At 55.2% G+C, this 53,655-nt stretch carries 41 protein-coding genes (1 of these 41 only partly in view); 10 read left to right on the forward strand and 31 right to left on the reverse strand.

All coding sequences use genetic code 11. The annotated features are described in order from the left end of the window. Positions 1-1,048, reverse strand: the 5' portion of a protein-coding gene (locus IPH10_10020; GenBank protein MBK6911250.1) for a DUF853 family protein. The gene continues 398 nt to the left of window position 1, outside the view; only the first 1,048 of its 1,446 coding nucleotides appear in the window; the start codon lies at positions 1,046-1,048; its stop codon lies beyond the left edge, outside the window. 55 nt (positions 1,049-1,103) lie between these two features. Next, entirely contained in the window at positions 1,104-2,210 is a 1,107-nt protein-coding gene (locus IPH10_10025) for a WG repeat-containing protein (GenBank protein ID MBK6911251.1), read from the reverse strand. 340 nt (positions 2,211-2,550) lie between these two features. Between IPH10_10025 and IPH10_10030 the strand changes: the two genes are divergently transcribed. Continuing rightward, positions 2,551-4,587 carry a T9SS type A sorting domain-containing protein gene (locus IPH10_10030; GenBank protein ID MBK6911252.1) on the forward strand — a complete coding sequence of 679 codons (2,037 nt, stop codon included), beginning with the start codon at positions 2,551-2,553 and terminating at the stop codon, positions 4,585-4,587. A gap of 343 nt (positions 4,588-4,930) precedes the next feature. On the opposite strand, the gene IPH10_10035 is transcribed toward IPH10_10030, so the two are convergent. The 15 genes from IPH10_10035 to hemC form a co-directional block, all read right to left on the reverse strand. Then, positions 4,931-6,517: a cytochrome c biogenesis protein ResB gene (locus IPH10_10035; protein ID MBK6911253.1), complete on the reverse strand. Its 1,587-nt coding sequence runs from the start codon at positions 6,515-6,517 to the stop codon at positions 4,931-4,933. Between the two features lie 22 nt (positions 6,518-6,539). Continuing rightward, positions 6,540-7,784, reverse strand: a complete 1,245-nt coding sequence (gene ccsA / locus IPH10_10040; protein MBK6911254.1) for a cytochrome c biogenesis protein CcsA — start codon at positions 7,782-7,784, stop codon at positions 6,540-6,542. A 322-nt stretch (positions 7,785-8,106) separates the two neighbouring features. After that, a complete protein-coding gene (locus IPH10_10045; GenBank protein MBK6911255.1) occupies positions 8,107-9,234 on the reverse strand; it encodes a hypothetical protein in 1,128 nt (375 codons plus the stop codon). Further along, the gene (locus IPH10_10050; GenBank protein MBK6911256.1) at positions 9,231-9,947 is read right to left on the reverse strand and encodes a response regulator transcription factor; all 717 of its coding nucleotides are present in this window, start codon (positions 9,945-9,947) and stop codon (positions 9,231-9,233) included. The genes IPH10_10045 and IPH10_10050 overlap by 4 nt, the downstream gene beginning before the upstream one ends. Then, positions 9,940-11,067, reverse strand: coding sequence for a HAMP domain-containing histidine kinase (locus IPH10_10055; protein MBK6911257.1), 1,128 nt, complete (start codon positions 11,065-11,067; stop codon positions 9,940-9,942). The genes IPH10_10050 and IPH10_10055 overlap by 8 nt, the downstream gene beginning before the upstream one ends. Before the next feature lie 19 nt (positions 11,068-11,086). Beyond that, positions 11,087-12,349, reverse strand: a complete 1,263-nt coding sequence (gene hemL / locus IPH10_10060; protein MBK6911258.1) for a glutamate-1-semialdehyde 2,1-aminomutase — start codon at positions 12,347-12,349, stop codon at positions 11,087-11,089. 50 nt (positions 12,350-12,399) lie between these two features. Continuing rightward, complete coding sequence (hemB, locus tag IPH10_10065) at positions 12,400-13,386, reverse strand: porphobilinogen synthase (GenBank protein MBK6911259.1); 987 nt, start codon at positions 13,384-13,386, stop codon at positions 12,400-12,402. Next, positions 13,370-14,668 (reverse strand): glutamyl-tRNA reductase, encoded by a 1,299-nt coding sequence (locus IPH10_10070; protein ID MBK6911260.1) that lies wholly within the window; start codon positions 14,666-14,668, stop codon positions 13,370-13,372. The genes hemB and IPH10_10070 overlap by 17 nt, the downstream gene beginning before the upstream one ends. Then, positions 14,665-15,483, reverse strand: a complete 819-nt coding sequence (locus IPH10_10075) for a hypothetical protein (GenBank protein MBK6911261.1) — start codon at positions 15,481-15,483, stop codon at positions 14,665-14,667. The genes IPH10_10070 and IPH10_10075 overlap by 4 nt, the downstream gene beginning before the upstream one ends. Before the next feature lie 3 nt (positions 15,484-15,486). After that, positions 15,487-16,905, reverse strand: a complete 1,419-nt coding sequence (gene hemG / locus IPH10_10080) for a protoporphyrinogen oxidase (protein MBK6911262.1) — start codon at positions 16,903-16,905, stop codon at positions 15,487-15,489. Beyond that, positions 16,889-17,842 (reverse strand): ferrochelatase, encoded by a 954-nt coding sequence (hemH, locus tag IPH10_10085; protein ID MBK6911263.1) that lies wholly within the window; start codon positions 17,840-17,842, stop codon positions 16,889-16,891. The genes hemG and hemH overlap by 17 nt, the downstream gene beginning before the upstream one ends. Positions 17,843-17,851: 9 nt before the next feature. After that, positions 17,852-19,243 (reverse strand): oxygen-independent coproporphyrinogen III oxidase, encoded by a 1,392-nt coding sequence (gene hemN / locus IPH10_10090; protein ID MBK6911264.1) that lies wholly within the window; start codon positions 19,241-19,243, stop codon positions 17,852-17,854. Next, complete coding sequence (gene hemE, locus IPH10_10095; GenBank protein ID MBK6911265.1) at positions 19,240-20,307, reverse strand: uroporphyrinogen decarboxylase; 1,068 nt, start codon at positions 20,305-20,307, stop codon at positions 19,240-19,242. The genes hemN and hemE overlap by 4 nt, the downstream gene beginning before the upstream one ends. Beyond that, positions 20,300-21,040, reverse strand: coding sequence for a uroporphyrinogen-III synthase (locus tag IPH10_10100; GenBank protein ID MBK6911266.1), 741 nt, complete (start codon positions 21,038-21,040; stop codon positions 20,300-20,302). Before IPH10_10100 ends, hemE begins: the two co-directional genes overlap by 8 nt. Beyond that, positions 21,025-21,924, reverse strand: a complete 900-nt coding sequence (gene hemC, locus IPH10_10105) for a hydroxymethylbilane synthase (GenBank protein MBK6911267.1) — start codon at positions 21,922-21,924, stop codon at positions 21,025-21,027. Before hemC ends, IPH10_10100 begins: the two co-directional genes overlap by 16 nt. Positions 21,925-22,590: 666 nt before the next feature. Here hemC and IPH10_10110 point away from each other — a divergent pair. The 8 genes from IPH10_10110 (at position 22,591) to IPH10_10145 (ending at position 33,578) form a co-directional block, all read left to right on the forward strand. Continuing rightward, positions 22,591-23,466, forward strand: coding sequence for an NHL repeat-containing protein (locus IPH10_10110; GenBank protein ID MBK6911268.1), 876 nt, complete (start codon positions 22,591-22,593; stop codon positions 23,464-23,466). A 100-nt stretch (positions 23,467-23,566) separates the two neighbouring features. Then, positions 23,567-24,640, forward strand: coding sequence for a hypothetical protein (locus tag IPH10_10115; protein ID MBK6911269.1), 1,074 nt, complete (start codon positions 23,567-23,569; stop codon positions 24,638-24,640). 304 nt (positions 24,641-24,944) lie between these two features. Then, positions 24,945-27,029 (forward strand): hypothetical protein, encoded by a 2,085-nt coding sequence (locus IPH10_10120; GenBank protein ID MBK6911270.1) that lies wholly within the window; start codon positions 24,945-24,947, stop codon positions 27,027-27,029. Positions 27,030-27,055: 26 nt separating this feature from the next. Further along, on the forward strand, positions 27,056-27,625 hold the full coding sequence (locus IPH10_10125; GenBank protein MBK6911271.1) for a hypothetical protein: 570 nt from the start codon (positions 27,056-27,058) through the stop codon (positions 27,623-27,625). Positions 27,626-27,627: 2 nt separating this feature from the next. Further along, positions 27,628-28,698 (forward strand): hypothetical protein, encoded by a 1,071-nt coding sequence (locus IPH10_10130; GenBank protein ID MBK6911272.1) that lies wholly within the window; start codon positions 27,628-27,630, stop codon positions 28,696-28,698. 1 nt (position 28,699) lies between these two features. Next, positions 28,700-30,337: a peptidyl-prolyl cis-trans isomerase gene (locus IPH10_10135; GenBank protein MBK6911273.1), complete on the forward strand. Its 1,638-nt coding sequence runs from the start codon at positions 28,700-28,702 to the stop codon at positions 30,335-30,337. Between the two features lie 72 nt (positions 30,338-30,409). Further along, on the forward strand, positions 30,410-32,365 hold the full coding sequence (locus IPH10_10140) for a hypothetical protein (GenBank protein MBK6911274.1): 1,956 nt from the start codon (positions 30,410-30,412) through the stop codon (positions 32,363-32,365). Beyond that, positions 32,358-33,578 carry a cytochrome c3 family protein gene (locus IPH10_10145; protein MBK6911275.1) on the forward strand — a complete coding sequence of 407 codons (1,221 nt, stop codon included), beginning with the start codon at positions 32,358-32,360 and terminating at the stop codon, positions 33,576-33,578. The genes IPH10_10140 and IPH10_10145 overlap by 8 nt, the downstream gene beginning before the upstream one ends. 107 nt (positions 33,579-33,685) lie before the next feature. Here IPH10_10145 and IPH10_10150 read toward each other — a convergent pair whose 3' ends face one another. The 14 genes from IPH10_10150 to dcm all read right to left on the reverse strand — a co-directional run bounded on the left by IPH10_10150 (position 33,686) and on the right by dcm (position 51,734). Then, on the reverse strand, positions 33,686-35,167 hold the full coding sequence (locus tag IPH10_10150; GenBank protein MBK6911276.1) for an MCP four helix bundle domain-containing protein: 1,482 nt from the start codon (positions 35,165-35,167) through the stop codon (positions 33,686-33,688). A gap of 349 nt (positions 35,168-35,516) precedes the next feature. Beyond that, positions 35,517-37,313: an MFS transporter gene (locus tag IPH10_10155; GenBank protein ID MBK6911277.1), complete on the reverse strand. Its 1,797-nt coding sequence runs from the start codon at positions 37,311-37,313 to the stop codon at positions 35,517-35,519. Between the two features lie 417 nt (positions 37,314-37,730). Continuing rightward, positions 37,731-38,291, reverse strand: coding sequence for a hypothetical protein (locus IPH10_10160; protein ID MBK6911278.1), 561 nt, complete (start codon positions 38,289-38,291; stop codon positions 37,731-37,733). Between the two features lie 581 nt (positions 38,292-38,872). Further along, a complete protein-coding gene (locus tag IPH10_10165) occupies positions 38,873-39,541 on the reverse strand; it encodes a helix-turn-helix domain-containing protein (protein MBK6911279.1) in 669 nt (222 codons plus the stop codon). A gap of 218 nt (positions 39,542-39,759) precedes the next feature. Beyond that, positions 39,760-41,766 carry a hypothetical protein gene (locus IPH10_10170; protein MBK6911280.1) on the reverse strand — a complete coding sequence of 669 codons (2,007 nt, stop codon included), beginning with the start codon at positions 41,764-41,766 and terminating at the stop codon, positions 39,760-39,762. 264 nt (positions 41,767-42,030) lie between these two features. Continuing rightward, positions 42,031-42,975 (reverse strand): hypothetical protein, encoded by a 945-nt coding sequence (locus tag IPH10_10175; protein MBK6911281.1) that lies wholly within the window; start codon positions 42,973-42,975, stop codon positions 42,031-42,033. A gap of 10 nt (positions 42,976-42,985) precedes the next feature. Then, positions 42,986-44,161 (reverse strand): DUF3696 domain-containing protein, encoded by a 1,176-nt coding sequence (locus IPH10_10180; protein MBK6911282.1) that lies wholly within the window; start codon positions 44,159-44,161, stop codon positions 42,986-42,988. After that, positions 44,145-45,248, reverse strand: coding sequence for a DUF262 domain-containing protein (locus IPH10_10185; GenBank protein MBK6911283.1), 1,104 nt, complete (start codon positions 45,246-45,248; stop codon positions 44,145-44,147). The genes IPH10_10180 and IPH10_10185 overlap by 17 nt, the downstream gene beginning before the upstream one ends. A gap of 53 nt (positions 45,249-45,301) precedes the next feature. Further along, positions 45,302-45,490: a hypothetical protein gene (locus IPH10_10190; GenBank protein MBK6911284.1), complete on the reverse strand. Its 189-nt coding sequence runs from the start codon at positions 45,488-45,490 to the stop codon at positions 45,302-45,304. Between the two features lie 269 nt (positions 45,491-45,759). Beyond that, positions 45,760-46,155 (reverse strand): DNA mismatch endonuclease Vsr, encoded by a 396-nt coding sequence (gene vsr, locus IPH10_10195; GenBank protein MBK6911285.1) that lies wholly within the window; start codon positions 46,153-46,155, stop codon positions 45,760-45,762. Positions 46,156-46,188: 33 nt separating this feature from the next. Next, a complete protein-coding gene (locus tag IPH10_10200; protein ID MBK6911286.1) occupies positions 46,189-46,752 on the reverse strand; it encodes a hypothetical protein in 564 nt (187 codons plus the stop codon). Then, the gene (locus IPH10_10205; GenBank protein ID MBK6911287.1) at positions 46,752-48,383 is read right to left on the reverse strand and encodes a DEAD/DEAH box helicase family protein; all 1,632 of its coding nucleotides are present in this window, start codon (positions 48,381-48,383) and stop codon (positions 46,752-46,754) included. Before IPH10_10205 ends, IPH10_10200 begins: the two co-directional genes overlap by 1 nt. 20 nt (positions 48,384-48,403) lie before the next feature. Further along, complete coding sequence (locus tag IPH10_10210) at positions 48,404-50,752, reverse strand: ATP-binding protein (protein ID MBK6911288.1); 2,349 nt, start codon at positions 50,750-50,752, stop codon at positions 48,404-48,406. A 31-nt stretch (positions 50,753-50,783) separates the two neighbouring features. Then, complete coding sequence (dcm, locus tag IPH10_10215; protein ID MBK6911289.1) at positions 50,784-51,734, reverse strand: DNA (cytosine-5-)-methyltransferase; 951 nt, start codon at positions 51,732-51,734, stop codon at positions 50,784-50,786. A gap of 1,154 nt (positions 51,735-52,888) precedes the next feature. On the opposite strand from dcm, the gene IPH10_10220 reads away from it, so the two are divergent. Then, a complete protein-coding gene (locus IPH10_10220) occupies positions 52,889-53,323 on the forward strand; it encodes a hypothetical protein (GenBank protein ID MBK6911290.1) in 435 nt (144 codons plus the stop codon). The last annotated feature ends 332 nt before the right edge of the window (positions 53,324-53,655 follow it).

Below are 53,655 nucleotides of genomic sequence, written 5' to 3' on the forward strand. Positions count from 1 at the left end.
TAGCTTTCTCCAGATCGAGACCGGGATTGGCACGGAAGGTCTCGGCGGCGGCCTTGAGTTTCTTCTGTTCGGCGGGCGTGAAGGCGCGCAAAGCGTGCTGCACGCGGTTGGAGAGTTGCGTCAGCACTTTTTCAGGGACATCCAACGGATGTTGCGTCACGAAAAAGACGCCGACGCCTTTCGAGCGTATGAGTCGCACAACCTGCTCGATCTTTTCGAGCAGCGCGGGCGGCGCATCATCGAACAGGAGATGCGCCTCATCGAAGAAGAAGACGAGTTTAGGTTTGTCCACGTCGCCGACTTCGGGCAATTGCTCGAACAGCTCGGACAGCATCCACAACAGAAACGTCGCGTACACTTTGGGCGAACGAATCAACTGGTCGGCGTGCAATATGTTGATCATGCCGCGACCGTTCTGGTCCGTTTGGAGCAAGTCGCCGAGATCGAAAGCCGGTTCACCGAAGAACTGCTCACCACCTTGCTCGTCGAGAGCCAGCAGTGCGCGCTGGATGGCACCGATGCTCGCCGGGGAGACGTTGCCGTATTCGGTAGTCAGGTCTTTGCGAATGTCGCCGACATGCGCCAGCATGGCGCGCAGGTCCTTCAAGTCGAGCAGTAACAGCCCTTCATCGTCCGCGTAGCTGAACATGATTTGCAGTACCCCGGCCTGCGTCTCGTTGAGATTGAGCAGGCGCGCCAGCAGAAGCGGTCCCATTTCGGAGACCGTTGTGCGAATCGGATGACCTTTTTGTCCGAATACATCCCAGAAGATGCAGCTGTTGGCGGCGAAGGTGTGATCGGTCAGGCCGAGTTTCGTCAGCCTGGCGGTAAATTTCTCGGATGGAGTTCCAGCAACGGCCAGGCCAGAGAGGTCGCCTTTTACGTCAGCGGCAAAGACGGGAATGCCCTCCGCTGCGAGGCGTTCGGCGATGACTTGCAACGTGACCGTTTTGCCGGTACCCGTGGCACCGGTTACCAATCCATGACGATTCAGCAGCTTGGGCAGGGCGGTAATAGCGCGGCCGTCGGCGTAGGCGAGAGGGAGCATCGGCGACTAAGACTAAAATGAGTTTGCGTGATAGAGAAGCCCGACAGCGGGGCAATTATTCGTCGTCGCCGTCCGCGCCGCCAGCGGGAATGCTGGTGCCGCCGCGGAGATTAGATTCCCAGAGTTTTTCGCCCATGCGGTTTATGTAGCCCCAATTGCCGTTGGGCCATGCGACGCGGGCGATACCGTGTGTGAAGGCGTCGCCGAAATTGTGTTCGACGTTAATGAGTAGCTTGCCTGCCGTATCAATATACCCCCAGCCGTTGCCGACGCGCACGGCAGCGAGTCCCTCGCTGAAGTCAAAGGCCGCGTCGAAAGTTGCCGGGATGACGATCTTACCAGTGTAATCCATGAAACCGGTCTTGTCGTTGAGCGCGAAGCGGGTTAAACCATCGGACGGTGTTTTTAGGTACGTGACCTGGGCACGGAAGACCACATCACCCTTGCGGTTGACCATGGCGTAGTCCACATTGGGCTGCAAACCGATTCGCACGACACTCTGGCCGTTGACGAACTTGTCCGACCAGACAAACTTGGGTTCGATGGCCCAGTTGCCGTGGTTATCAATGAAGCCCCACTTATCACCAATTGAAGCGGCGGCCATCCCTTCCGCGAACGGGTGCACATTGTCGAATTTGTGCGGAATGACCAGCTTGCCGGTTTTGTCAATGAACCCGAATTTTTTAGCCGAGTCGGGTACGGCGGCCAGGCCGTCGGAAAAGGCCTGTGCCAATTTGCTGTACTGCGGCGGGACGATCATGTTACCGCCGCGGTCCACGTAACCGTACTTGCCTTTCACGCGGACGGCGGCCATGCCCTCAGAGAAGCGCCGCGCTTTTTCGAATTGCGGCTGAATGACTATCCGGCCCATGTTGTCAAGGTAACCCCATTGACCATTGAGGCGGACCCGCGACATGCCATCCCACATGAAATCCGCCGATTCGAACTGGGATGCGACAATCTTCTGCCCGAGAGAGTCCATAAATCCATGATGACCAAGGCTGTCCTGAACCGGATAGAGCATGGAGCCCGCCGGCTGCATCAAGGGCTGTTGGACGCTGGTCGTCGGCGTTTCCGACTTGCTGCTCGGGGGAGGTTCGGCCTTGCGTTGGCAGCCGATGACGAGGACCAGAAGGGTCAGCAGGCTACCGAGAATTCGCAAAATCATTGTAAACTATCTACTTTCGGGCTTTGGGTGATGATGAATGGGTAGAATGTAGCCAGAAATCACTACAGATGTCAAGGCACCAGATTGGATCCCGCCAGACTCTACGAAAATGGGCCAAATTTCGACAAACCTCTCAAGAATACCAGTGAAGTGGTCAAATTTATGGGTCAGAAGTGTATTATATTGTTTATATGTAGTTTAAATGATGCATACTTAGTAGGGTTTGTCCCGTAAATTATTTGGATCGGGGAACCGAAAGAAGTAATCGATGTCGCTTTGCGTTATATTGTACATGCATGGTAAGGTACGTTATGACATTTTTCAGGAGAGTGCTATGAAGAAATTGATTTTGATGTGGGTCGCCCTCGCTGCCTGTAGCTTGGTTGCTCTGGCATCCGAAGGGACCGTAGAGACATTTGACAAGCTGCAAGCGACCGATCAGACGCCCGCCTCGAATGGCCGCGACCAGCAGTCGAGCTTGGACGATCCGCCTGTTACGTTGCGCGTGATCACCGTACCGGTGACGGCGGGCATCGGTGTTTCGATTGCAGCGGACTGCCGCGGCGATCTGTACTACACGAACTACTTCGGTGGGGTTCTGTACCAGATGGACGCGCTCGGGAACCTGATTGCGTCCAACACGATTGTGGACGCCTCGGGTAACCAGATTCTTGTGGATGAAATTGGCTGGGACGAAGGCCGCCAGGTATTCTGGGGCGGCGGCACCAACACCGACATCATTTGGACGGTGGACCGCAACGGTCTGGCGACCTATCAGTTTGTCGGCATGGGCGGCGGCCTGACCGACGGTTGCGATTACGACGCGACGGACGGTACGATCTGGCATTCGACCGACGTTAGCTCCGAGATTTACCACTTCACCACGGCGGGTCTGCTGTTGAACACGCTGACCCTGCTGGACGAGAACGGCAATCCGGAAGGCACGATCTCGGGCGTTGAAATGGGCGCGGGCAACACGATTTGGGCCGGCAACAGCCCGATTGACGACGTTCGCCGTTGCGACAAGACGACCGGCGCATTCGTCAGCCGCTTTGACGCAGGCCAGGTGCGCTGCGAAGGTATGGAGTGCGACGCGATCACGTTCGCGCCGAATTACGCGTTGTGGGTGAAGGACGCCTACAACAATACGGTGACGGCCTTCCAGATTGACTCGGGCTCGTGCGTTTGCGCGGAGCTGCCCGATACGTGCCAATTCCCGTACTCGGAAGTTGACCATGGCGATCTGTCGGCGTGCAACTATCCGACCCTGACCAACAACCCCGCTCATGGTCTTTCGGGTATCGCGTGGTTGGGCGAAGAGGTTGACGGCGAACTTGCGCCGGAATATCTGAACGCGGATCAGTTGCCGGAAGATGACGGTGTGTATTTCGTTAGCCTGCCTTGGAACCCGTGCGAAACGGAGTCGCTGTTTGTGACCGTTACGGGCGGTTCGGAATATGATCGTTACGAAGCGTGCGGTGGCCGTCTGTACTTGAATGCTTGGAAAGACGGCAATCTTGACGGCGACTTCTGTGACGAGATTGAGTGTAATATTGGCATGGCTCCCGCAAGCGAGTGGATTCTGCGCGACGTTTTGGTCACGCCGGGCACGGCGCTTTATTCGGTGTTGGATCCGGGCGTGCTGACGATGGGCGCTTATGACGGCGTTTTCCGTTTCCGTCTGACGTCCACGCCGGTGGGCCGTTACGGCTTCGGTCTGGCGACGTCGTTGGCGTGCACGGACCAGTGCGGCACGTTTGCCTTTGACTTCCTTGGTGAAGTCGAAGACTACATCATTGCCGACGGTCAGTTGGATGTTGCGCTGTCGAGCTTTGATCTGGTTCCGGGCGATTCGCGCGTGACGATGAACTTCGTGACGGCGAGCGAGACGGACAACCATCACTTCGTCGTGCTGCGCGACGGCCAGCCGATGGCGCAGATTGCCACGCAAGGCAACGCGGCGTCGGGCCACAGCTATACGTGGACGGACGAAGGCTTGACCAACGGCGTGGCCTACACGTATCAGTTGGCGGCAGTTAGCCTGGGCGGTGCTCAGGAAGTGCTGGCGACTGAAGCCGTGACTCCGAGCGCGACGGCCGGTGTTGTGGGTGAATACACCTTGCACCAGAACTACCCGAACCCGTTCAACCCGACGACGACGCTGCGCTTTGACCTCCTCGAGGCCGGCCACACGACGTTGAAGGTCTTTAACGTTCAGGGTCAGGAAGTTGCGACGCTGATCAACAGTCTGCAGACCGCAGGCGCGCATACGGTGACCTTTGATGCGACGGGCCTGCCGTCGGGTATGTATGTGGCTCAGATTGAAGTGAATGGTTTCTCGGCGCAACAGAAGATGATGCTGCTGAAGTAACTCGTCACCAAATTTCGTTTGGAAGCTGTGGGGCGGCCGTTTGGCCGCCCCACAGTTGTCTCTGAACCACCTGACAAAGGAGTCAAACGGGGTTTGGACGCCGGTATTTCGTGGCGCACGATCATGTGTGCGCCGACGACGCTGTACTCTAAAGTGCGGCTGTACGGACCGTCGCCTTCGCTGACGATGACACAAACGAAAGCGGGCGGCCCATGGGGTCGCCCGCGGCTCATGACAAACCCCGTCTATTTAGGCGGGGTTTGTCATAAACCTGATGGACACAACATGGAAAATATTGTGCCCTAGGTATAGTACCGGTAATTCTTACAATCGCAAGAGCTGTTTAGTAGCTTACGATTTCCGGCTGGACGGTCATTTTAACGTCGGCTCCAGGATGCTCGGCGGCTGAGGCAAGATCGTGCTCGAACGCGCGAATCATCTTCTTACTAAACGCATAGACGCGGGTCAGCGGCTGGCCGGCAGACGGCCGTTCGACGTAAACGATGCGGTGCGTAATATAGAAGCACAGAATTAAGCCGAGACTGGCGACAATGAAGCCTAACCAGAGGAATTCCGTGCCGACGGTACGGCGAATCTCAAAGATGGTGACGATGTCCATGCGCGCCTGTCTGCCGGTGATGTCGGTAGCCTCATACTTGAGATTGCCGACCACCGTCTGATGTCCTTCCATCGCCAGAAACGACCACATCGTCTTCTTGAAACCATTGGGGCCTTCGGCGGTGAGTTCCAGCGCGGGATTGGTGAAATTGGCGCTGGCGGAATAGGCGTTTCGGCGTGAATCGAGCTTGAAGTCCGGCAGCAGCCGTGCGGCAGTGATCTTGACGGTGTCGCCCGGAATCATCACGCTTTCGTTTTGTTTGAGCGGCAGCCGATGCAGGACATTGCCGAGCGAATCGGACACCACAACCGTCAACTGGTCGTAGGTGGCCGTGACGCGCGGCGAGCCGGGATCGTAGGAGCTCTGGTAGAAGCGATATCCTCGATAGCGCAGGGGTGTGTTGACGGAAATCTGCTTCTCCAGCACGGGCTGCCCGTTTTCGAGAATGGTCACCGAACTGATGTACTGCTTGATATTGCCGCCGGCGTTGCGGAGATCCCAATCGTTGGAGATCTCAACGTCCTGCAAGGACACATATTCAAGCTCGCCGGTTTCGGCGCGGCGCTCGACCTTCCATGAATCGGGGCCGTCGCGTTCAATCAGTCGGCCGATCCACGCGCCTTCCGCGAGCACCCATTGGTGCGGCTGGAGAGGGTAGAATTCGACGCGGAAGCTGTCAATGCGGACATCAAACGGCACCCCCTCGGTTTGGACGATATCACCGGGATAGCCACCGTTACGAACATCGGTGCCGCCAAACGATCCGACGAGCCCGCCGATGGCGAGCAGCAAGAGGCCGACATGCGTGAGCAACGGTCCCCACAGCGCCCAGCGGCCGGATTCGCCGACCCACACGCGTTCGGAATCGAGTCGTGTTGCGAGCGATCGTCCCAGCCGCGGAAGAAAAGTCTCAGCGGCTTCGGTCGTGGACAGATAGATCTGCGCGGAGTGTTCGTTGACGATCCGCGGATCGAGGTCGGGTTTACGGCTCCACAGCCGCCATACAATCGGCGTGCGTTCGAGGACGCAGGCAAACAGCGAAAGAGAGAGCAAAGCGATCAACCCGCGATACCACCACGAGCTAAAGGGGTTGTGCATTTCGAGCGAGCGATAGATCAACTGTCCAATGGCTGCGCCGGTACCTTCGGCGGGTTGGTCCATCCACTGGGGATCCACGAGTTCATTGCTGAACAGCGAAGCGAGTGACAGCGCGCCGAGGACAATGAGAATCCAGATGGCGAACTTCATGGTGGACAACATGGCCCACCATTTGGGCTTGCGACTGACGGGCGGCGAAGCGGAGACGGTCATGGGCGATATTGCGCTGCGCGCTTTAGTTATAGGCGTGCAAACCGCCGAAGAAGAAGTTACCGAACAGCGAGAGCATCATCATGGCGAAACCAATGAGCGAAAGCACGGCGGTGCGCGGACCGGACCAGCCGCGTTGATAGCGGGCATGCAGGAAGGCGCTGTAGAACAGCCAGATAATCAGCGCGCCGACCTCTTTGGGGTCCCAGCTCCAGAACGAGCCCCACGCGCTTTCGGCCCAGATCGCTCCAGCGAACAGCGCACCAAGCGTATAAAGCGGATAGCCCAACGCGACCGACCGATAGTTGACTTCATCGAGCAGTCGGCCGTCCAAATGCAGTTTGCCGGCAATCGAGCCGAAGCCCAACGCCGTATGCAGCACGAAGGCGCCGACCGTTCCAAAGACGAGCGTCATCCCGAAGAACTCGAAAATGCGTAGTGGGCTGTCGGGCGTGAGCTCGGCCTGTTTGGTGCTGAGTAGGATACCAGCCGCCATTGCGCCGAGGAACAGCCCGGAGAATGCGATGGCTGCCCAATAGCGGGATTCGACGGACGGTGTGCCGCGCTTGAACATGTAGTTCCAGATGAAGCCCGCGGGAACCATGTAGATTCCCAGCAGCACGAGGATATTGCCAAAGCGCGTCGGAGCGCCGAGCAGTTGCATCGCCGACTGGTTCGCCAGTACGTCGCTGACATTACCGACGATTGCGATGATCAGCGGAATGAAGACCAATACCCGCAGCGGAATACGCCAGGAGGGCTGGAAAGTCTTCTTGGCTTCGTCCTCACTGCGCACGGCCAACAGATAGACGAACGAGACGGCCGCGGCGACCGCGAAGGCGCCTGCGCCGATGCTGGCGAGCGTCACGTGAATCATCAGCCACGAACTGCGCAGCGCGGGCATAAGCTGTTGACTCGGGTCTTTGGGCAACAGCGAGGCCGCGACCATCAGCATGATCACCACGGGCGAGATCAGGGCGCTGATCACCCAATTGCGGTAGCGCCAGGTCAGGAAGGTGAAACTGACGACGGCCATCCAACTCATGACCGCCATGTACTCGTACATGTTGGACATGGGGAAGTGGCCGGTGTTGTTCCACCGCAGGAAGAAGGCCACCGTCTGCGGAATGAAGCCTGCGGCGAAGCAGATCGCGCCGAAGGTCGTCCAGAATTTCTTGCGCGCCGCGAGCCAGATCGTGAAAGACAGCCACCCGATCAAATATGCCCAGAACGAGAACCAGAAAAGTTGAACGTCAAGAGAGGGTGTCATTGTACACCTGCTCGGTTGATGGATATGACATGAATAAAAAAGTCCGCACGCGCCGGAGCGCAAGCGGACGACTTGTGTGCGTAGGGTAACTGCGCAAGATTGCGCGACAATATGCAGTAGCGGACAGTCATTATTCGCGCGGATGCGCTATGTGAAAGAAAGCACGAATAATTTGGGAAATCATTCGTGCATAGTCAAGCATAATTACTGCCTATGGGTCACATTGATGCAAAATCGAGTGGAGTGTCAAAGTGACCATGTTCAGGGTTTTCATTGAATGAGACTTGCTAAGTCTTATTCGCGCCAAAAAAAGGACTCCTCCCTACTGGCGTAAGCGCGATGGCTCTCGCAGCAACTGGTGAGGCATGGCATCTAAACTGGAGCGGTGGCACTCGAGGCATGCTTGGGCAAAGCCATGCGTGCGGGTGTCCGGTTCGTGACATTTGAGGCACAAGGAGCGTTCGACGGTGCCGCGATAGGGCATGGGCAAAGGGTATGAACCGGAGACAATGCCGTCCATGCGCAGATTGACGACCTGAAAATCCCAGCGCCCGGCATCCACGGCGCTTGAGCCGTGTGCGCGATGACAAGTTATGCAAGAAATTTGGCTGCGCGTGCTTGGTCCGTACGTACTGGTCGTGGTGATATTCGGGTCTTCAAAGGGCACTTGCGGCAGGTAGCTGGTGAGCGGATTGCCCCCCGTTGGATTGCTGCTGCCGTCGTAATGTTCATAGGAGTTGCGCGCTTCCGATGGCAAAGCTCCCGCAACCACATGCCGGAAGCCGTCACGGGCGTCCTGATGGTAGAACCCGTGACAATTGGCGCACCAATTCGTCCAGCCGGATTGATATGCGGTATGCAGACTTGGTGATTCAGCGGCTCCGGTCAGCGGGATGCCCTGCGCCACGGGTGCCGGATATGCGAAGGTAATCTGGCCGGCGGGAACAAAGCCCGCGCCTCGCAGCATCCGGAAGTTCTCGTTGCCATGCGGATCATGACACGAGGTGCAAGCCAAGCGCGCCGCCGGGAATACACCACCGGGCGCCATGGTGTTCACCGGATCGGGGCCCGCATTAAACGTGTAGTTTTCGCAATTGTGAACGCCGTGGCTGCCGCTTAGCGGGTAGAGTGCGCCGTTTGGCGCGTCGTTGATATTTGCGGCTCCGATGAACACGAAGTTACCGCTGCCGCGTTCCGGCGCGGGCAGCGTCGGCGTTTGCGCCCAGACCGAACCGTTGTTCGCGCCGTGGCAGCTCAGGCAAACATCCGTGGGCGAATCAAAGCGCAGCAGGTACTTGTTGTTGTGCGAGGGCGGTTCGATGAAGTCGTCGCTGCCGTTGTGCATCATGTGACAGGCCGCACAGCTGGCAACGCCGCCATCGTGAAATGCGCAGGCGACATCAAATGTGCCAAGCAGCGACAATAGAATCAGTAGGCGCAGCGGATTCATTCCGCTTTCTCCATGGTAGGCAAGGCGGTAAATTTATACCCGGCGGCGTATACGGTATGCAGATGCCGGGGATGGCGCGGATCGTCTTCAAGCAGTTTGCGCAGGCGGACCATCAGATTGTCAATAGTACGGGTCGAGGGATAGCGGTCGTAGCCCCAGACGCGTTCGAGAATTTCGTCACGGGTGACGACATTGCCTTCACGTTCCGACAGGAACTTCAAGATCATACACTCTTTCTGCGTCAAAGTCTCCGCTCCGCGCGGCGTACTGGCGGAATAGGCCGCCAGATCAACCTGACACCGTCCGACATTTAGCAAATTGCCCAGATCAGGGGTCCGGCGGTACCATTCACCGCGCCGCAGAATTGCGCGAATACGCACGATCAGCTCGCGGATGCTGAATGGTTTCGTAAGGTAGTCGTCGCCGCCAAGTTCAAGGCCGCGCACCCGCGCATCGTCGCTGTCCCGCGCCGTTAGAAATAGAATTGGGACATGAATACCATCAGCGCGTGTGCGTTCGCAGACGTCAAAGCCGCTCATGCCGGGCAGCATTACATCGAGTAGGACGAGGTCGTGGCCGCCTTCCCGAATCGTTTTCAGTGCGTTTAAGCCGTCGGCGACGTGCGTCGTCTCAAATCCTTCAGCTTCGAGATTCAGTTTGAGTCCGGCGGCGATATGCGCCTCATCTTCAACGATGAGAATGCGTTCAGGCATTCGATTCCTTCTTTGCGGCGGGCACGCGCACGACAAACTGTGATCCCTTGCCAAGTCCCGCACTGCGCGCGGCGACGGTGCCGTGCATCGCCTGCACCAGTTCGCGCACGAGATAGAGCCCGAGGCCAATGCCCTGCTGGGTGCGCGTGTCTTCATTGCCCACGCGGTAGAATCGCTCGAACAGGCGGGCGCCTTCGTCAGCGGTGAACCCCTGTCCTTCGTCGGTGACAATCAGCTCAAGTATCTCATCGCGGCGCGTCAGATAGACGTCAATCATGCCGCCCTGCGGCGAATACTTAGCGGCGTTGTCCACAAGGTTCTTGACGATCAACTGCCAGCGGCGCGGGTCGGCCAGCGCGAACAGGCCGTAGTCAACATCCAGATTCAACCGATGCTTGCCGGAGAACTCAATCCGGGTTCTTAGGTCATTGACGGCGCGGACCGTTTCTTCACTGATGTCCACCGTTTCGAGCGGCAGCGCTTTCCCGGGCAGCAAGACGCGCTGCGCCTGGAGGAGCCGGTCAATCAAGTCGTGCAGCCGATCAAGATCAACGGACATTGTTTCGAGCATTTCGGCGCGTTGTGCCTGCGGCAAATCGCGTTCGCGCAGCGTATCCAGGTACATCCGCAGCGACGTGATCGGCGTTTTCAATTCATGCGACGTAGCTGACAGGAAGACCGACTGGCGATGTTCGACGTCAATCTCTTCGCGCAAGGTGCGGAACATATATAGCACTCCGACCAAGACCAGCAGGCCAAAGAACGCGCCTTCGCTGATAAACATTCGCACGCGTGAAGCTGTGAACTTCTCCAGTACGCGCTGCGCTTCCATACGAATTTGAACGCGTCCATCGGCGCCCAATTCCAGATCGGGAAACGTATGCGCCAGCCAAACGGGAAAGTGCGGGCCCAGCGCTTCACGCCGTTCGGACGCAATCGCGATCTGCTGCGTCCAGTAGTTATTTTGCGTATCGGCGATGCGGCGACCTTCATGGAATTGGAAGATGGACCACCATGTCAATTGCGCGATCGCGAAGAGCGAGATGAGCATGAAAACGACGAAATGCCGCCGGAAGGGCAGCTTGGGGCGTTGCCATGCGTCGCGCAGCCACGCAATCATCTTGAGATCGGAACTCCCGTTATTTGAGCGATGCGAACGCCTCCCGCGCAGTTTCAATCGTGCGGTCAATCAGCGCGTCGCTGTGAGCGAGCGATACGAACCAGCATTCATAGCCGGACGGCGGCAGATGCACGCCGCGTTTGAGCATTTCATGGAAGAAACAGCGGAAACGCGCGTGGTCACATTGCTGCGCGTCGGCGTAGTTGCGCACGGGCCGCGTCGTGAAGAACAGTGTTAGCATCGAACCGACGCGCTGCACGGACGCGGGAATCCCCGCATCTCGGCACGCCTGTTCGAGTCCGGCGCAGAGGCGCGTCGAGCGGCGTTCGAGCTGCCGATAGGCGACTTCGTCCAGCTTGGCGAGCGTGGCGATGCCGGCGTTCATCGCCAGCGGATTGCCCGACAGCGTGCCCGCCTGATAGACCGGGCCTTGCGGCGCGACGAGTGACATGATCTGCTTTGAACCGCCGTAGGCGCCGACGGGCAGTCCACCGCCGATGACCTTGCCGAACGTTGCGAGATCGGGACTGATGCCGTAGAGTTCAATCGCGCCGCCGCGCGCGACGCGGAAACCAGTCATGACTTCATCGAAGATCAGCAGCGCACCAAACTCATTGCACAGTGTGCGCAGTCCCGCCAAGAACTCTGGCGCGGGCGGAATACAGCCGACATTTCCTGCCACAGGTTCGACGATCACGGCCGCGATTTCGAGCGGCTCGGCCGCAAAGAGCGCCCGGACTGAGCCGAGATCGTTGATCACGGCGCAGCGCGTGTCCTGTGCCGCGCCGGGGGTCACACCCGGGCTGTCGGGCAAACCGAACGTTGCGGCCCCTGAGCCTGCCTGAACCAAGAACGCGTCGGCGTGTCCGTGGTAGCCGCCGGAGAATTTGACAATAACATTGCGCTGCGTGGCGGCGCGCGCCAGTCGAATCGCACTCATCGTGGCCTCGGTGCCGCTATTGACGAAGCGCACCATTTCCAGGCCGGGTACACGCGCAATGATCTCTTCGGCCAGGACGACTTCGGCAGCGGATGGGGCACCATAGCTGAACCCCATTTCGGCGGCGCGTTGCACAGCGTCCAGGACCGACGGTTCACGGTGACCCAGAATCATGGGTCCCCAGCTTCCAATGTAATCAATATACTCGTTTCCGTCAACGTCCACCAGCAACGCCCCTTCAGCGTAGGCAATGATGGGCGGTTCGCCGCCAACGGATTTGAAGGCGCGCACAGGCGAGTTGACCCCGCCCGGGAGTACACGCTGGGCGCGTTCAAACCACATACGCGAAACGCCGGTTGTGCGTTGCGTCAGCTCGTGGGAGTCCATGAGTGTCATTGGGCGAATTCCTGATTGAGCCACTCGGCGGCCTCGGCGGCATGGTACGACAGAACGAAGTCCGCTCCGGCGCGTTTGAAAGCCAGTAAAGATTCGAGGATGATTCGCTTGCGGTCAATCCACCCGCGCTGCGCCGCCGCTTCGATCATCGCGTATTCGCCGGAAACTTGATAGGCGGCGGTGACGCGGCCATACTTCTGCTTGACCGCGTGCAGAATGTCGAGATAGGCGATACCGGGCTTGACCATGATCATGTCCGCACCTTCGGCCAAATCCAATTCGACTTCGCGCAGCGCTTCAAGCGCATTGGCCGGGTCCATCTGATAGCCGCGGCGGTCGCCGAATTGCGGCGCCGAGTCCACGGCGATCCGGAACGGCCCGTAGTACGCCGAAGCATACTTTACGGCGTAAGACAAGATGGCAATATGCTCGTAGCCGTTGGCGTCGAGAGCTTTGCGAATGGCGCCGATCCGGCCGTCCATCATATCCGACGGGGCAACGATGTCAGCGCCGGCACGCGCGTGACTGACGGCGGTTCTCGCCAGGAGAGCCAGCGTCGCGTCGTTATCAACGTCATGGCCATGCAACGCGCCGCAGTGGCCGTGGCTCGTGTATTCACACAGGCAGACATCGGTGATAACGAGTAGATCGGGATAAGCGTGCTTGATCGCGCGCACGGCCTGTTGCACTTCGGCGTTGTCGTCGTACGCGGCAGAACCAACTTCATCCTTGTAGGTCGGAATGCCGAACAGGATCACGCCCGGCACTTTGGCGCTGACGCAGCGGGCGGCGGCTTCTACGACGCGGTCCACGGACCAATGCCACTGCCCTGGTAAGCTGGAAATCTCGTTGACGATGTTCGAGCCCGGCACAACGAACAGCGGTTGAATCAGATCGGAGGGCGACAGGTAATTCTCGCGTACAAGTCGGCGCAGCGTATCAGTGCGGCGCAGGCGGCGCGGACGGTCAGTGGGAAAGCTCATGGTTCAGTTGTTCGAGTATTTGCTCGGTGGCCGCGCGGTCCTTTCCGGCGAAGGCAACGGCGATGGCCCGAGCGAGGGTTAGATCGTTGCCGTCCGCCGCGGCGCGGCGCATATTGGCGACAATCAGGCTTGTGACTTTTTTCATCATGGCGCGTGAGAACTTCTCGACCTCTTCGCGGTCTTCGGGCCGGAAGTGGTGGGCCTGATGTTCGACTTCAGCGGCGCGAATACTCTCGAGCGCAGCCTGCAATTGCTGTAAACTCGGCGCAATGCGATTATTGCGATACCATTCGACGAACTCTTCGACTTCTTTCTCGACGATCTCCTCGGCGCGCACGGCTTCTTTTTGGCGTGCCCGAATATTGACGGCGACGAGCTCCTGGAAATCGTCCACGGTGTAGACATAAACGTCATCGAAGTCGGCAAACTTCGGATCAACGTCACGTGGTACAGCCAGATCAAGGAATAGCAGCGGACGTTTGCGCTGGCGCAGCGTCCCGCCCTGCTCGGCGACGTTGAGAACCGGCGTCTGCGCGGAAGTTGCGGAGACCACGATGTCTGCCCACGCCAGATCGTCAGCCGTCGGGGGGAAGTTCGTCACGTCGCCCGCAATCTGTTCGGCCAGCACCGCGGCCCGCTCCGCTGTGCGATTGCTGACGCGCACTTTGCAGGCGCCCGCGTCAGCAAGGTACTTCGCCGCAAGTTGCGTCGTTTCGCCCGCGCCGACCAGCAGGATGTTCTGCTCTTCGATCTTGCGGAAGAGCCGCTGCGCAACTTCGATGGCGGCATAGGCCACCGACACCGCGCCTTGTGAAATCGCCGTGCGCGTGCGCACTTGCTTGCCGCAGGAAATCGCGTGCGTGAAGACCTTGTTTAACGTGGCACTCGTGCTGGCAAGCTCTAACGCCGTGCCATACGCGTTCTTCACCTGCGCAAGAATCTGAATCTCTCCGAGCATCTGGGAATCGAGGCCGGAGGCCACCCGAAACAGGTGGCGTGCGGCGGCGGCGTCGCGGTACACATAGGCCACGTTGCCGTCATCCGGATCCAAGCCGCACGCTTCGGCGTAGAGCGCGCGCAGCTCGGATTCCTCGAAGTGATAGGTCGGCGAGACATAGATTTCGGCACGATTGCACGTCGAGAGAATCACGGCACCTTCGATATTCGGATGTCGCACCAGGCCTTCGAGAATCATGGGCAGCGCGTCCGGCGCAATCGCCGCTTTCTCGCGCATAGAGAGTACGGCCGTTCGGTGATTCAAACCGATCATCTCGAGCTTCACGAACGGCCCCCGAAGAAGATCTGTGCCACCGAGCCGGCCATGAGCAGAAACATCAGGGTCGTGAGTGCCACGGTGAGCCGCGCCTGCCGCTGATCGCCGAGCCAGCGTTTGCGTTCGGACAGTGCCAGCACCGACGCAACTACCCAGAGGGCAAACATCTCGTGCAAATGACTGAAGAAGCTCGGCGAACCTTCGCGCTCAATGAACATGAAGATGGTTGACGAGGCAAAACTTACCGTTATCAGCAGCCAGCCGTGATAGATCGCCAAAGACCGCAGACGGTGCATGTCATCCATGGACGGCAGGGTCGAGAAGAGCCGCCCGAATTGGCGATTCTTGAGCATGCGCCTCAGGACAATCGAACCGGCACCATAAACACCGCTGCCGAAGAGCATCGCCACACCCGCCATCGAGAGAATGATGTGCACGGCTGACCATGCGGAGTGCAGTTCGCGCGGACCTTCCACGTGACGCAACCCTCCGGCGATGGATGCCAAGAGCAGGCAAACCACAAGCACTAGTGGCAAAAGAACAAGCATGCGTTGGGAGATCCGGCGCTCGACCAGCTGTTGATCCATCCAGATCAGGAAGCCCAAGAACGCGCAGATTTGTCCGACCGTCAGAATCGGAATCTGCTGTTGCACGGCACTGAGCGCACCAAGCCACACCGCATACACCGCCAGCGCGACCCAGCCGAGCTTGACGGCATGGCGTTCCATAAGGTCGTCGGGCTTATGATAGAGGATGAGCCACATGGCGAGCAGCCCGCCAAAGAATAACAGCAAAATCGCCGGTAGGAGGGTGTAGAGCCACATATCCTAATGGATTCTCCATTGCGTAAGCAGTGACTTGGCGACACGAAACGCGTCTTTGACACAGCCGTTCACAGAGACGCCGCGGTAAGCCGCGCCGGTGAGGAATAGGCCCGGCAGTTGCCGTTCCAGGAGTTCCAACTCGCCGATGCGGTCCAAATGGCCTCGTGTGTATTGTGCGATGCCTTGCGGATGACGAATCAGTTTTCTGAAGACGGGTTCTTGGCGCACGTTAAACAGGCGGCGATGTTCGTTCGAAGCAATTTGTTCAACTTCGGCATCGCTTAGATTGACAATGGCCGGATCCTGGGCTCCGCCGATCATTGTGCGGAGCATGTGCATTCCCTGCGGTGCCTGATTCGGGAAGATCGCATCGCACCAGAGCGAGCCCAGCGCACGATAGTCTTCGCCACGCGGAATTAGGACGCCAAAGCCATCTAATGGGTGCCCAACATCCTCGGTTTTGTGTCCATGCGCTACTACGTCTATGGGCGCATAGGGAATGGCGCGGAGACATTCGGCGGCGTTGTAACAGATGCCCCTCACGATATCCGCCGCTGCATAGGATGGACAGGCGAGAATTACGGCGTCGGCGGCATACGTTCCATCGGGCGTCACGACGTCAAAGTAGTCCCCGCGCGGTTGCACAGCTTCCACCTGCGCATTGGTAATGATCATTTCAGTCAATTCCGCGGCAAGCGTATCGGTCAGCTCGCCCATGCCGTCAGCAAATGTAGTCAGCGTCGCCGCCGCACCGCCCGGTCCACCGGTTGCTTTTCCGTTGCGCTTAGCCGCGCGCTGCTTGGCAATCATAGCGCGAAACAACCCACCGTATTCGTTTTCCATTTCAACCATCTTCGGGAACACCGCGCGCAACGACAATTCGCGCGCGTTGCCCGCAAAGATACCCGAGACCATCGGATCAATCATATACTGCGCGAAGGATTCACCAAGTCTGCGCCGCGCGAAATCATACACGGTTTCGTCGTCCTGATCGCGCTTCGCGGGGATGGCCAGCTCACACGCCATGCGCAATTTCGCGCCGGTTGGCAGGATGTCAGATTTCAGAAACGCGCCCGGCGACAGCGGGACTTCACGCATCTTGCCGTGGTGGTAAATGTAGCGTTTAGCGGCATGCGGCGACGCCTTGATCAACCGCGGCTCCAAGCCCAGCCGTTTCACCAGATCAAGCGTCGCGGGTTCGTTGTCCAGGAATCCGTTTGGTCCCCATTCGCACAGGTAGCCATCGCTGCGCTCGGTGCGCGTCGCGCCGCCGATAACCGGCTGCGCTTCCAGAATTGTCATTCGCGGGTTAGCCCCGTGTTCGCGCGCGAGCGCACGGATCATGTACGCGGTCGCGAGGCCGGCCACGCCGCCACCGACGACGACAACTCTCGGCGCCAGAGGATTAGCAGGCGGCTTCATCGTGGCTCTCGTGCCAAACATGCAGCAGCGCATGGGCAAATTGCGGATCGTCGTTAAAGACGCGTGCGCGAACGTATTTTTTCACGCCGGCACTTTCGACCATCTCTTTGGCAACGCTATCGAGATCATACAGCGTTTCCAGACAATCGGCGACGAAACTTAACGGCATCATGACGATCGGCGCATCGCTCTTGGTCCATTCGGGTAGAACCTCTTCCATATACGGCTTCGTCCACGCCACGGGACCGACTTTGCTCTGAAACGCCACGACCCACTCCGTGCCCTGCGGCAGACGGCGTGCGAGTTTTTCTGCCGACGCGCGCACCCGGTCAGGATAGTCGTCACCGCGGTTGACATAAATTTGCGGGATACCGTGCGCGACAAACATGACTCGCGCGCCCATTCCTGCTTCAGCCAGCGCGGCCTCCAGATACGATCCCCACAGTTCGAGCACAGCTTCTTCCTGGCCCCAATCTTCAAGGTATTCGTACTTCAATCCCAGGTGCTCTGCGGCGCGCTCGACCTCCTTCATCACCGAGCCTGTCATCGTATGCGTGTAGTGCGGGAAAAGCGGCAGAATGTGGACCTTTGTCACGCCCTTCTTGCGCAGTTGTTCGAGCGCCTCGGGGATCGTTGGCGAAATGTAACGAAACGCCCACGCGACCTCCATTGGCGCACCGTGCGCGTTCAATTCCTGAATAACGTTCTGACGCAGCGATTCGCTCCAGTGGAAGAGCGGGGTGTAACCGCCAATGGACTCGTAGCGTTCAGCCACTTCGTCTACGCGTTTTTTCGCAATCAGACTCGCCAGCGGCTTGCGCAAAATCGCGGGCAAGTCAATAATCGCCGGATCGCTGAAGATCTCGCGCAGGTACGGTTCGATGTCGTTGCGACGGGCCGGGCCGCCCATATTGATCAGAAGAATGGCTTCAGTCATCGTCGTGACCTATACGGTTTTGGAGAACTGCACGTTTTGTTGTCCGGCCAGATAGCGGTCGAACGGCATCGCCAGATTGCGCACGAAGAGTTGGCCCAGCGGCGTGACGAGATAGCCGCCGTTTTCGCGACGGACCAAGCCGAGCGGTTCGTATGCCGCGATTTCGGCCAGCGCGTGGTTCATGCGTGTTTCAAACTCGGTATTTTCGCCGGTCGTGGCGGGGCGCTTCACTTCCAGATTGCACATCAGATGATTAATGATCTGCTTGGTCGTGCGATCATCTTCATTCAATTCATGTCCGCGCTCGAGCGGCCAGAGATTCGCTTCGAGTGCGGCGGCGTAGGCTTCCGGCTGCGCGATATTTTGCGTGAAGAGATCGTGGAATTCGCTGATGCCGGAGCAGCCGAGGCCGAGCAGTTCGAGCCCGCGTGTCGTCGTGTAGCCCATGAAATTGCGCCAGAGCCGTCCCGCCTGCTGCGCCCGCGCCAGATCATCGTCGGGCAGTGCGAAATGATCCATACCGATTCCGGAGTAACCCGCATCGCTGAGGACTCGATGCGCGTCAAACAGCATGCCCAGGCGTTCGCGCGGCGATGGCAGTTCGTCCTCATGGATGGCCTGTTGATGCTTCATGCGAGCGGGCAGGTGTGCGTATCCGAAGCACGCGAGGCGATCGGGCCGCAGCGTGGCGACGTGAGCGAGCGTGTCTTTCCAAGTCGCCCGCGTCTGGCGCGGCAATCCATAGATCAAGTCAATATTGACGCTGGTGAAACCATGCGCACGGGCGCGCTCGATGAATGCCTGCATGTCGTCAAAGCTAAACTCGCGGCGCACGGCCTGCTGCACATTGGGATCGAGGTCCTGTAATCCCGCCGAGATTCGCGTAAAGCCGCGCGCCGCGAGCAGAGCAAGATGTTGGTCCGTCGTCACGCGGGGATCCACTTCGACCGAACGGTCGCAATCCGGCGTGCCGGGAATGTGTTTAATGATCAGGTCCAGCGCGCGCGCTAAGCGTTCGGCGGGGATATAGGTCGGCGTTCCACCGCCGAGATGCAACTGGCTGTGCTGCACCGGATGCCGGAACTCGGAGGCGACTTTGCGCACTTCGCCTTCGAGCGCATCCATGTAGCGCTGCATGCGTGCGTCGTCGTGAGTAATGTGCGCGTTGCAACCACAATACAAGCAGCGCTGGCGGCAGAACGGCAGATGCAGATAGACAGCGATGCCTTCGCCGTCTTGTCCGAGTCGGCGCAGCGTCCGGATATACGCGGCTTCATTGATAGGCGCTTGCCATACCGGTACCGTCGGGTATGACGTGTAGCGCGGACCGCGGCCATCAAGCTCTTGCACCAGCGCGAACGCGCGCTCTTCAGAAATGTCGTACCAGTTATTCAGATTCACTGGCGCCCTCCGCGAATCTCGTCGAGCAGCACTTCTACATTGTGAATCGGGGTGCTGGGCAGGATGCCGTGGCCCAAATTGAAAATGTGACCGCGCGGTCCGGCCTGCGCGCGGATTTCGCGCGTGCGATTGCGAATCGTCGTTTCGTCGGTCAAAAGCAGGATTGGATCAAGATTGCCTTGCAGCGCGACCTCCGTGCCGAAACGCGCACGGGCTTGATCGAAAGTCATACGCCAGTCCAGGCCATACACGCTCGCACCTGCCTCGCAGGCAGAAACCAGATGCATACTGTTGAGCGCAAAGTAGGTCATGGGCACGCCCAAGTCACTCAGTTCGGTGAAAATGCGGCGCAGCACGGGCAAATTGACCGTGCGGAATTCATCATCAGTCAGATTCCCCGCCCACGTGTCAAAGAGCTGAATCGCATCGGCGCCCGCTTGCACCTGCGCCCGCAGGTAACGGATCGTCATATTCGCCAGCTTGTCCAGCAACAGCGTGAACGCCGCGCGGTCACCGTACATCATTTGTTTGGTGAACTTGAACGGGTCGGGTTTGCCGCCCTCAATCAAATATGTTGCCACAGTGTAGGGCGCACCGCAGAATCCGATCAGGGCGGTTTCCGACGGCAGTTCGCGTCGCAACAGCGTCACGGCCTCCAACACATCGGCAAGTTCATCCTGCGGATCAAAGTCGCGCAGGGACTGCACCTGTTCGCCTGTGCGCACCGGATGCGGGATGACCGGGCCGTGCCCGCTGTCAAATTGCAGACCCGCGCCGAGCGGTATGGCGGGAATCAGAATGTCGCTGAACAGAATCGCGGCGTCAAATTGAAAGCGGCGAATCGGTTGCAGCGTCACTTCGCAGGCCAGCTCCGGCGTGCGGCAGACGGTGATGAAGTCATGCTGTTCGCGGACGGCGCGATATTCCGGCAGGTAGCGTCCGGCCTGCCGCATCAACCACACGGGCGGCACGGAGAGCGTTTCGCCGCGTGCGGCGCGCAGGTACTTTCCGGAATCGACGGTTAAATTACGTGCGCGATCCGGCGCGGTCAACACATCAGACATGCTCGGGCTCCCAGGCATTGCTATCGGCGAAGCGGATGGCGTTCACAATAGCCTCCGCGCGAGGTTGTTCGGACAGAATCGTGTTACGCTGGCCCATTGTAATCAAGGCGCGATGCGTCGTCGGCCCGATGGCGACTGCTGTGAACGGCCACGGCAGCGGATGGGCCAGGCAAAATGCACGTACGGCGCTTGGCGCATAGAACACGGCATATTCGCACGGCAACAGCGCCGCGAGCGCTGTTTGCAACTCCTGCGGATCGAGCATCAGCGTGCGGTAGACAGGCAACGCCTGCACATTCAGACCCAATTCGCGGCAGGTCGTCGTGAAGTCAGAGTCGTGCCCGCCGGGACACGGGTAGAGGATGTCCGTACCGGCGGGCAACGATTTAGAAAGCGAAAGAGCGAGATGCGCGCCATCGGCAACGGGCGCAACATGATCCGGTTTACGGGCGAACAGCGCATGGGCGACATCGGCAGTCGCTTGGCCGACGCAGGCGATCCGCACGGAAGGCTGTAGCACATGGGCCGCGTGCACGAGAGCGCGATACAATCCACGTGCGCCATTGGCGCTGGTGAAGGCAATCCACGGCGTGGTCACGCCGACGAAATTCGCGGGCAATAGGAACTCGGTTGCAGTCACAGGCAGCGCGGCGGAGCTATAGCCTTCCGCTTCCAATGCAGCGCGCAACTGTACCGCGCTATCCGGCTTGCGCAGAATCAGCACGCGTGGCATGAGGCGCTCAAATGCTCGAAGAGCTCCTGCGGCAGAGCGGCGGCATCCGTCCCCTGCACACCGGCGCGCACGGGACCGGTTTCTTTGCTAAACCAGAAGCCTTCCAGTCGCCATGCGTCGCCGATGCGATAGGCATAAACGCCCAGCGGCAAGCCACAGCCGCCGCCGAACAGCGACTGTACCTGGCGTTCCAAGCGTGTCGCTATCGCGGCGTCAAGATTGTGAATGGCCGTTTGCACACCAGTGATCCGCTCGTCATCACCGCGCATCTGGATCGCCAAGGCACCCTGACACGGTGCGGGAATGAACTCGGTCGGGTTGAGCCGGATGGCGGTGAATTCCGACAGGTCCAACCCAAGTCGCGCGACACCCGCGCAGGCGAGCATGATCGCGTCATATTCGCCATCGCGCAACTTGCGCAGGCGGGTGGGGACATTGCCGCGCAAATCTCGGGGTGTGATATCTGGACGGTGGGCAAGCAACTGAGTTTCGCGGCGCACCGCGCTTGTACCGACCATGGCGCCCGGCCTCAGATAGAACTCATCGGCGGATTCGGTGGCCGTCTCGCGTCGCATGATCAGCAGGTCAGCCACGTCTTCGCGGGCGGACACAGCAGCCAGGACCAATCCGTCGGGACAGCTTGAGGGCATGTCCTTGTACGAATGCACGGCGACATCAATGCGGCGATCGAGTAAGGCTTCTTCGAGCTCTTTAGTGAAGTAGCCGCTGCCTTCCAACTCGCGCAATGGTCGGTCGGTCACACGGTCGCCTTGGGTGGAGATAATGTTGACCTCAATGGGCATATTCAACTGCTTCTCGAGGAAGCTCTTGACCCAATTGGTTTGTGTCCTTGCTAAGTCGCTGCCGCGGGTACCGATGATCATGGGAGAAATCCGTGCTTTTGGCTCATTTTCGGTGTTCAAGATAGCGAACAGTGCATAATTGAGTGTCATGCAATTGTCACAATGCAAAAGTGTAGCAATGTCACACTATGATGCGGCGCGAAATGTGACTTCTTTTGTCATGTTTGAGGATTTGAACTGGTTGATTTAAACACAAGAGTTTAGCAGTCGCATATTCGCGCAGTTACGCAGGTATGCCTGTGCAATTTGCACAAGCATAGAGAGGCTGGATTTCGCGGATGCCTCTGTTTGCTGTCATTTCTTTCTTATTGTCACTGACCCTTTTGGGTCGTTTGTGAAATCTTTCGCAAAAGATTTCAAGCGCTTAGTAAAGTATGGATCACTGAGATAGGTGGAAATGACCAATCTGAGGCACAGTGTGTTCGGCGTTGCGTTTTCTCACCCAATGTGGTATCTTTGGGCCAAGCTTAAGCACGCTGAAATCTGTGGTAAATCGGACTAATCGAGTAAGATTCAGCGCTTAGCAATTTCCATAAGGTGAGGTCAAAGTAGACGGCGACGTCGTCTGCGTTGATACCGAACATTCAGGCCATGCGGCCCTCGCAACGACATACGACTTCGCGCTACGCGCACCTCCACTGCTTAAGAGCAGCGCTTGTGTTGTTGGCGTGTCTGGCCGGGGCGGCGATGGCGGCGGATCGATCGGTTGCGATCGTGCCGACATTGAGCTATCCGGCGGGCGAGCAATCGGCCTTGCAGCCGACGGGCTTGTATGTGGATACGCACACAAATGACGTTTATGTTGTAGACGCCTCGACGTCGCGTATCGCGATCTATGATGCAGACCGTCAGTACAATTTTGAGTTTTCAACCCGAGACCGTCTCGTGTCGCCCCGGCAGGTTGCCGTGGACGCGCAGGGACGGATTTTTGTTTTAGGCGATACCCGCGAGCATACTCTGGCAGTGTTTGACTACAACGGCGAGTTTCTGCGGTACTTCGATCTGACGGACGGGACGGAACGGCTGCAACCGGCAGGCATCGCGCTGGACGCTCAGGATCAATTACACGTCTTGACGACGATGCCGTTGCAGGTGCATGTATTCTCGGCAGACGCCGCGCCAGTACGCGACTATTTTGTCTTCACTGAAGGCGACTCTATCTCGCGCTTCAATACGATTATCGGTAACTTTGCCATCTACGCGGACGAGATCGTCCTGCCGTTTCCGGTCTTTGGCAACGTGAGTTGTTTTGATTTGACCGGCAAGCTCACGCGGAGCATTGGCACGGCTGGTGGCGGACCGGGCGAATTGAGTTTTCCAATTGCCGGTGTTCCCTTGAAGGACGGCGGTTTTGCGATAGTGGATAAGCATCGTCATCTGGTTCAGTTCTTTCGACCGGATGGCCGATTTGAATTTGAGGCTGGCGGAGCTGGCTTGGTCGCGGGGTGGTTTTTCCATCCGACCAGCTTGGTAGCGTGCGCGGATGGCACATTGCTGGTGGGCCAGACCTATGGTGACCGTGTACAAGCTTTGGCGGTTCAAACTGCCAGCAGCGGTTCGTGAAACGATGATTTCGGTTCGTGAAAATATGTCAGGATCAATCTTAACCCAATGGAATCATCTCGTCGTAGAGGTGAATATCTGTAGTCTAAGGAGGTCTCTAATGAGACGGTCTGTTATGTTCGCTCTGTTAATCGCGGCTATGGTTTGTCTGCCGCTGTCGAACGCTCTTGCGTTCCACGATGAAGGTGTTGCTTACTGTGCGGGTTGCCATACGATGCACAACACCAATGGCAACAATGGTCTGATCGATCCGTCGGGCACGGGCTTCCCGTATCTGCTCAAGTACTCGAATGCCACCGACCTGTGCCTGTCGTGCCATGCGACGAGCCGTGGTAAAGTATGGGCCGCCGACCCGATGAATCCGGGTGCGGAACGTGGTCCGGGTAACTTCGCCTTCTTGCTGGAAGACAATATCAATGACGGTCGCAATGGTAACTTGCCGGCCAACTTCATTCCGGGCTGGCGTGCTGGCCACACGGTGATTTCTCCGAGCCGCGGCACGGTCGCGGATGCGTTGAACACGATCTCTCCTGGCGGCAACTACCCGGCGTCGGCGCTGGGCTGCACGAGCTGCCACGATCCGCACGGCAACGAGCACTATCGTCTGCTTTACGGCGCGGGTGACCATGCCGAAGCTGGTAACTTTAATTATGTGAACGCGGCGCCGGTGGCCCTTGGTTTGGACGTTCACGACGACGCGGCGTTCGAATCGGACGTCAACCACAATGCGTACCAGAGTGGTATGAGCGCTTGGTGTGCCAATTGCCACGGCAATTTCCACAACAACCAGAATCAGTATCGTCACCCCAGTGGTGTTGGCATGAGCTCGTCGGTGCAGAATACCTATGGTATCTACGCCGGTACGATGAATCAGAACGGCGGCACGCCGTCGGCTTCGTATATCGCGGATGTTCCGTTTGAAGATCCCGACATGACGATGACCTACACAGGCTCCCCGGATGCCAATTCCAAGGTAAGCTGCATCACTTGCCACCGTGCGCACGCGACCAGCGCCCAGAATTCGGGCCGTTGGGACTTCAACGTGACGTTCTTTGAGGATGATGGACAGAACTCTGGCTCGTACGTCATGCCCCAGACCTACAACAGCCTGAATCAGCGTTCGTTGTGCAACAAGTGCCACAACAAGGACGCCGGCGACCACAATCCGTTCTAAGTCTAGCGGAGTAGTTTGGTTCGATTGATTTTTTGGATTTCGTTCTCTGACAACACGTTTGGCCGCGGCCTTTGGGTGCTGTTCCTCCCCTTTCAAAACCTGGGGGCCGCGGCAATTTTTTCGAGCCAGTGCGCTCACGTTACCAGACTTGTTTATCGCAGTCCTTATGGACCGCAACCATTCACATGTCGCGAAGGACCGATTGCGGAGTATCTCCGCAGCCCCGGTCCTTCTTTTTGCCCCTTCATGTGACAGATAAATGATAACAAATCACGACTATTAATGATACTATTTGAAAGCTCCGATGCGAGCACCTTTTCGCCATAAATCGCCGTACGGATTGTGTTGGGTTACGGCCACCTTGTTCTGTCTGATCTGCGTCCTGTTAAGCGACGTTGCACGGGCAGAGTGGGGTGGCTCGCTGTCTGGAAGCGCGGCGTCATCGGAGCAGGACAGCCTGCGGTCACGCTCATTGGATCAAAGCTACACTGTATTTACGAATGGCGAGACCTCAGCGACACTGCGCTATTCGTTATCCGGCATGTTTCGTCACTTGCAAAGCCAGGCGAACGAAGGTCCTTATTCGTGGCGCACCGAGGTCCGGCCGACGGGGTCGCTGAACTGGCGACCGGGAATACTCGATGTACGAGCCGACGCCGCCTATCGCGCAGATCGCGACGAGCAAGGCGCTTCAAAGCTCACCAGTCGCACAGCATCGGTGCACGCGCAAACTGTATGGGATCGCCTGCCGCGTTTATTCGGGTCGCTAAACTGGTCGAAGAACGTGGACGATCTCGAACTGGTGGGATACGATACACGTTCCCAGCAAACCGCGGCCGGCGCCACGTACAGCAATAGCACGCTCTTCACGAACTACGAGTTCTCCGAACATCGTACTCGAAGCGTAGACACGGGCATTGACCGCGTTTCCGTTTCGCATAGCGGACGCGCAGACGCGACGCGGACACTTTTGAAACGACTGGTCAACATTCAGGGCGGCTATCAAGTCAACACGCGCGCCGAACGTGATCAGTCACAGATCTCCGGTGAAATACTGACGCCGGTGCCCGCCTCCGGCCTCTATGGTGACGATCTCGCGCCGGAATTCGATGCTTTGATTGAGGCGCCGGGATTGACTGACGGATTGTATGGGATTCCGGCGAGTGAAAACTTTGACCTTGGCAACGGCACCGCGCACAACTTCGGGCTCGACCTCGGCATCAGCACGACGGTGGATCATTTATATTTGTATGTAGACACTCTGGGCGTCGTACCTTTCAACTGGACTGTCTGGCAGAGCACCGACAATCTCACGTGGACGCAAGTCGGCGGATCAAAGCAAGGTGTGTTTAGCTCTTTCTTTCAACGTCTCGAGTTCTCTTTCGCACCGTTGCAGACGCGCTACGTCAAGCTGGCCCTCTCGCCGCAGTTGCTGAGTTCGCCAATTGAAGTCACGGAGTTGCGGGCCTTGGTAACGCGCACGGCGGATGCACCTGAGAATCGCACGACAGACCAGCGCGGCGACGCACGTTTGCGCGTGACTCCGGCGCGCTGGTTCTCGATGGAAGTAGCGGGCAGTGCACTACGTCAAGAAGGGTCACTGTTGACGTTGGCGCGCGAGGAAGACGGCCTGCAGTCATCATTGCGCTTCGAGCCGTCGCGGCGCCTTGACCTGTCCGCACGCTATCAATGGACACAGACATCTTACACCGATTTAGACACGGCCGCGGGACAGACATCGGCCGCGGGTGTCGCCTTGCGCTCACGATGGAGTCGCGCACTTAGCACGACCGCAACGATTGACCGTGGAGAAGAGCAGAACGAGACGGCAACTCTGCGCCGCTACGATCATGCGCGGTTTGACGTGATGGCTCAAGTGCTACCCGCATTGCGCGCGTCAACACAGCTGAGCTATAGCGAAGACTCGCGCTTCGAATCAGATGATATGATCTTCGCTCGCTCTGTGACTACAACGCTTGATGGCGAACCGACGAATCGTTCGCAGCTTTCGCTTTCGCATCGCTATGAAACTTACTCGGCGCGTTACACCGCGGTGCGAAAGTATCGCGCATCGGTTAGCGCGCGAATGGCCTATCGGTTGACCAGCACGATACAGATGTCGGCGGATGCGACCGCCAGCGAGGATCCGACGCGCACCGATCAGTCGTACAATGCGTTTACTTCGTGGCAACCGGTACCGAAGATGTCTTTTGGCGGTTCCTATAATCGGATCGAGGGCGATCACACGCCCTCGTCGAACCAATACGCCCTGCAAGCGGTTTTCAACTGGACGCCGCGCACCGAACTTTCCTTCTCTTATTCGCTCAACGAGCGCGACGACGAGGCCGACGCCTCGACATCCCGCATCAGTTTGTATTCGCGGTTTTAGTATTGCCAACCTGCCGGTTGCCATTCATGAGAAAAATCACTTCCTTCCTTCTGCTGGTCAGCACGGCCTGTATCGTGGGCTGTGCGGCACGCCGCACTACTATTTTTGTCCATCCGGAGTACGACTTCGGGTTGGTGGAGCGCGTGGCCGTCGTTTCGTTCGAGAATCTCTCGACTGAGCAAGGCGTAGCGGGTTATGCGACGCGGCTGTTTATGACGGAACTCTTGGCAGCACAGGCTTTTGACGTCGTAGAACCCGGCGAAACGGGCCGTATCATGCGCGACTTGAATCCGACGCGCGGCGGCGAGTTGGATCTGGAGAGCCTGCGGCGGATGCGCGACTCACTGCAAGTGCAGGCGGTTATATTTGGTTCCGTCGGTGAAGCGGCCGCTGTTCAAGGCCGCGGCGCAACTGGCCACGTTGTCAGCATTGACGCTCGTATGGTGGACTGCACGACCGGCAGCACGGTGTGGTCAGCTGCTGTTTCGACGGGACAGCCGAGTTCTGTATCGAAGATGTTGGGCACGGGTGAAACGTCACGCAGTGACGCCGTGCAGCGTGCGGTTCGTAAACTCGTTCGCTCGTTACTGGAGTGAGCGTGGCCACTTGGCGCCTCATAGCCTGGTTGATTGCGCTCGCGTGGAGTTCAGTGCTGTCGGCGGGCGAACGCATCGCGTTGCTGCCCCTGGTGGACAGCGGTGAAGAGAGCGCCAGCCGCGGGCCTTTGACAAGCGAGCTGCGATCGCAATTGATTCGCGACGGTTTTGATTTGATTTCTGAGGATTCCGTCGCGGCCACTTTGCGGCAACTGCGCCTGCGCAATACAGCGGCTCCGCTTGATGCTGAAATTGAGACAATGGCAGGAATGATGGGCGCGGACTTCCTGCTTGTTGGCACAATTCATCGTTTTCGGACGGATACACTGTTGTCCGAAGCCTGCGTCTGCGTGCGGTTGATTCGAACTTCGGACCTGGTAGTGACGTGGAACAATTGTGTGACCCGATCAGGCGGCGGCGAGATTTCGCTGCTGACGGCGCGTGCAACGCGTTCCGGAACGCGCCTGGCACGGGCCGTTGCGCGTAAGCTGGTGTCGGATTTCACGCTTGAGCCCAAAAAGCGACGCACGGAGGTCACCGGTCTGGTCGTGGGTCGTCGTGAGAAGATCACTCAGCCCTGCTCGACGGTAGCCGTGATACCGCCCACCGATGAACAAGGCTATTCGCTGGGCAGCGAGATGATTGGCGATCTGCTGGGTGTGGCCTTGCGGCGGCGCGGTGTGAATGTCGCGGACCGCGGCCGCGTTCGTGCGGTGATGTTGGAAGGCGAGGACTTGCGATACGGTCAGTCCGTGAAGGATATCAGCCGCCTGCTTCGTGACAGTCTCGGCGTGGATCTCATTCTGACCGGTTCGATCAGCGAGCTTACCCTCGCACGGGACGCGGGGTTGGGAGCTCAGCCGGTCGTGGCTCTCCAGTTGCGCTGGATTGACCCGTCAAGCGACGCGGTAATTTGGGCGGAGACGCTGGAACGCAAAGGCGACGATAGAAAAGGTCTGTTTGATGTTGGAATTGTACATAGTCCGGCGCTGCTGGCCCAACAAGTGGTGGACGATTTCGTCTCCGACTTGCGCCTCGTGCGTCGGCGAGTGGAACCAATAAGGGGCAACTGAAATGCTCGGAACTCGAATCGCGCTGATCGTCTTGACGGCGCTGTTGGTTTGTGGAACTGCAAGGGCCGAAGATAAGATCGTCTTGGCAACCGTAAACGGCGAGGAAATTACTTCGGACGCATTGCTGAACGAACTGCGGAACATCCACTCCGAACAAACGGAGGAAGTGCACCGCGCCGATTTCAACGTCAATCGGCTGCTTCAAAAGCTCATAAATGACCGGCTATTGGCGCAAGACGCGCGGGATTTGGGGCTGAATCAGGAAAAGACGATCACGGACGCCGTTCGATGGTTCCGCGAAACGCAGGCATTCGAACTGCTGGTGCGCGATGTGCAGCCGACGACGTTTGAAGTGTCGGAAGATGAAGTTCGTGCGTCATTCGATCACAACTATCAGCGTGTGATGCTGCGGATTCTGTGCGTGCCCGACTCGAGTCTTTCTGCGGCGATCGCCGACAGCATAGTGGGGCAGGGCGTCTCGATGGCGTCGCTGGCGCAGCGGCACGCGATTGATAAGTTCAAGGACGTCGGCGGCGACGCTGGTTTGTTTCCGCTGTTTGACATACCCGAACATCTTGCCAAGAAGATCGAAAGCGTTCCCTCGGGTACGCTCGTTGGACCGATGATGCTATGGCGGACGTGGGCGCTTGCCCGGGCCGATGCGATCCTGCCGCCGGAGGAAGAGCTCTATGACAGCGTTAAGGTCATCTTGAAGAACTTCCTGTTGATGCAGCGCGGCGCGGAATTCCGCAAGGATTTCATCGCTCGCGAAGGCGCGGCAATTCCTGTGATGGTTGATTCGACGGCGATTGATTCCATTCCGGGGCGCTTCGCGCTGGGCGAACCGGGCGTGGGCACTGTCATCGTGCGTATCGGCAAAGACCGGGTTTTGACCTCGGAAGACCTGCAAAACAAGTTCACCCACCGCTACATCGCGCGCGGCGATCGCAATCAGTGGGACGTCCTCTATGAAGTGCTGGACGAGCAGTTCGACCTAATGATGCTGAAGGAGATTGCCAAGCAGCGCAAGTACTTGGATGACCCGCGGATCGACTCGAGCGCGGTCGCGTTTGAGGATTCCATGCTGATCGTGACGTACTTGCAGTCGGTCATCGCGCCGACGATTAAGATAACGGACGCCGAGATTCAGGAGTACTATGACGGTCACCCGGAGCATTTTCACGAGCCGGGGCGCGTGCAGGTGGCAATTCACACCCGTGGCACGATAGACGAAGCGCGCGCCGATTACGACAAGGTTGTCGCCGGTGCGGACTTCTCATGGATCGCCAAGCAGTATTCGACCGACGAGTATAAGGATCGCGGCGGTCTGCGCGACTGGGCCAGCCTGGGCGAATTCCCGACTGCTATTGCCATGCAATTGGACACCTTGCCGGTGGGCCAGTGTCTGCCGCCGCTGGTGGGCGACCAGGGGTTCGCGGTTCTGAAACTTGTGGCGCGGGAACCCGGTTCACGCCGGCCGCTGGCCGACGTGCGCGAGAGCGTGCGCAGCGTGATCAACTCGCGCAAGGAATTTGAGGCGATTGACGCAACGCTGCAGGATCTGCGAACACGTTCCGAGATCACGATCAACGAGTCCGCGCTGAACAGCATGATGCTGTCAGGAACCGATGAGAATTAGACCAGGCACTTTCACGAACGACGATACCCGGAGGAAATCCTCCTGAACTCGCAAACATTACACCGCATTCTCTTGCTGCTGTTCGTCGGATTGGCCGCCGCTCTGGCGCTGCAGAATCATGCTGCGCAAGCGCAAGTCAAGCGCGGTTCGCGCTTTGGCAAACAGCAGAATTGCCTCGAATGCCATGACGCGAAAGACTATCGGGGCAAATTCGCACATCAGCCGGCCGAGCAGGGCGAGTGTTCAGCTTGTCACCTGCCGCACGGCAAAGTTGGGGCGCTGCGTCTGAAAGCCAGCGGCTCAGAGCTTTGCACAAGCTGCCATGCCGCCGATTCCCTGGGATTGGCCGCGAAATTCGTGCATGATCCGGCGCGAGCCGGGCAATGCACAAGTTGCCACGATCCCCATCGCGGTGAAACCCGCAATCTGCTGAAAACCGCCATGCCGGAGATGTGTTACGCGTGTCACGCGGCGGCAGAGTTCGAAAGTACCCACAAACACAAACCGTTGGCCGACGGCTGTGGTTCGTGTCACGACATTCATGGCAGCGATCATGCAAAATTGCTTAAGCAGGAGCCCATGACGCTGTGCCTGAGTTGCCACGGCAAGAAAGACGCGACGTTTGCCGACCAGCATGCGGGCTATCCCGTTGGCGACAAGGACTGCTCGACCTGTCACGTGCCGCATTCATCGGAAGCCAAGGGGCTGCTTCCCAAGCATGTCCACGCGGCGCTTGATGGTCCCGATTGTTCGGGCTGCCACGTAGCATCCAGCGAAGCCAATCCCTTCGCATTGGTGGACGATGAACGCGCAGTTTGCACGGGATGTCATGATCCGCTTGAAGCGCACGGCGAGACCACGCACGCTGCCGTCAAGGACGAGAATTGCACCACCTGCCACAATCCGCATGCGACGACGGAGCCGGCACTTCTAAAGGCCAAAGATATCCTCTTGTGCGGTGAGTGCCACGGCGCGGAGCTTGATCGCACGAAGTTTGCGCACGGCCACGCCGCCGCAAAAGAGGCCTGTGTGACCTGCCACGACGGGCACGGCAACATGCAGACAAAGCTGCTTAAGGCCAACGATAATTCACAGTGCCTATCCTGTCATGCCGACGTCGCCGCGGCCATGCAGCAGGCCGTGCCCCACGCCGCGCTCGACAGCGAGCCGTGCTGGAGCTGCCATGATCCGCATGGAACGAACAGCGAGAAGCTCCTGGTCAAACCGCAGGATCAGCTCTGTCTGAATTGCCACGACGATCTGAGCAAAGAATTCGCGCGCGTTGACTTGCATGAACCATTTCGCAAGGGCGAATGTTCCGATTGCCACGCCGTGCATGGCGGTGCGAACGGCAAACTGCTGGTCGCCACTGACAATTCGCTGTGCTCGAACTGCCACGCTACGCTTATGGCGGAGAGCGACAGCCTGCACATGCACCCGCCGTTTGTAGACGGCGCCTGCTCCGATTGCCATGCACCGCATGCCGCGGACCACAAGGGTCTGCTGAACCAAAGCATCGCCAGCACCTGTGCCGAGTGCCATTCGGACGTGACCGACGGAATTAAGACCGCCGCGTCCGTGCATCGGCCCGTCGCTGAAGGCCAATGTACGGCCTGCCATGATCCGCACAAAAGCGCCAACGAGAACTTGCTGCTCGCGACGTCCGGCATGCTCTGTTTGAATTGTCATGCCGACATAGATAGTTCGCGCAACTCGACCTATAAACACCCGCCGGTATACTCGGGCGAATGTCTGAATTGCCATAGCGCTCACACGAGCAGCCACAAGGCGCTGCTCAGCGAAGCGATGCCGGGGCTGTGTGTGAGTTGCCATGATGTCAGCGGCCCGGACTTCCGCGCGGCACATTTGGGACAAGCGGGCGACCACTTCAACTGCGCGCTGTGCCACGATGCGCATGGATCGAACAATGAACACCTACTCATGACCAATCAGCACGCGCCATTCGAGTCGGGAGACTGCTCGGCCTGCCACGTTGCAGCGGGAGACGCGGAGGTGGACGATGATTAAGACACTTGTGTTGACGCTGGCGGCGGCCTTACTGCTGTGGGCGCCGATTTCGGCGCAGGACATGCCGAAGGTGAATCAGCGCCAGGCGTGCATGGAATGCCATGACGACCTGGCGGACGACTTGACCAAACCGTATGTGCATGGTCCGCTCAAGGCCGGTGAGTGCACCGGCTGCCACGCGCCGCACGCGTCGCGCCATGACCAGCTTCTGCTCGACGGCGAAGGGGATCTCTGCGCGAGCTGTCACAGCGAAACTCAACAGTGGCACAGCCAACCGGTGCAGCATCAGCCTGTGGCGGACGGTCAGTGTACGCGCTGTCACGATCCGCATGCGTCCGACAAAGCCAATCTGCTGACGGCGTCGCCTAAGGAACTGTGCGCGACCTGCCACACCGAAGTGCGGGACTGGCTCGCCAAGAGCACGACGCACGCGCCGATGAAGATCGGCCAGTGCTATAAATGCCACGATGTACACGGCGGGCAGAACGACTACCTGCTTACCAAGGGCGAGAACGAACTATGCAGCTCATGTCACGGCAATGAGCAGAAGCTGCGGGAACGGCATGTGGGCTTTGATCCGGTCGGCGCGCGCTGTTCGGCATGTCACGATCCGCACGCGAGCGATTCGCCGGGTCTGGTCATGAGCAACAAACACGCGCCGTTTGAAGAGAAGGATTGCGCGGCCTGCCATACGACTCAACAGGCGGACGGCAGCTATCCGCTGAAAGGCGCCGTGCAGCAGGTCTGCGCAGATTGCCACAGTGATGTCGTGGACAAGTTCGCCCGGTATATGCCGCATGGTTCGACTCCGGAGCGCTCCTGCGAGCAATGCCATAACGCGCATGCGTCGGATCAGAAGAAGCTGCTTGGCGGCACGGAGAAGCAGCTTTGTACAAAGTGTCACGATCCTTCGCGCGGCGTGGAAACCGTCGGCGAGAATCCGCACACGAAGTACGCTTGCGGCACGTGCCATGAACCACATGGCAACGAGCGTGGAGGCTATCTCAAGAAGCCGATTCTGGAACTGTGCGCCAGCTGCCACCAGCATCAGCACACCGTTGCGCACCCGATGGGCGATAAAGTCACGGATCCCGTACGTGGCGGTCCGCTCGACTGTTTGAGCTGCCACGATCTGCATGCGTGGACGTCGGAACCGCTGATGATCGCTTCGGGAGAACGCGATCTCTGCGTACGCTGTCATCGCGATAAGTAACTCCAGGTTCGTCGAGTGGCGACAAGGAAAACCCCTGCCCGGTTGATTCGGGCAGGGGTTTTTTGTTTCGGCGGTTAAGCTACAGGATTAATGAAATCGAGTGCGTCTCAGTGTCGTTGACTCGATCCGCCATGTACCATATGCAGCAGGCTGTTCATCAGGCCTCGCAGTTGCTCAGATTGCCCGGCCAGCTCTTCGGATGCCGAGGCCCCCTCTTCGGCATTGGCGGCGCTGTTCTGTGTGACCTGATTAATCTGCTGAACCGCGATCGAAATTTGCTGAAGTCCGTGCGATTGCTCGGAAGATGCCGTCGCGACATCATTGGCCAGATTCGTGACCTTGTGCACGGCATCGCTGGTGCGCGTCAACGCCACGCGCAAGTCTTCAGTGATGATGGCCCCGTCTTTCACCCGCGTGACGTTGTCTTCAATAAGAGTGCTGGTGGTCTTCGCGGCCTCGGCGGCGCGCATCGCCAGATTGCGCACCTCTTCGGCGACGACAGCGAAGCCCTTTCCGGCTTCACCAGCGCGCGCTGCTTCAACCGCGGCATTCAAGGCGAGTAAGTTCGTCTGGAAGGCGATCTCATCAATCGTTTTGAGGATTTTCGACGTCTGATCAGATGCAGATTTGATCTGACCCATTGCCGTTTCCATCTTGTTGGCCGCGGTAGCGGAATGCTTGACGGCATCATTGACTTGATTTGCCAAGGTCGAGACTTCGGCCGAGCGATCCGCGTTCTGATTTGTCATCGCGGTTAGCTCTTCGACGCTCGCCGATGTCTCTTCAATGGACGCGGCCTGCTCCTGCGTTCCCTGTGCAACGCCTTGAGATGCCGCGGACACTTGGTCTGCGGCCGAAGCAATCTGCTTCGCAGCTTCCGTGGCTTCCGTGACAACCGCATCCAACCGTCTTGATAGTGACGTTGAGAGTGCGAATCCCAACAACATTGCGGCGACCAGGCCGACGATGACAAATGAAATGGCGACTTTCCCAGAGCGGGTGGCCGTCGCCATTCCAGCGTCGGCTTCCGCGATGCCCATCTTCAGGTTGAGGGCCACAATCTCGCGCAATTTGTCCGTGGCCATGCGCGTGTCCTTTTTCATCGCGCCCTGGGTGATCACCTGCATTTGATGCGCGAGCTCGTCGAGCTTCACCGGATCAGCCGTTGACAGCGAAGTCTGCGCGACGGTATTGAACTCGCGCCAGCCCGACTTCCAACTATTCCAGAGCGGGAGAAACTCATTCCACAACGCGGATTCTTCCGTGGTGTGCGGCAGCGGCTCAAAGATGCCGAATCCCTCTTCTGCTTGCGCCCAGGCCTTTGCAATACGGTCAGTGTATTCCTTGCGCGCATCTAAAGGCAGGTCCGTGTCCATGACCATATAGCAGTTTAGGCGAACGCGATTTTGCGCGGCCTCGATCATCTGCAAACCGTACAGACTCGGGCTGCGGACATCTGCGTACGCGTGCAACGCATCCGCTACACTTGTAGTACCCCAGTATCCCACACTTCCGACAATTGCCAGAATCACGGCAACTAGCCCAAATGCTCCAAAGAGCTTGGTTCTTAGCGATGAGTTCCCGAACATGGTTTCTTCTCCCTTTTGCCCGTCAAAGTGCTGGCGACATACTAATCATGTCACATCTTGGTGACGCGATGTACTGGCAATGCACGTGCCAGATATTTACCATGAACACAGAAAATTCGATACTGAATTCGCGCAAGAACTTGAGTTTAGGTCAAAAGGCCGGATGTTCATGCTGGGTGTCCTTTCTCATTCGCCTTTGTTGATTCGATTAGTCGGTGCATTCGATTTCTATCCGTCGCACGAGATATGCACGCGCATTGTGTGAACTACTTGAGAAACCGATCTAATCAAACGAGCCCGGGTAGAATTACCCGGGCTCGCTTACGCTCGAACTTGATATAGTATGGAACTACTCTGGATTACCCCGTTTCAACACCAATCGGTCATACAACACCAGGATGACGGCCGTCAAGAGCGCTAATCCTCCAAAAATCATCCACATTAGATCGGGTCTTCCCTGGTCGCGCGCAAGGGAACCATATAGCTCACCTGACAGCCTTCCTCCGAAAATATTGCCGAGTGCGATGGTCCAGAAGTAGAAACCCATATACATCGCGACCTTCTGCTGTGGTGCGATGCGTCCGACATACTCCTGACTCTTTGGCGACGCAATCATCTCGCCGAAGGCAAAGATCGTAATGGCCAGCGTCACAAGCCAACCGGTAGAGAGCCACGCGCTCATCCCAATTCCCACGGCCGATACGAGAATGCCGACCACCATGACTGACAGTGGTGGAAAGAAGCCGATCAGGAACGACACGAGAATCTGAAAGACAACTATCGCACCCGCGTCAATGTTGATAATGTACTCCGGGTTTACCTGTCGGTACTTCTCCGCCCAAGTTCGGGCGAGCGTCTGCGCAGCGCCCGAATCCACCACCCACTTGCCATCGTTCGACGGTACAGCACCCAACCCCGCCAACGATGCGCGGATATCATCCTCGGGCACACGAACCTTAAAGTCAAACAAGGTCCGTCTGAACTTCGTGGCCTCTTCCTGCGATATGCCGAAACGCGCCACGGAGCCTTCGGCCGCGCGCGGCGCGGATTGCTCGCTGACGTATTTTTGAATCTCCGTGGCCAACAATGGCTCATTGACCGCGGCAAATTCGCGGGCGAAGTCTTCCCCAACCCAATTGCGTGCCGTGTGCACCATGTCGCTGGTATCCACAAAATCTCGGATATACTCGGGCATCGTCAGGAAGATCTGATTAAACGACGTCCAGAATCCTGACAGAATGAGAAGGTACAGCGCGAACTTCCAATTGCCGAGTTTGAGCGGCTGCATCAGCCACGAGCCCGCCGTCATCGTCTTGCCGCGCGCCCGCAGTGGGATATCCAGAAGCATGTTGGCCGCGACCCAGATTGCGCCGATCCAGAGCATCTGATTCCACGTGATATAACGTCCCGAAATTGCCAGCAGCGAGAGCAGGACGAAGACCAGCAGGAAGAATCGCCCGTTGCCGAGAACCTCGACGATTCCAGCCAGCACCTGCTTGATTGATCGCTTCTCGCCGCTCGCCGCTTCGGTAGTCGGTTCTTTATAGAAGACCAGCAGCCAGATGAAGTTGCAGGCAATCCAGAACGACGATGCGATGAACACCCAATCCCAACCATATCTCACGCGCACGATGCCCGCCACAATCGGACCGACGAATCCGCCGATATTGACCATCATGTAGAAGATGCCAAACCCCATCGAGGAATTCGTCTCGTCGGTTGTGCGTGCCACCGTGCCGACTACGACAGGTTTGAAGATCGCCGCGCCGACCGCCACGAATAGAAACGCCATGAAAAACGCCCCGAACGCGTGGAACTGCCCGAGCAGATAGTATGCGGGCACCATCAGGGTATAGGCGACCAGAAACGTCTTCTTGTAACCGAAGCGGTCGCCCAACGCACCGAACACGACAGGCAAGAGATAGAGGATGAACGGGACAACGCCCTGCAGCATACCACGCTGCTCGGACGTGAAGCCTAAGGCGCCTTCAGCTTTTGAACCGGTAATGTATAGCGTGGAGACGGCGAAAAAGCCGTACCAGGCCAACCGTTCAAAAATTTCCATCGTGTTGGCGACCCAGAAACTCTGCGGCAGCTTCGAGCGCGGCTTGCGCGCTGCGCCGGGGGAAGGAGGTGTACCTGTCATGGGGGGAGTGTCCGCTCAGGGGTGAGAATGCGAACGGCGCTGGGCCGAAGGAATCGGCCAGCGATGAATGTCAAGAAACACGAAAAGCGCGACGGATTTACCGTGCGCGCCGCTCAGTCAAACAAAATTGTTGAGACGTTCCCGCGAGCCGCCATAAGTGACGCCTGCCGCTAAAGTGTCTCAGCATCCTGCCCAATCACCTACGGCTCGACCGTGGTGACGCTCAAGATATTGATAATAATGTGTTTAATATATTATTTTGGCGCGACCTCGGGGCTCATCGTTCAAGAGCCGACCCTGCTTGCCCAGCCCAAGGTGCGCCGCGACCAGCACAGAGAATTTAGCGAACCGTTAGCAAGAATGCAATTCTTGAACACCCGCCACTGTGATGTACAGTGGTCTGCGGTGCTGCGGTCGCTACCTCTTGTCGGCCTCTGCCGCGCGCTTAAATAGCATCCCGGCCACTACAAACGCCCCGGCGAACATCGCGTTCAAGATGAAAACGCCGACGATCCCCGGCGTATTATCAAAGGACGGCCGCCAGATGATCAGCGCGACGAACGGCACCAGTGCCTGCGCCGCTGCCGTAACGAACGCCGCCCTCGCCATACCCTGCGGCCGGAGCCGTGCGCTGGCAATTCCAATCAGCCCAACCACAATCACTCCGACATACAGCGCGTTCGCCGGATTATCTTCGGAGCCAATGATGCCGACCGCGAGATTAATCCAGATGAGCGCTAATCCTGTCATCACCGCAACGGCGACGCCAAGCCGGTAAACGGGGCTTTTCGAAGCGCGAGATATCATCACATACGCCAGACCCGTCCCAAACAGCAGCACACCGGCGATAACAAAATCGGACACCGACCAGTTAACCTCGCGTGTGAACCGCATGGCCATCAACGGCAGCAAGAGAATTGTGGCCGTTACCAGTGTGATGTTCCGAAGTTGGCGGCGCATGCTCGGCACAGCGTTCATCGGCGTGTTATCCTCTGTGGTCAATTTGTTTCAGGGCCAGTGAATATACGAAGTACTCCTGTTCGAAGTTCCGTCCATAACTAATCTTGCCCCGAAAACTGAATCACCTTGCAAGTTTGAGATCGGCCGTATTTGGAGGGTGAAGCAGGCTGGTTTGGTCAGGGCTAGATATCATCCGAAGCAGAAGACTCCGATGGAGTACCGGACTTCAAGATGGATCAGGCGGATCGGTTAGTATGTCGCCGTAGTCACGAGAGCAGGTGGTTTCACCGCCTGGCAACGTACAGATTCAAACGTTGAGCATTGTCGGTTTCTTCATAAGCGCACCGTGGGTGGGTCGGACGTGGCACACCCATAGCAGGTCTTCCCAAAAAAAATAGCCCGCAAGCCATATACTCAATAGCTTGCGGGCATCAGCGGAGAGAGGGGGATTCGATGAATCCAAATTTCTTATGCCTCAGTATTTACGAGAATTGCGCTGAAGCTATTTGGTTTCACTGCACTTCGCATCGGTTCGGCATTGGTACAGTTTGTCACGATTTAGCTCGGTTTAGCACGGCTGTAGGCACAGATCTGGCGCATCAGCGTCGTTTCTTCGGCTGCGAGCGCATATAATGGTCAAGGTCGGATTTCCGAAAACGCTTTTGCGGTGTCCGTATCAGTATTCCACTTTGCGCGAGCTTGTATACTTTGCTTGTCGACAGCGAAAGGTAGTCAGCGGCTTCGGCTGTCGTCATTACGTCCGGAGCGACTATGGCACTTGGAATGCCTTTGCGGTCCAAGAGGGTTCCCTGGACAATATACGCACGCATAGGCAAGTCTGTCAAGTCCTTCCTAAGTTTGGAGAATAAGTTCTCTCTATCCTTCACTATTTCGCCCGTGACTTCAAGAACCCCGTCCTGCCCTACTGTAAACCAGTAGTGGAATCCCTGTTCATCTACCAGCATCTGCAGCTGATGGGCATCCCCAAGCACAACGTCTTTCAGCCTAAAGCCGGGTCGGAGAACAATCGAAATCGTTTCACCAGCTTTCATCACCTCGTTGATGTGCAGGATTCCGTTTGCGTTGATAATCGGTTTGCACTTTCGCAGTGATCTCGACGAGGTGCCTTTGGGGGCCATCTGAGAGTTCAAGATCGACGATACCTTGCCTAGTGACAGATCGATTTCAAGCGGAGGTTCAAAGCGATGTTCTTGGCGCAAGGAATTCTCAACATGATCGAGCAATGTGATGTGCCGCGAAATCACCATACGCGTCCTATGTGGTCAAGCCCCCAACGGCCGAACGGTGGGTAGAATCTGGTATCCCGACCCAAGACAACGGTCTGCCATGTTAACGTGAATCGGGACTGGGTTTCCGGTGACGGGTAAAGCGTGTGGCAGAGTTCCCACACTGATAGAATGGCGTTTGGCGAGATAGTTATATTATTGTTTATCATAAATTTGACAAATCACCATTCGCCATTCCGTCATTCACTAGTTTGCTCCACACGGTAGAACCCGTGACGTTGCTTCTTTGCGATCGTGTTCAGGTCGCGCCGCGTTGAAGACTCGGAGACTTGTTGCCCCAACTCCTCTTGAACTGCCTTGAGCACTTGGGGCACAGTCACATCCTGTCCACCAAAACGACGGATGATAAAGTCCTGGCGGTCCTTGACCTTTGTTTGAACAGGCGCGTGGTTCCAGGTTTCTGGTACTTCAAAGTCCTCTATAGTTCGCAGAAAATCCATTTTTGCCTTAACATATCGAAAAGCTTCGTCAACATCCTCTTTAACAGCCACAGATCGAGCATCTGCACGGGCAATTGCGAATATCAGTTTGTGAATGCTATTGGCGAGACGGGTCTGATAATCACCCAATAGATTGCGATGCGACAAGTGTCCCCGATTCACTTCAAGCAACTCCTCCTGCTTGGATCGGATGTAATCCTCCACTAAATTCGCTGGAATCGTAACTTCATCGTGCTTCGTTCGCAGATAGGCAATCAACACCTGAAGTTGCCTAGCCGCCGAAGACAACTGCCGCTTGTTTGGAAACCTCGTCGTCTTAGGAGTCCCTGAGTGCATCTGCAATGCAATTCCCATTTGTCGCCCGGTATCTCGTGGGATGTTTACGATAAAATCGAAGCGCGTCAGGACATTCATGGAAACTCCCAAGTCTGAAAGTCTCTCCTGCGGTGATGCGAGAGCCTCGGCATCAGCCAAGCTGACGTCACTCTGCTTGTTCATGTCTATATGGATTGAAGTAAGCGCGTGATGTTCTTTGTTCGCTGCCGTTGAATCCACGACTCGTCCGTCCTCCATCACCATGGAGAAAACGCCCATTATTTCGGTCTTTCGTTCCACGTGATGAAAATCTTGTACCACAAAGGTCCCGCGATGCGCCATTGGAATGTAACCGGGGTCTGAAGTCCACCCGCCATCCCGCTTCACGGCCTTGCCCGCAATTCCAGCCACAGTGATCTTTCCTGGGTGAGCTTCTTTGCAAACAGGGTTCAAGATATGTGCAGCCTCTGTTAGTAGCTTCTTGCCCACAGCAGGAGAGCCGATGATCAGTGAATGTAGTTTGTGTGAGAGCGAACGTCGTGCATCGTAGCCATCTGAAAGAGCCTGTAGTACCATGAATGAAAGACTACGATCAAGTGTCTCCGCGTCTTCAAGTCCCTTGATGCCGATAATCTCGATCAGATTCTCCCTTACATGGTTCATTATTGCGCCTGATTGACCCGACAACTCGTCTACCAGTGCGGCAGCTTCAGCAATTTCATTTCGTGTTGCGCGAACCATCTGTAGCGGGTTTTCCGATGGGGCGATATCGATTAAGTAAAACTTGTAGATAGGAATCAAGGATGTAGACTTAGGAGGTTTGGCTGGGAGTATTGTGCCGCAGAAGTCGAACAGATGAAAGCCAGCAAACATGGATTGAACTCGGTCCAACAACTCGGGATCTGCTATATCACAGGTGCAAAGCTCATCGCCGAGATCATCTGCGAGTTCGACATCGATTGTATCAAGATTGCCGGCACAATCATACCGAGGCGTCACGTCTGACATGCTACGAATTACGCCACGGATTCGAATGGGTCGACCAATGTTGCGGCGACGGCAGATCTCCATAATGTTTGCGTAGTCAACGGACGTCCAATCGAAGCCACTCAATTTGCGCAGGGACTCGACCATCTCTTCAACGACCTCATACACCCAACGCTCTACATCTTCTTCGTCATCAGGAGACGAATCTGGTTCGCCTAAGTCTTCACTCTCTCCATCTTCATCGTTGAGACGTTCCTCATCCTCACCGATACCTTCTATGTTCTCATCGCGACCCTCTTCAGAGTCGTCTTCAACCTCAATTTCAGATGAATCTAAAGCGAATTCAAGCGGGACTTTGACCTTGTCTACCAGCCAAATTGCAAAGTTACTCAACGTTTGCCCAATCAACGCAAGCTCGGTGCTTGAGAGTATTCTGCCTTTCAAGAGTACTGTCCTTTCGTGCAAGTAATTTTCTTTAATTGGTCTGGCCCCATTCTCCGTACCAGCTGCAGGACTATAGTCGCTTCCGGTGCCGGCGGCTTGTAGCCATTGAGCTGTGCGGCCTTACCGTGTTGTAATACACCAGGCAAGGTACTTACACCTTGGCTCTAAGCCGTGGTTGCCTTTATCCTTTTGTGCCAAATGCGCTTATGGAAACAGACAACCGACAATAGGCATAAGTGCCTTTTGTAATCCGACATTGCGCGACTAGCCCTTTGTTATCTTGGGACCGACATATACGACATAAACTGGGGCCTCAAAAGTAATAGGCCATGAGAAATGCAGACGAAACTGAGGCGACTTCGTTTTTCCGTGCCAAGGGCAAAACAGCGTGCTATCAGAATCTTGCGGATGTCGAAATGTCATTTGTTGTCTGAATTCTTGCTTTTCTGAGTCCGACGAGTCAGAAAACCAGTGCTTCTCACCACCAAAATGATTCGCGATTATCCGATGACCATCGGCAGTACGAGTACCATTCTCGTCAAAGCAAGACTTAAGACGTTCCAAAACATGAAGGATACTCAGAATGCGCCCTGCAGCTCCTGGTACAAAAGGATGTCTTGCCAGAGGCTCAAAGGCATCGCTGGAAAATGAAAGTAAAGCGTACCGAGATTTACAGTAGTCTTCGAGTTGCTCCCATGACGCTGGCGGCGCAGATACTGTATGTAGTAACGCTTGGATGCACGCTATTTCCCAATAATTGTCAACATTGATTATCTCGATTTCATGACTATCACGAATCCATTCAACTGTGACTGGAGTGAAAAGCCAACCAGAAGGCGCAATACTCACTAGAGCGCGTTCAATGCCGCGGTGACAGCAGAATGCTGATTCACCAACGGCTGTATCCGTGACAACGTCGTCTTTGCACGCCAAATATTCGCCTGAATCATGAAGCCGCGAGTCCTCCCAAAACGGCCCCTGAATTCTCATCCACTGTAAGATAGCTCGGGCCTCGTCCTTGTCAAAAGCTTGTATTGCCTGAAAGAGTGTCAGTGATGGGGTGGCCTGTGAACACGCCAAGTTATGATGACATAACAATTCAACACCAAAGCGCTTCGCCAACCGTCTAACGGCCATTAAACTGTCTATCGCTTCTTTTAAATCGGAGGTGCTACTAAACTGGCCGTGGATCGAGCAATCGTTAAGCATAAGATCCACATTAATCTCCCCATCCTGCAAAGTAATTCAAGTCTTTGTCGAATTGGTCAAAGAATCCTTTGGGCCATGTGTCAATATTCCCTCGGCTGTCTAAAATTGGAGTAACAACCTGAGCTTCTTTCTCGAAATCTGAGCGGAAAAAGTGAATCAATACCTTTTCTTCATCAAGTCGTCTAGCCTTAACGGACCGTCGTATTCCATTTAGTACGTGGTCAGAATGGGTTTCAATGATTACTTGCACACCCGATCTCGTGACATCGCCTAAGAACTGACCCATGAGTGCTTGACCAGCTGGATGGAGATGCACCTCTGGGTTCTCAATAAGAATAATGTGATCTTTGCCTGCCGATAGCGCAGCCACAACGATTGGAAAGATCTGCGTCAGTCCAAAGCCTACGTGAATTGGACGATGGAAATCAGTTTCTGCAGAAGTACGAAATCCAATTGTGACAGCGTTGGCGTTCTGAACCTTGCTTAACACGAATTCACATCCTGGGAAGAATTGTCCCATCCTTGCTTCAACTTGCCGTAACCGTGTATTGACAGTTCCCGGCAAAACGAGTTCATCGTTGACTTTTTCGTCCCTGCCCCAATATAAAACGCTTGCGGTATGTTCTCCAGTGGTACCTACAACCGTCGCCGCTTGACGATCCTCCAGTTGGTACACATCACGTGGACCTATTCGCTCAGCGGTTATGTATGTAAGGTCTCGTAGGCGGGCAGCGAGCGAATCCGTAACGTTAGTGGTTTCAGGAGGCAAAAGAAATCGAAGTGTCTTAGGTGATTGGTAAACTGTGCCGCCTATCTCAACGCTCGTTACTTCAACGGACATATCGGATCGGTCAACGCTATCGCTGCTATTTTCATCCTGAGCGGAGTTTCTACCGAATGTCCATAGATAAGAATGTTCATCGTCTAACAATCCCAATTCAAACGAGAACCTACCGTGGACTTTGTCAATCACATCGGCGACAGTTCCCAATTGGATGGAGGACCCGTTGAGCAAAAGACGCTTCGACCATTCATGTTCACGGATCGTTTGATTTAGCAACACCAATGCTTGCAGCACAGTCGACTTACCTGATGCGTTGGGGCCCGCGAGTAAAGTCAATGGACCAAGTGGCAACCGCATGCCCTCAAAACACTTGAAATGCTTTAGGTCAATTCGCGTTAACATCTAGAGCCTCCTTGAACTTTACATCAGCTCGTGAAAACCGCTCTTTAACCTTCTGCGTTGAATTTGTTCCTGAAGTGATTGCATCCATAAACGTATCATCGTTCATCAGTTCAAAAAAGGCAGTTCGCAATTTCCCCGCCCTGGTTTCAACCTGATCTCTACTGTATTTGCACAGTCCAGTCGACATCACGTCCCATAGCGCTGCATTCAAAACCGATCTATCTCGTTGCGCATCAGTATGCTTTCTGAATGCATGCTTTCCAAACACGATGAGGTTATTTTCTAAACCAATCTGTAGCGCGTTGGACAATTCGTTCAAATCTGTCGATGTCATGCCATTCATCTTTCTCAATGCCATGGCTAGGAATTCATCGATATCTCCGCGATATTCTTCGGGTTGAAGTAGTTGAAACGCACTGAATCGGTTCACAAACTCTCGATCTCGCATTGTGGCCGCCTTTAGACTATGTCCTGTCGCATCTGCAAACAAGGAAGTGGCGGCTTCTTCTTTCAAGAATCGAGTCGCCTTACCCATGAACAGACAATTCCGCATCTGTTGACGCGTCAAAGGCACCCCGCCATTAACCCTCTCAAATATGTCCAGCCGAGCTCTCTCTGGAACCTTTACGTCAATCACATACAAGATCAAATTGCAGTCTTCAACACGATTCTGCATTTTTGGCAATAGCTCACCGAAGGTTCTTTTGTTGAGTTGCTCTTGGTCCGGAAGTCTTAGCCTGAGTGAATTAGCCACAAACCTCTGAAATGTCGTTAAGCGTTGAAGTCCATCGACGACTACCATACGCCCTTGTTCATCTTCCGCTAGGTAGAAAACCGGTAATGGAATTCGCATAAGTACTGACTCAATCAATTTGCTCTGCTTATCCGGATCCCAAATAAAGTCGCGTTGAAAATCAGGATCCATTATGAACGAGCCCTGTTCTATTCTACGCAACACTTCGTGTACAGTACGGGTTTCATGGCGGATAAGAACAGTGTCTATTGGGTAATCGCCCCAGGAAGACCCGTCATTAACACCAAGCCCTTCAATTTCTTCCGCTTCAGTGTCAGTGGGAATAATGCTCATGTTGCCTTACTCAATCTCCTGGTTAGGAATCTAGTAACATTCGAGATGACAATTCATTGCAGCTCGCCGGATCGTTTCTCCACTTCGGATAGTATATCATCAAAGCTCTTCTCTGCAGCGTCTGCTACAGCTTGAATACACATGTCACGAACGGCATCTGCCATGATGTTTCCATTGTCAGACCATTCAAGCGTCAAAGCACTTATCATGGAGTAGATGAGTTTCTCTTCGTGTACGGTCATTTTGATCCTCTATGCAAAGTGGATGTATCTTCCAAGATAATCTTGATAAGTGCTGATCGGGAGACTGGGGCATTTGATAGCAAACGGTTCGAGCCGAAACTAAGATAAGTTACCGTTGTACAAAGATTCGGCATTAGGCCAGACATCCCGCGAATATTGCTTTCAGATCTTGCTGTTCAGGTTACAATTATTGCTCAGAGCCCTTCTTCGTTCATCTGGAAACACATTGCGCGAGTCAACAATGTCTCCTAAGGGGTGGCAATCGGCACTTATGCCTCAAAGAGCCTGCATAATCTTCGAATGGTCCGGGGGCTCTTCAACTGGCATTCACGTATTCGAATCACTTGCCAACCTTGCTTTCTTAACAGGGCGTTGACCCGACGATCATGTCTAACATTGTACTCCAGCTTCTTGTTCCAGAAAGTTTCATTGCTTTTGGGAGCACGTCGGCAAATGTTGCATCCATGCCAAAAGCAACCATCAACAAATAACGCAATTCTCAATTTCGGCCAAACAAAGTCGGGTGTTCCGACAATACCAACGTGCCGACGCCATCCAGAAAACCTGTGTGAGCGCAAAATGGACACCATTGCCATCTCAGTCGAACGATTGCCCCGAGATTTTATTGATGCCATCACTCTTGATCGACTCTGGGAAATAATCACTTCGCTCGCTTTGCCTTACGCGCATCTAATCATTCAAACCCATAGTCCCTTGATATCGGCAAGCGCAAGAGCCTGGTTGACTAGGCGTTTATCAGAGCTATTGACAACATGGTTTGTGTCCACAATTACTAGAAGCAAATTTAATTGTGTTCGCATTTCAATGAGACCTTGCTTACCTGCGACAAACAATAACAGTTTTCTAAGTCCAGTTTCCCATTTTAGGTGTCGTGTTCGTGCCGCCACTACGTACTCCCCTGTTGACAACCGATGCAATGAAATGCCCGTTTGAGAATCAAACTCGATTTCGTTTGATTCTACCTCGTACGCGAGCTTGATATGGCTGTCAATTTCTTTTGGCAAAGTCCGGCGGACTTTGGCATATCGATTAAGTATGGCGTCTTTGATATAGGTCTTGACCTTTGCTGACGGCATAAAAGTATTTAGTCGACCGCCTATGTCAGCATTATGAATCAAAGACTCCATAAACTGCCCGTTCTCTGTGCGGTCCTTTTCCAAGTATCCATGTTCGTCGGCCTTCTTGAAGACGAGGTCACTGATATGCTGTCTGATTTCAATTGGAATTAGGATTCGTGACATTATACTGGGAACGACAAAATGTGTGACTCGTCTCGGTCGTCGAGACCTGCGACATCTTCTAGCCATCGAGTTACAAAAGGGAGGAACTCTGGGTTCCTGAATCGTACAATTCCCTGGGGGAAATAGACTGATTGATACTTAGATCCGGCTTGCCTCGCCTCCCTGTCCATGTCAAGGGCAGCAGCAATGCGCCGAATGTCGGTCACGAAATCGAGGACAATCACTTTATCCTTGCCTGGCGCAATTCTCAATCCCCGCCCCAGTTGTTGTACAAATATTCGACGAGAGTGAGTGCCACGGAGAAAGACTAGGATATTTACCGCAGGTACGTCAATCCCTTCATTGAGCACATCAACAGCGGTTACTGCTTGAATCCTTCCTGAAGCGAATTCCATCAGTGTCCTATTTCGGCCAATTCTGTCCAGTCCGGACAATTGTTTGCACTCGATCTTCGATCTTCCGCACAAAAGAGAAGCGAAGCGACGGCAATGTTCCACTGAAGCACAGAATATTAAAATATGCGGCGCGGCGACCTCAGAACACTCGTCCACTATCCTCTCTATTACTGCCTCATCTCGTTGTGGGATGAACAGCTGAGTATTGAGGTCTTTGATTGACAGCTGTCCTTTTGTGAGTCGTCCAACAGTTTCCCAATCAACTGTATCAGTGTAGATCCGATAGTCAACTTCGGCAAGGTATCCCATCTTCATACCATCAACTAAGGATACGGCGCCGACAGAACTCCCAAACACTTCACCAATACTTGCACCATCACCTCGCCAAGGTGTTGCGGTCATACCCAGGAGGTACTTCGGTCGAAGATGCTTGATACACCTTCTGAATCCATGGGCAAGAGCGTGGTGAGCTTCGTCAACAATCAGTATGTCAAAATCGTGCTGCTCGATTCCACTTAAGTAGCTTACAAATGTCTGATACAGTCCAAAATTCACGCCATCAAAAGGTTTAGGTGGTTCCCCATCGTAAAACAATCGCGTAGCTGTGTCACTACCTAACTGTGTCCAAAAGTTCTGTTCCAATTGCGCCGCCAGCTCCTGCGAATGGCACAGCACCAAGGCGGAAGAAAGCCCTGATTCTCTTAGGCGAGCGACTAGTTCTGCAGCAATAACCGTTTTGCCCAATCCGGTTGCAACAATGAAATATCCCTTCTGACCTCCAGCCCCGTATTGCTCTAGACATTTGCTGAGTATGTCACTCTGGTATTCTCTAAGCTTTCGCTTCTCTTGGCTTTCTAGTGGCCACTGCTCTATCAGTTTCTTCAGCGAAAGGCCATTCCAGAGCTCAATGAGGAACCCAGCTGCGCGAAGTTCTTCCCTACGCTTTCTTGCTGACCGCGTAAAATCACCATTAGTAGCGACTATTCCAACATCCCCGCGATATGCAGACATTGCAGAGATAACTTCTTCCAATGCTACAGGTCCAACATAATTATCCCCTGTGACAGCCTTTACCTGCACAACATAAATATGGCGTTTCCCTGCGATTTCGCGCACTGCAAGTACGTCAGCGCCACCATCGCCCGAAGCACCGACAATCCTCACATCCTTCCATCCACAATGTGACATCAAGCGCCCAACTGACCTTTCTAAACCGAACCAGTCGGTACCTTTCATGAGTTCAGCACTTAGGAAAGTCATGTCCCAATCTCTTGCCTTAGGAATCTTAAGCTGTGCTCGCATCTCTGAAGTTCTTCCTTTAACCGTTGGTCAGAGAACGGAAGTTTATTCTCGCTTATTGACCATAGTGCATCTTTCAAATATGAGAGTATGCGGTCTTTGGAAATGCTACGAAGCCTTTCAGTTGATTTGCTATCAGGCAATTCAATAATGCTGTAAGCGGACTTAAAGAACTTCCCGTCAAAGAATTCTTCTGGAAAGCGGTCCACTAGGCGAACAAGTGTTCTGGATGGGACGCTGATGATTGCATCAATACAACCGGGGGACCTCGACTGAAATTTCGAAACTAACTGCGTGTTGATAATTAGTCCCGGCATTGTATCTTCAACTTCCCCCGCTGACTCAAACACAAAATCGATGACCTCTTGTTCTCGAAGTTGCAATAACTCGATGGCAGAATCGCGTAGTCGATCGAATAGCGTTCGCGCTTCATCCTGAATCCGCTGGTACTCAATCCGGACATTCGAGAAATTGCTTTCAAACAACCCAGCGAAGATTGCAACAATATCCTCCTGTCGATTTCGAATCTTGAATCTGTCCGCTAGATAAAACAACAGAAGTTCGCGAAAACTTATCGGATAGTGGAGCAGAAACTGGTGCTTGGGATCAAAGAAGAAATCACAATTAATGCTTTCTTGAAAGAACTTGACAGCTATTTCCTGTCCTTCAACTCCAATACGTCCTTTAGTGACTTCCCAAACTGTAACTGAGAATGCTGGCCCGCCCTTTTCATAGGAGTATTCTGACGAGTACGTCTCTATCTTTCTTGAACGACTCTTCAGCTCCTCGAAAGGAGTGAGAGTGGTCGGTGCCTCCACTAGTCGCAGAGTACCCGATGCGGGTCCCAACAGCGGTGCTTCTGGAACATACTTCGCGATGTCTTCGTCAGAACTTGCTCCGTGGTCGACCATCGGCGCCTTCTTCGCCCCTTTATCAGCTGACGTTCTATCTGCCTCAATCGCAGCCTGCCACCATTTACCGTCAGTGCGAAAGTCTTGATCGCCTTCCCGATACTTAATCGCCCACTTCCTGGCAAGATCATTTGGAGCTGCGAGGCATCTAGTCCCTGCGTCACAACGCTGGTACGCATTAATGAGACGCGCCAAAGCAGATGTGTTTTCTGCCGTGTATTCGAGAGTCTTCCGCATTGTTGGTAGGGCTGGGCCGGCGCCGCGTAAGACCATGACCATTTCTTCCCATGATGCATCCGTTCTATCAAAGTCAGTCTTTTGGTATGTCGGCGGTATATGGTCGACGTGAATTTCACCGACGATTCGCCCCCCGACAGTCGTGCCGAGTTCCTTAGGGTACTCAAGATGTGTTCTGCCGGTCATTGGATTACGAAAGCCAAACAGAGAAGTATCGCCGATCAGTATTTTCCTTCCATTGCGAATAAAATCAATGCCGAAGTCTTCTGGCTCGGCGTATCTTTGAATTCCGAGCCAGCCATGTATTCTTCTCTCGCGTTGGACTATTCCCTTGGGAAGCGCTCCTTTCTCGCGATGGAAAGTCTTGTACTCGTTTTCTTCAGATTCCGTAACATATCTGTTTCGGTCTGTGTCAAACAGTGCGATCCCCAGATTTTCATCGATTTCTATCACAGCTGGTACTGGTTCTCCCTTGTGGGTAACGTATCGATCAGTACCCCAAACGCAGTGTTGAATACGTTGCAAACGGGTGCCCTGGACCAGCACTTCGATATCTGTAGTGTTCAAAATTGGAGAATATATTGTCTCAAGCTGACGTTTAATTTCTCGACCCCGATTTCGAAGTTCATTGAACAGACCTGGTTTGAGTTTCGACACTCGAACAAGCGTTCCGTGCTCAGATTTCAATTGTTTTGGTAATCGAATTACCGGAGCGTCGTATGTACCACGCCCAATAAGATGATCGAAGTCGATTTCGACCCCAACCCATTCCGATGTACCTTCTTCAGATGACATCACAAGTGTCTTCTCGCCAAGTCGAGCTGTCGCGATGTTGAATCCCATCCCGAAAAGACCCAGAAATGAAATGGGGTCATTCGTCGAGTATCCTGCCGCACCGCACTTCTGGAGCACATCCAAACTCATTCCGGGCCCAGTGTCTTTGACTTCCAGGGCTCTATCGCCTTCTGCGACATTGTCACGAGACCATGAGACAATAATTCGTTTGTCGTCATCAGGTCGTGCCAGATCCCAAGGTTTGCCTAGACTATCCATCGAATTGTCTACCAATTCTGCAATACACTGCCAAGCTGCAAACGGAATTTCGCCAAGCGTTCTAAGAATGCGTGGGTTTGGGGTTATGTTAACATGTTCTGTCATGAGCGGGATGACCTCGTGAGTATCTTCGATCTTATCGATTCTTATGAATGCTATCCAGATATCGCTTCACAGTTTGAGCTACACGGTACGCTAGAACTGGTGGGACGGCGTTCCCAATTTGCATTATGTTAGAAGTTGCGGAATGCTCGAACACGAAGCTATCCGGAAAAGTCTGTAGTCGAGCACACTCGCGCACTGTTAAGCGCCGAGGAAGCACATAATGGAATTGGATTCTCGACTTCGCATTTGCCCGCACAGTGTATCCTGGTAGGTCTCTTCGGCTTTTTTCATCGCCTTGCCCATTACCGCGTTTTGCGGTCGAGGCCAAAAAGTATTGACTCTGATTTGGAATTGATTCATCTGTGATTTTTTCTAGATCGCGAATCGCCCACTCAATGGAATTCGGCGAGTCAGCATGAGACGATAGTGGTTGCGCAGGAAAGCCTGGTAGGTCTTCCCGTACTGCTACGATAAAAAGTCTTTTCCGAGTCTGCGGCACTCCAAAGTCGGCAGCATTTAGAGACCACACCTCCACGCGATAGCCAACTTGCCTAATAGCTTCAAGAATCGTCTTCAGCACGGTCCCACCATGCATTTTTGCAAGGTGACGAACATTCTCCGCAATCATGGTCATCGGCTGATGGTGACTAAGATAATCGACCATTACCTCGTAGAGACGGCCTCTGCTAGAACGCAATCCTCTTTTGGGGCCACAAGACGAGAAGTCTTGACATGGGAACCCCCCTATCAGAATGTCAGCAGGCGGAATTTCCGAAGGATTTGTTGTTGCAAGGTCTTTCATCAGAATATGGTCGCCAATCATGTTTGCGTAGGTATGCACAGATTTTTGATCGTTGTCAAATGCACCAACTATGTCAAAGGGCAACCGACGAAACCGTTCTCCTTTGTATTCGAAACCGCCAATGAAGCCTAGATCAAGCCCGCCGCAACCCGAAAAAAGGGACGTGATTGTGTACCGCATTGGAAGTTTGCTTGTGGTCGGTCTCTTTGTCATTCGTGAAATTGACGGAGTTGGATTGGGTCGTTGTACTCGTGGCGAGACGAACTGAACTGGCCTGGCCGTTTAAGTAGTCAGGCTTGTCATATCCATTTGGATTCGACACGACCTGAGTCAAGGCGAATCCCCCTGTGGCACTGGAAATTCCTCAGAATCCGCGCTTTGTAAGCGGGGTTATGCGTGTCGAAATGTAGATGGCTGGCAAACCTCAGGTAGGGTGTTGCACAATGAACATATTTCTGCTGGCTTTTGCAAGCAAAACCATAAGCGAAATCACTTCGAAATCTGGCGAGAACAGAATGTTACAACAGGGTAATTGCATCACAGCGTTGTTGTCGCCATAACTTCGGGCGGCACACAAGTTTTAACCTGGTGACTCGTCGGGATGTCGCGTTTCTAACGTGGGAATAATTCTGTTGCGACGAATTCTAATCCGTGCCGAATTTGTGGGTGATTTGCAATCAAAGGGTAGTTAACGAAACCTTTGGCCGTGGGATATTCACGACTAGTAATTCCAAGCCCAGTTCCAAGCTGCGTTTCTCTTAATCTTGAAAAGTCCAACCAGTGGCCTTCAGCTGTGCGTTTATAATTTTGCGCGCTTTCTACTCTGGTGTGGAACTGCGTCGGGAGTTTGGTGAAAAATACTCTGGGGCGGATTGCGTAGGATGGACCGTAACTCCTCAATCTACAAATACATTGGTGCTAATTCAATAGTTCACGGCATGTTGGTGAAGTCTGTGGTGGTATGTAAGACCCGCTGGGGCCTTCAGCTAACAAAGGTACTCTGCCAGAGCGTCGAATTCGGTCGTACCGGACGGGTAATCCTGAAATTCGAGTTCGTAATCCGAACACGCATAAGCCACCTGGATGGCCTGTTAATTAAGAACTTAACTTACTTTTTGGGCCGTAGAGTACAGTTTCCCCCGTAACTCCATAAAAAACAGCCTCTCGAAATTCGCCCACTTTACGAAGTCGCCGCCCATCGGCAGATCAATAGTAGATCGCCAGAAGTCGCCCTGTTTTTCAGAGGTGAAGGTTCCTTGTCAGCTGCTAATCGGTCTAGAATCTGGCATAAGAAGGGGTAAGCAACCCCTAACCCTTAGGCCAAAGGAAAAACCATGGAAGAGGAACAGACCGAAGTCACTGATGAAGTTACCTACGAAATCGACAATGGCGCAAATGTCGCTCGATTTTTCGCCTACGAGATCGAAATGGATGAAGAAGGGCTTATCTTTGATGATGACGAGAATCTGCTCGGCGCCGTCGTGCATTTCGAGTCCTATCCGGACAACGAAACCCTGACGACGATATTCGAAGACCTGCTGGTGAGCGCCGTGATGCATACGCAGGATGTCGATGAAGACGATGCCGCAGCGTTGATCGAAAGCTGTGATGATGAAGATGATTATCCGGATGAGCTGGACGTGTCAAGCACATTCAGCTTACTTTTCACAGTGAACGGACATCGCGGGCTTTATCGTACGCTTCTGGATTCAAATGACTATTGGACCGGACACAGTTCCGGTGTTCGCGGCGACCGCTGGGATATTTAGTCCTGGAATTTCCCGGGTATTTTGCCCGGGATTTTTTTAGCTATGGTTTTCATCGATGTTGATGTGTTCGAAACCAGAAATGACGGGAAATTCTGCTTGCTTTGCTCGTTTTTGCATGTAAAACCGAACCAAATCGCCGTCATCCTTTGTCATATTTTATCTTTTTTCATCTATTTTTGGGAATCCACTTAAAACACCCTTGACAAATCTTGTTTTGGCTGTATATTATCTCTAGACGCGGGGATAATTGGCCACCAAGAATAACATGATATGAAAATTCCGATGATGATCAACACCAAAGAACATCAGAATTCCAAAATGGCATTTACCAT

Source organism: bacterium (assembly GCA_016702305.1).
Lineage (GTDB): Bacteria > Electryoneota > RPQS01 > RPQS01 > RPQS01 > JABWCQ01.

Coding starts and splice junctions, on each gene's coding strand:
- IPH10_10030 (MBK6911252.1), top strand. CDS start 2,551: ATGAAGAAATTGATTTTGATGTGGGTCGCCCTCGCTGCCTGTAGCTTG.
- IPH10_10035 (MBK6911253.1), bottom strand. CDS start 6,517: ATGACCGTCTCCGCTTCGCCGCCCGTCAGTCGCAAGCCCAAATGGTGG.
- ccsA (MBK6911254.1), bottom strand. CDS start 7,784: ATGACACCCTCTCTTGACGTTCAACTTTTCTGGTTCTCGTTCTGGGCA.
- IPH10_10045 (MBK6911255.1), bottom strand. CDS start 9,234: ATGAATCCGCTGCGCCTACTGATTCTATTGTCGCTGCTTGGCACATTT.
- IPH10_10050 (MBK6911256.1), bottom strand. CDS start 9,947: ATGCCTGAACGCATTCTCATCGTTGAAGATGAGGCGCATATCGCCGCC.
- IPH10_10055 (MBK6911257.1), bottom strand. CDS start 11,067: ATGATTGCGTGGCTGCGCGACGCATGGCAACGCCCCAAGCTGCCCTTC.
- hemL (MBK6911258.1), bottom strand. CDS start 12,349: ATGTGGTTTGAACGCGCCCAGCGTGTACTCCCGGGCGGGGTCAACTCG.
- hemB (MBK6911259.1), bottom strand. CDS start 13,386: ATGAGCTTTCCCACTGACCGTCCGCGCCGCCTGCGCCGCACTGATACG.
- IPH10_10075 (MBK6911261.1), bottom strand. CDS start 15,483: ATGTGGCTCTACACCCTCCTACCGGCGATTTTGCTGTTATTCTTTGGC.
- hemG (MBK6911262.1), bottom strand. CDS start 16,905: ATGAAGCCGCCTGCTAATCCTCTGGCGCCGAGAGTTGTCGTCGTCGGT.
- hemH (MBK6911263.1), bottom strand. CDS start 17,842: ATGACTGAAGCCATTCTTCTGATCAATATGGGCGGCCCGGCCCGTCGC.
- hemE (MBK6911265.1), bottom strand. CDS start 20,307: ATGTCTGATGTGTTGACCGCGCCGGATCGCGCACGTAATTTAACCGTC.
- IPH10_10100 (MBK6911266.1), bottom strand. CDS start 21,040: ATGCCACGCGTGCTGATTCTGCGCAAGCCGGATAGCGCGGTACAGTTG.
- hemC (MBK6911267.1), bottom strand. CDS start 21,924: ATGATCATCGGTACCCGCGGCAGCGACTTAGCAAGGACACAAACCAAT.
- IPH10_10110 (MBK6911268.1), top strand. CDS start 22,591: ATGGCGGCGGATCGATCGGTTGCGATCGTGCCGACATTGAGCTATCCG.
- IPH10_10115 (MBK6911269.1), top strand. CDS start 23,567: ATGAGACGGTCTGTTATGTTCGCTCTGTTAATCGCGGCTATGGTTTGT.
- IPH10_10120 (MBK6911270.1), top strand. CDS start 24,945: ATGCGAGCACCTTTTCGCCATAAATCGCCGTACGGATTGTGTTGGGTT.
- IPH10_10125 (MBK6911271.1), top strand. CDS start 27,056: ATGAGAAAAATCACTTCCTTCCTTCTGCTGGTCAGCACGGCCTGTATC.
- IPH10_10135 (MBK6911273.1), top strand. CDS start 28,700: ATGCTCGGAACTCGAATCGCGCTGATCGTCTTGACGGCGCTGTTGGTT.
- IPH10_10145 (MBK6911275.1), top strand. CDS start 32,358: ATGATTAAGACACTTGTGTTGACGCTGGCGGCGGCCTTACTGCTGTGG.
- IPH10_10150 (MBK6911276.1), bottom strand. CDS start 35,167: ATGTTCGGGAACTCATCGCTAAGAACCAAGCTCTTTGGAGCATTTGGG.
- IPH10_10155 (MBK6911277.1), bottom strand. CDS start 37,313: ATGACAGGTACACCTCCTTCCCCCGGCGCAGCGCGCAAGCCGCGCTCG.
- IPH10_10160 (MBK6911278.1), bottom strand. CDS start 38,291: ATGAACGCTGTGCCGAGCATGCGCCGCCAACTTCGGAACATCACACTG.
- IPH10_10165 (MBK6911279.1), bottom strand. CDS start 39,541: ATGGTGATTTCGCGGCACATCACATTGCTCGATCATGTTGAGAATTCC.
- IPH10_10175 (MBK6911281.1), bottom strand. CDS start 42,975: ATGCTTAACGATTGCTCGATCCACGGCCAGTTTAGTAGCACCTCCGAT.
- IPH10_10180 (MBK6911282.1), bottom strand. CDS start 44,161: ATGTTAACGCGAATTGACCTAAAGCATTTCAAGTGTTTTGAGGGCATG.
- IPH10_10185 (MBK6911283.1), bottom strand. CDS start 45,248: ATGAGCATTATTCCCACTGACACTGAAGCGGAAGAAATTGAAGGGCTT.
- IPH10_10190 (MBK6911284.1), bottom strand. CDS start 45,490: ATGACCGTACACGAAGAGAAACTCATCTACTCCATGATAAGTGCTTTG.
- IPH10_10200 (MBK6911286.1), bottom strand. CDS start 46,752: ATGTCACGAATCCTAATTCCAATTGAAATCAGACAGCATATCAGTGAC.
- IPH10_10205 (MBK6911287.1), bottom strand. CDS start 48,383: ATGAAAGGTACCGACTGGTTCGGTTTAGAAAGGTCAGTTGGGCGCTTG.
- IPH10_10210 (MBK6911288.1), bottom strand. CDS start 50,752: ATGACAGAACATGTTAACATAACCCCAAACCCACGCATTCTTAGAACG.
- dcm (MBK6911289.1), bottom strand. CDS start 51,734: ATGCGGTACACAATCACGTCCCTTTTTTCGGGTTGCGGCGGGCTTGAT.
- IPH10_10220 (MBK6911290.1), top strand. CDS start 52,889: ATGGAAGAGGAACAGACCGAAGTCACTGATGAAGTTACCTACGAAATC.